A 57,671-nucleotide genomic window follows, 5' to 3' on the forward strand; every position below is an offset into this window, starting at 1 on the left:
AATATCGTATTTCTTAATCAGTTCCGCCGATTTGAACATGGCTTTACCTACGCGTTCTGTCTTTCGGTATGTCTCTTCGTTCGGCAGTGGGATCTTGCGTTCTGCAATCAATGAAGAGGTGAAGTAAGACGGAATCACCCAAATGCCTTTCTCTTTGATGATCTCGGCAATGTCGTCATCCATAATTGTCGCGTGTTCGAAAGACATCACGCCCGCTTCGGCTGCTCGGCGCATCGCATCAGAGGTGTGGATGTGCGCGGCAACATAAGTGCCATAATCAGAAGCGGCATCAACCGCGGCTTTCATTTCTTCTGATGTGAATTGCAACGTGTCTAGTGGGTCGAATGTTGAAGATGCACCACCGCCAGCCATGATCTTGATTTGAGAAGCGCCCATAAACAGCTGTTCACGCACGGCTTTTAATACTTCTGAACGACCATCAGCAATTTTCATGGCACCTAGCTTCATCATTGGTGAATCTTCGTGACCGTTTGCCAAACGTTCTTGTGCTTGGTTCTGACGGTAATCGGAGTGACCACAGGTTTGAGATATAGCGGCCATTGAAGGAAGAATTCGTGGGCCAGTTGCGTAACCGTTATCGATACTTTTCTTTAGGCCAAGCGTGTTACCCGCCACATCACGAATAGTCGTAAAACCGCGCATCAACATCTCTTCTGAAATCTTTGCTGAGCGAATCGCCACTTCTTCACGGGTCATTGTATCAATGACATTAAAAGAGGCAGAGAGCGTGATATGAACGTGCGCATCAATCAGGCCTGGCATGACTGTGCCGCCTTGAGCATCAATAATTTCATCGGCTAACGTTGAATCAATCTCACCAATCTGAGTGATCAAGTTATCTTCGATGAGGATTGATACGTTCTCGATTAAGTTGTTATCAACACCGTTAAATACGTTCGCGTTAGTGATTAGCTTTTTCATAGTCTGCACCTTTTGGAAATGAGTGTGTGTCGCTGATGGAGTCATAATATGGGGCGCAGCATTTGAAGAATGGCCATTTGGTGACAAGCAATAACGAGACTTATCTTTTGGTGCTTTTCTATATTTCTAAGTTTTTCCTATTCGAACGTTCAGGTGTATTTCAAATCGTCGTCACCTTGTGTTGAGAATCAATTTACCGAACTGTAACTGGCTCTAAAACGGAAGGCTTAAGGGAAATGCTGAATTAGTTCATAGACTTAAAGGGCGAACGTTAAATTGACAATATCTTATAAAATGTTAAATCGGTGTCAGTATTTGGGGGCTCTGACATTGGTCTGAAATTTAAGTTCGTTCTATGAGGCAACATCCTTACATCAAGAAAAATATATGGTTAAGGATTAACTCATGAAAAAACAAAATATCTCGGCAGTCGCCCTTTTAGCACTGATTATTACAGGTTGTGGCGGAGAAAGTTCGTCAGGAGGTGACAGTACAACTTCTAACAACGCTAATGCTCCAAGTAATCCAAGTAATCCCGACTCATCATCTACCTCTCAGCAGCCTGACATTAAAGCTCTTAGCAACAATATGATTTTTGCTATCGAAGGCTTTGTCGATACAACGGCTCCGATCAGAAATTATTCTTCTATTTCCGTTAAAAATGAACTGCCTGCATTCAAAGGTGGGGATACTCAGAAGGTTGATGTGGATATCGCGGTACCAACGATCGTTATCGATAATGGCAGTAACTTTGTTAACGATTGGCACTGTTATGAAACCGCAGGGTTAAACGCGCAAAGGAAAAGTCATCAGTTACTTGTGGACGGTACAATTTCTGAATATCGATACGATATGCAAAGCAACGCTTGTTCTAGTGAGCTCTTGGGATCGTATGTGTTTAACGATGCGGTGTTCGACAGTTCGTTGGAATTTAAAACCGTTGGCAGCGTAGTTTCCAAAGATGAGAACGGAGTGGAGTCTAATCTACCCATTTACGATTTTATCGCTCAAGCTTATGGAGAGCAGTCAAAAGAGCGGTTTGGTGATTCTTGGGAATTATTACAGCGCGATAAAATTAATGCAGCAGCTAAGGAGGTTGGGGCCTCGATCTTTGAGTTGAACACTTTATCTGGAAAGATCGATTTGGATCTAGGTCAGCTTAATAGCGACACTCTTATCGATTTCGCTTCACTTGATACAAATCAATTATTGAATGGTGCGATTTGGGGGATGCCCGGTCAAGGCGTTGCCGATGAAAAATGGTGCCGAATTGTGAACATTCCGGAAGATTTAAGCCAGAACAGTATCAAGTACCAATCTGTTATCTCGACAAATTGTGCGAGGTCGGCACAACGTTATTGTGATGCCTTTGGTTCATCGTTTTCGAGTGGTAACTACCCACCAGCAGCTCCTATCGCCTGGGATAGTAACACGGCGAGTAATGCCCAATTGAACTCTGATGAGCAGTACCGAAGAGATGCTCAAGGTCACTTTGTTGTGAACAGTTCTGGTCAGAATGCGTTTGTCCTCTCATCCAATTCGGTTGTGATTCCTATTTTTGGTTACACCAGTCCGCGAAGTGATGGGCAAGTTAACAATGCCGGTCTTAATAGTTGGGCTGGTCACGAAGGTCACTGCCAAAACGTGATGAATAGCCGACACACAAAGATGGGGATTGGATACAAAGTCAGTAAGTCAGATACATCGAAGATGTCTTATTGGACGCAAGATTTCAACTAACACACTCATTGCTTAAATACGGGTCATCCATTTAGCGTCTCTATTCTTTCTTTAGTTGGTAGTGGCAGGTTACTTGGGAGTAGCAAATTACTCGAGAGTGGCACTTTGCTCGATAGTGCCATTTTACTTTACAGTGATACGTGGTCGATCAGGATTATTGAAGGTGGAGGTGCGAAGACATTATGACGATTCATTTGTGTTGTGAATGATTTTGAGTGGTGTCATGAAATGGTAAGTTTTGCTTCTATTCGAACGCTAAGATGTATTTCAAATCAAGGCTACTTATCAAATTAGAGAGAGACAGAATGACTAAATCAGACAAAGTTTATGGGTTCAACACACCACAACGCCTATTTGTAGGTTACACGTTAGCCGTGCTGGTGGACTTAGTCGTGCTTAACTTTTTCGATGAGTACTGGGACTTCGTCAACATTGAATCTTTCACTATTTCTTTGATAGCGGCGTTGTTACTGCAGTTATTGTTGAAGCTCTCTATTGGCTTAGAACACAAGGTAGCGGATTACTTCAAACAGAAATCTGGAACGGCACCTAAGGTGTATCGAGCGCTGTCGACATACATTATTCTTGTTGGCTCAAAATTCGTCATGCTAGAAGCGATAAACCTTATGTTCGGTGACAAGGTGAGCTTCACAGGCCCTTGGGGCGGTGTGGTAGCGTTCTTCGCTGTGGTATTTACGATTCTGGTTGCTGAAGTGATTGTATCGAAGATCTACTTTGCTCTGGATGAAAAGCAAGAATCAAATGTGAACGCGCTTAAAGACACCAACGCGTAACACAACATAAAATACAGATGTGAATAGCAGACGAGCCAGCTGAATAAGTTGGCTCGTTTTCGTTTGTGTGGCGATAACCAATTCGCTCCGCTTATTGGCTTTATTTTCCGTAAACCACATCCCCTCTTAACACCGTCATCAACACCTGAGTCTTGGCTATTTGTCTTGCCGACACTGTGGTGATGTCCCGGTCGAGAATCGCGAAGTCCGCTGATTTACCCACCTCAATAGATCCAGTGATGTCGTAGATGCCCAAGCTAGAAGCGGCATTAATCGTGTAGGCGTCTATTGCTGTGTAGATATCGGTTAGGCCGGTTTTACCCATGATTAAGCTGTTCGCGATGCCGACCAATGGGTTGATGTCGTGTACATTCCAGTCACTGCTTAGGGTGATATTGGCGTCGGTTTTGAGTATTGCGTCCAGGTTCATCATGGCTTTGGCGCGGCGAGCACCAAGGAAGGCTTCGGCCCATTGGTGTTGATGTCTTGCAATGTAATCAGACCCGACTTGGAAATCTGCCGAGACATTGAGTTGCTTGAAGCGGGGAACATCTTCATCATTGATTAACTCAATGTGGGTTAAGGTGTAAGGTTTTTTCGAGCCTTGTTTACGGACGCTTTCGATAGCATCGAGGGATTCACGAACCGCACCATCACCAATAGCGTGAATGTGCGCACTAAAACCGATTTTATCGAGCGCGGTTAGCCACTCTTTCATCTGTGCTGGTGGTATGTAGTTCAAGCCATTCGGCGACTGCGGCAGATAAGTATCCAAGTAGGGTGCGAGTGTTTTTGCTGTGCCATTAATGAAGATACCATCGCTGTACATTTTCACCTGATCGACCAGTAGCAGACGGCTTTTATCATCGGAATACATCTTTTCGAATACTTCGAGCTGAGATGGGATCGCCATTGATGGGTAAACCCAAGGGCGCAATGACACGCGAGCAGTCAAATCTTGGTTTTGCTCTGCTTCTAGCCAAACGTCATACCAACCGCGTTTCCAGTACATCCGACCGTCACCAATGGTGGTAATGCCGTGCGCTGCGGCTTCTTCAAGTCCGAACATTAAGCCTTGGTAGCTTTGTTCAAAGAGCTCGCTTTGGCTGTTCCACGCCATCTCCATGATTTGGTCGCCAGCATTATCTAACAAGATGCCGTTAAGCTTTCCGCTATCAGGATCTTTTAAATAGGCACCGCCTTGTGGATCTGGCGATTGTTGGCTGATTCGGGCGATTTTCAGTGCCTTTGAGTTGACCCACATCGAGTGTGAGGTTTGCTCCATAAGCACCACGGGGCGATCAGGGAAGATGCTGTCGATGATCTCAAGTGGTGTGTATTCAGAGTCGCTGTCGAGTGTTGACTCAAGAGAAAAGCCATAACCCATTAGCCAACCTCTGCCATTGGTCTCGGCATTGATTTTACAGGCTTCTAAGTAAGGGATTTGCTCTTCTAATGTGGCTTCAGAATCCAGTTCGCAATTGCCACCCAGCTCTGAGGCGGCTTCAAACACATGGTTATGATTATCAATGAACCCCGGCAAAACAAAGGCATTCTCCAAGTCGATGACATCGGTATTCTGTCCTTGAAAAGCTTTCGCTTGTGAATTGTCACCGATGAAGATGATCTTGCCTTTATGGGTAACGATCGAGTCTGACTCGCGATGCCCATATATGTCGGCATTGGTAAAGATCTGGTCTGCGGTTAGGCTTTGAGAAAAAGCCGATGGCACAGTGCCTAGGCTAACGAATAATGCAATCCATGCAGTGCGTGGCAAAGTGAGCTTATTGTTCATTATTATTTATTCCATGTTCCACTGTTTAATAAGTATAGAAAGCGAGTGGCCAGTGTGAAACTCTACATGAATGACAGATAAAAGCTGCGACTAATCAATAAATTGTGGCTTTAACAAATCTTCAATCACGACTCCTGTTTTAGGCTCTTACGCAGATATTTTCTGTATTCGTCATAAGAGTTATAGCCATAGAGTTTCCAAGTGTGATCACCCTTAATGTTGTGGTTGTAGGTGATCTCGCCTATCCACTGCTGACGTGTGGCAAGAATCATATCGCGAATTTTTAATAATAAAGTGTCCATAGTTGCTCTCCTGATTAAGTTCACCTGAAGTATATTTAGCGGTGACAACCGGATGAGTATCGTTAGCGCAATGTTCAATACTTTTCAGTCAATGTGCTCATCTAAATGGTTTGATGCGTATACTTTCAATATTAAAACGTCACTGAGCATCACAATGAAAGGTTACTTGGAAAAAGTGCCACAACGAATTGGCACATCATGGCGCTATAAGAAAATCGTCGAGAACGGTAAAAGCTATGGTTGGCACCGACATGAAGAGTACGAGATCGCGATTCATCGTCACTTTACTGGCCATAGCTTTATCGGGCATCACCAAAGCGATGTGTTTCACAACCATATGATCTTGGTTGGGCCAGATTTACCTCATGCCATCTATTCGGACGAGAGCACTGATGATTCGCGAATATGTGAAACGCACGTAGTTTGGTTTCGCAAAGATTGGATAGAGCAATTGATAGCGTGCTGTCGAGAGCTCGAACCGCTACGTGTATTGCTAGAAGAATCAAAGAAAGGGCTTCAGTTTTCACCCGCGACTGCAGAGAAAGCGGCGGAATTGTTGAATAAGGTGATGAACCAGTCGCCACATCAACAACTGCTTACCTTGTTCTCTTTGTTTGCACTTTTGCTTGAGGATCAAGAGGTAGTGCAGTTGATTAACCCTGTCTTCAACTCGGATGATGAAGATGAAGTCAGCGATAAGTTGGACAAGGTTGAAGCTTTCTTGGTGAACAATTTTAATCACGACATCTCGGTTAATGACTTAGCCAAGCATCTCTACATTAGTGAGAGTAGCGTTAGGCGCTTATTTCAAAAACACTACAATGAGAGTTTTAGTCAAAGGCTAAAGAAAATTAGGCTCAATGTGGCGTGTGATTTATTGATTAATACTTCACTGCCAGTGAATCTGATTTTGGAGAAAGTGGGATACGACAACCAAGCCAACTTTAATCGCCAGTTTAAATCGTATAAGCAGGTGACTCCGACTCAATATCGAATGGCAATGAAACACCATTGATTCATTCACAGACTAAACCATTCACATAAGATTCTGCATAAATTACAGTTAGGTGAACTTTAAAAATGGATTTAACGTATTACCAAGGATGTAAGTTTATGTTTTCACAAGGCTTACTCTCATTACTAATAAAAAAAAGCCGAGGTTAGGATGAAAAAAATATTATTGCTGCTTAGTGTGATTCTATTGGGTGGTTGCGTTGGCATGCCTGAAACGGTTAAGCCCGTTCAACAGTTCGAGTTGGATCGATACCTAGGGAAATGGTACGAAGTGGCTCGTTTAGACCATTCGTTTGAGCGTGGCTTAGACAACATCAGTGCCGAATACAGTCTGCGTGATGATGGTGGCGTTAAGGTGATTAACCGCGGCTATTCGGCTGAAGATGGCGAATGGAACGAGGCGGAAGGCAAAGCGTATTTTGTCGAAGGCAGCGAACAAGGCTATCTGAAGGTGTCGTTCTTTGGTCCATTCTATGGCGCTTATGTGGTGTTTGAGTTGGATAAAGAGAACTACCAATACGCGTTTGTTTCGGGCCCAGATACTGACTACTTGTGGTTACTTTCAAGAACACCAGAGGTTGCGCCAGAAGTGATGGAGAAGTTCAAAGCGATGTCTAAAGAGCGTGGCTTCAATACTGATGAATTGATTTACGTTGAGCACAGCAAATAAGCTGAGCGCGCGAAGTTAACGACAGTTGATTGAGAAAAAGGAACAGATGAAGAGTGCACCTGTTCCCTTTTTATTGGTTTCGTGTTTTGTATGAACTAGCCTTGTCGACGAACCTGCAACACGCTGAGCACCGATAGTGAAAGGAAGAACGCAGGATCACTCCAGCCGAAGCCAACAAAAATGCCTGTAAACGCGGCATACAGGGTGATGATGGCACCCAGCATGTTGGCCACAACCAAACCTTGGATGAGCTTTTTGGTACTGACTCCGGGCTCAATATCTCGCAATAACCAGCTTATCGCGGCGATACCACCAAGGAAGATACTGGTGTGTTGAGAGAGAAAATAAGCGTACCTATCATTAATTTCCACGCCGTACATAGGCCACATGACCGTTGGTAGGAAAAACAACGCGAAGGCAAACCCTGCGTAAATGATGCCGTGTAGGCCTAAAAACGTTTTATTGTTCATTTGTTATCTCTCTATCTCGTGCCTTTCGCTGTTTCTATTTTCATTTCAATCGCTTTGTTTTCATTCAGCGAATTAACTAGTCGTTGATTGGGCCTTTGTTAATGGTAGTTAAAGGCTGATTAACGTCAAAAATCACACCACGTACTTCGTCGACGCCCATCTGTTTAAGGCGAGCGCTATGCATCGCTAGGTACGTCTCTGCACTGAGTTGGTCTTCAAAAAGATAGACACCACCGCCCAGTTTTTCAGCTTCATTTTCTGTCCAGATTTTCCAGATCATACCCGGTTCGTTGTTAATAGACTTTGCTAGGTCAACGAGTGCGTTCGACATCTCTTCACCAAATGGGCCGCTAAATTCAAAATCGACTTGTAATAATTTCATGGTTATTTCTCCAAACAGTTACTTGGTATTGCGCTGAGACTCATGGTCATTTCGCAAAACATAGGAGGCTTGATTGCCTGTTGAAATAGATATTACCTGTAAAAAACAGACAGAAAAGTTCATAATATAGTTAATAACTGTCAGGATTTTAGACCAATGAGATTAAAGACCACCCTCGACCAATGGCAAACACTCTATGAGATAGACCGGGCTGGCAGCATTCAGGCGGCGGCACTGCAATTGAATAAGAGCCACACCACGCTGATTTATGCGTTGAGAAAACTGGAAGATCAACTGGGCGTGTCTTTGGTTCAGGTTGAAGGTCGTCGGGCGGTACTGTCGGAAGACGGAAAGTCGCTGCTGCGCCGAGCGAGTAGCATGTTGGAACAAGCTCGCGAGCTAGAGTTGATTAGTGAACAGCTAGCAAAAGGTATGGAGTCTGAAATTGTGGTGGCGGTTGATCATTTGTGTTGTCTTGAGCGCCTTTACAAACCTATGGCTGCGTTTATGGCTGAGAATAACACCACATCAATACAAGTGATTGAAACTTCATTGTCTAAGACCACGGAAATGGTCATTCAAGAATTGGTTGATGTTGCCATTATCAACTTACCGATCACCAATTATCCTGCTGAAGCCTTTGGTTTTACGATGATGGAGCCTGTCGTTGCTTGCTCGCACCCGTTAGCTAGCATGTCATCCATATCGCTTAATCAGCTGTCGTCTCTTCCACAAATTGTGGTGAGAGATTTAGGTGCTCAAGCTAGTCAAGGCAGTAAAAAACAAGGTGAGAAAAAGGATGTAGGGTGGTTGAAGTCGAGTCAGCGTATTACGGTGGATAATTTCGACCATGCGTTTGGCGCGGTAGGGCAGGGTGTGGGCTATTGCCGATTGCCTAAGCACATTGTTGAAAGTCGAGGAAGTGACAAGCTCACTGTGTTGAACGTGGAAAATGGCAGTGGGTATCACGTTCCGCTGCACCTGACTTTGCCAAAAGGAGCCAAGACAGGCCCTGCTGCTAATCGTTTCTATGAACTGCTTCTTGAATCAGCCCAGAATGCGGACTAGGTGCTATGAGAAACTTAGCTATGGGCTATTAACGAGGTTGGTTGCCGTTTAAGAATAGTGCGACACATTCACGCGTGTAGTGAAGTCTTTCATCTTGTGACTCACCGCTATCGTGTCCGAAGAATCCCCAATACGCCGATTTGCCATGAAACATCAGCAACAGTTGGCGTGCAGCAATGACTGGCGAGCTTGATGTCGACAGTGTGAGATCACCAGATTCTATTTTCGACTGTAGGTAATCGGCGAGTAATTTTGTGGTTTTCTGAGGCCCAGTTTCTAAATAGATTGAGGCGATCTCTGGATGCGTATTCGCTTGGCTAATGGCATTTTGGAAGGTTTGTCGTGATTGTTCATCAAGTAACAAATCCTGAAATTTCACACCAAATTTCACCAACTCATCACCCACCGCTGCATCCATATTAAAGGCAGCAGGACTGAGTTCTCGCTCCGCACACTTGGTTTGCATGCAGGTTTCGAAAAGTTCGTCTTTGTTTTTAAAGTGAGAGTAGACCGTTTGCTTGGAAACGTTCGCTGCTTTGGCTATCTGATCCATATTGATCTTGAAGCCATGTTCAGAGAAAAGTTGGCTTGCTGCGGTTAAGATCTGCGATCTCTTCTGTTCACTCTTGATGATTTTAGTCACGTGCTTGCTTCTCGTTACTTAGTGTTGTCTCGTTACCTAGTTTGTCTCGTTGCTTGGTGCCTGTTGGTGCTCAGTTCTATGTGTCTCGTTTTACGCTAAGCATTATGCTTTTTGTGATGGTTTTATCAATCATTAACGATGAAACTTATTTTTAACATAATCAAACTAGACAGTCTAGTTTGATTTGGTTAGTCTAAAAAAAGAACATAATTGAGTACCGCATAGGAACAGTACGTATGTATAAATTGATGAAGGGAAGCGCAGTGGCAGTGGCGTTGTCGGCTTTTCTTGTTGGATGTGGTGAAAAGGAACAAGCCCAAGAGTCGGTTGATTCAACCGCTGAAACGGCATCGAGCGTCCAAACCATTTTAACCGTGGAAACGATGGCCTTGGCGCTGTCTTCCTCTTATGCAGTACAACGCGAATATGTCGGTGTGGTTAAGGCGGGTCAACAGGCTAATTTAGGTTTCGAACTGGCGGGCAAAGTAAACGAGATTCTGGTGGATGTCGGTGACACAGTCACAACGGGTCAGCCGTTGATTCGATTGGATACCCAACTTTTGGAAACTGAATCTAGTCAGTTGAAAGCTCAAGCTGAAGAAGTCAAAGCTCAGTTGAGCCTTGTTGCAGCGAACCTTAAACGTCAGCGTTCATTGAAAGCAAAAGGTTTCAGTGCTGAGGCGGAAATTGATTCGTTAACCAGTGAACAACGCGTGTTGCAAGCCAACTTACTGCGCATTGATGCTTCGGTAAAAGGCAATCAATTGAAGCTGGTGAAATCGACAGTGCTTGCGCCTTATTCGGGCACTATTGCAACGCGTTTTGTCTCTTTGGGAGATGTAGTGAATGTGGGCAACCCAACACTGACACTGCTTGCCTCTGAAGGTAAAGAAGCGTTCATTGGTATTCCTGCACACCAAATGCAAAAAGTTACCTCGCTTTCTGCGCCTAACATCCGAGTTGGGAGAACAGATTATGCCGTGGAGCTATTGAATCCCGGCGCAATGGTCGACACTCGGTCTCGCAGTGTCGGTTTACGTTACCTTTTTCCTGAGCAAGCTTCTGTTTTAGAAGGGCAACTTGCGTACCTTAAGTTTGATGAGCAAATCGATGACCAAGGTTACTGGGTTCCTCTCACGGGTTTGATCGATGGTTTACGTGGTGTGTGGAATATCTTCGTTATTGGTGAAGATAATAAGGTTGAACGTCGAAGCGTGCAGGTGTTGTTTGCCAATAACCAACAAGCCTACGTGAGCGGTGCAATCAGCGAAGGTGAGCAGGTGATATCCAGTGGGTTACATCGTTTGGTTCCCGGCCAAACCGTGAAGCCAGCCAGCGTTACTGCTGAATAGGAAATAGTATGAAAATCATAGAGACTATTTCTAACACTCGATTGCTCATCTTAATGACCGCACTGCTGATGGTGAGTGGTATTTCTGCGTTCATGACTCTGCCTCGTGCAGAAGATCCAGTAATCATCAACCGCTACGCGAACATCACAACCAGCTTCCCCGGCGCCAGTGCCGAGCGTGTTGAAACCTTAGTTACTGAGGTGATCGAGAATAAGCTGCGTGAGCTGAGTGAAGTTAAACTGGTGAGCTCAACCTCAAGGCCGGGCGTGTCTATTGTCACGCTAGAATTGAATGACACCATCACCGAGCCAGAGCCGGTTTGGTCTCAGGCTCGTGACAAGCTGTCTGACATCGAATCCATTTTACCTGCGGGTGCGCATTCTCCCGATCTCGACAGCGACCATACCTACGCATTTACAACCATTGCTTCTCTGACTTGGTCGGGTGCCGGTGAGCCTGACCGATTAACCCTCGGGCGCTATGCCAAAGAACTCGCTAAGCGATTACGAACTTTGTCGGGTACTGAATTCGTAGATGAATACGGAATGCCACAAGAAGAAATCCAGATAAGTCTAAGAACTGCTGATGCCGCAGCGCTTGGGCGTTCGAGTGCTAATATCGCCGAATCGTTAGAAGGGGCAGACGCTAAGAACTCGGCAGGTGAATTGGTCAGTGCTTATTCTCGTTTCGGCTTAGAAATCCAGTCGGAACTTGATTCCATCGAACGTATTAAACAAGTGCCAATAGCCACTGATAGCAATGGTCATATCATCCGCATGGAAGACATTGCCTCGGTAAAGCGGGGTGAGAAAACCCCACAAGACCAGATTGCCATTATTGATGGTGAGCCAGGTGTGATTGTCGCGGCAAGAATGCATCCTGATCTTCGTGTCGATAATTGGACATCACGAGCGAATGCTCTGATTGAGAAATTCCAACAAGAATTGCCCAGCAATATCGATGTCACTGTGTTGTTCAACCAACAAGGTTATACCGAAACCCGCTTAGACGATTTAGGCAAGAGCTTGATGATCGGTTTTGGCTTGATCTTAATTGTGCTGTTCGTCACCTTGGGTGTCCGCGCTGCAATATTGGTGGCGATATCTCTGCCGTTAACTTCATTGCTGACGCTGTCGATCATGAAAATGACCGGTGTGCCAATCAACCAGATGTCGGTGACGGGCTTAATAGTAGCGCTCGGGATCATGGTGGATAACGCGGTGGTGATGGTCGATACCATTCAAGCTTACCGCCTCAAAGGGCAACAGCGAGCCGAAGCAACCATGAATGCGTTGAAACATTTATGGGTGCCGTTGTTGGGTTCCACTTTGACTACCGTTTTGGCATTTGCACCAATCATTTTGATGCCGGGTGCATCGGGTGAATTTGTCGGCGGTATTGCGATTACCGTTTCTTTCTCGTTGATCGGCTCTTACATTATCTCGCACACCTTAATCGCAGGCTTGGCGACCAAGTTATTACCGAAACAACTCAGCGACGTTGATAAGAAAGGCCAGCACCATTGGTATATGACGGGCTTAAGAATTCCTGCTTTAACACGTTGGTTCTCGTCTTCTGTCCGCTTTGGTGTCACGCATCCAATCATCACGATTGCTCTGGTGTTATTGGTACCGTTTACTGGTTATTGGAGTATGTCTCAGCTGACTGAGCAATTCTTCCCGCCATCAGACCGAGACATGTTTGAGATTCAGGTATACATGCCGCCACAAGCGAGTATTTATGCCACCAAAAACACTTCTGAGAAAATTGACGATATCATTCATCGCTATCCAGAAGTGGAACGCATTGATTGGCTAGTGGGCGCTAACTTCCCATCTTTCTATTACAATTTGCAGGCAAGGCAAAATAACGCGCCGTATTTCTCGCAAGCAATGGTGAAAACAGAAAACTTTGACCAAGCCAATGCGTTGATTCCAGAGCTTCAAAAGGTGCTGGATAATGAGGTGCCGGAAGCTCAAATCTTGGTACGAAAGCTTAACCAAGGCCCTCCGTTTACTGCGCCTGTTGAGTTGCGCGTTTATGGTGAAAATCTTGATACGCTGAAAGCGATTGGTGAAGATGTACGCTTGATTCTTGCAGGTGTCCCTCATGTCACGCATACAAGGGAAACATTGCAACCGGGTACGCCTAAGGTTTGGTTGAAGGTCGATGAAGACACCGCAAAACTTAACGGTATTTCACTCAATCAGTTTGCTGGCATGTTGCAAACCACGTTAACTGGTCGTGAAAGTGGTTCGGTAATTGAGGGCAGTGAATCGGTGCCGATTCGTGTTCGTGTCGCGGATGAGGCTCGTGAGGATCTTTCGCACCTGAGTAATATTCGTTTGCCGATCAGTTCAGACGTCTACTCAACCGGTATCAATGTGTCTACCTTAGCCGAGCTTGAACTGACGACGAGTCGCGGAGCGATTACTCGCCGTAACGGGCAACGTGTGAATACCATTGAGGGTTATATTGAGGGTTATATTGAGGCCGGTGTTTTGCCACAAACCGTGCTTAATGAATTCCAAAAACGCTTAGAAAGCTATGAAATTCCCTCTGGTTACACGGTTGGTTTTGGTGGCGAATCCGCTGAACGAGACAATTCAGTCAACAGTCTTATCTCGAATGTCGCAGTCGTGGTGGTATTGATGGTGTTAGTGGTGGTGATGTCGTTCAATTCGTTCCGAATGAGTAGCATCATCTTCATGGTAGCAGGATTGGCTGGTGGCCTAGGGTTGCTGTCGGTGTGGATCTTCGGCTACCCATTTGGTTTTACGGTGATCATCGCCATGCTGGGGATTGCGGGCTTAGCGATTAACGCCGCCATCGTAATTCTGACGGAATTGAAACTCGATGAACAAGCTTCATCAGGCAATGTGGATGCGGTGGTAGAGGCGGTGATGTCGTGTACTCGACACATCAGTTCAACAACGATTACTACGGTTGGGGGCTTTATGCCGTTGATCATCGCGGGCGGTGGTTTTTGGCCTCCGTTTGCGGTCGCGATTGTTGGCGGTACCGTATTAACCACGCTTATCTCGTTCTACTTTGTGCCTGTGGTTTATCACTTGATGACTAAAAATCAGCGTAAGAAAGTCGTGACTCCAACAGCCTAAATCTCTTCTCTGGTAACCCTTACTCCCCTCTGTTGAGGGGAGTAAGGCCCACTTAAAACACATCAAAATACTCATGAAATCGGCTTTTTATCCCCATTTCTGCTCGTTTTCTGCTGCGTATAACTGACATGATTATCATAAAAAGCAGGGTGTTATTTGAATACCTGATGGGTTGCTGTCTGAAGTTATGCCTTTTCTAAATACCTTTAAGATCGTATGTGAATTCATAAATTTGACGGCTATCACACTTTGCTTAATTCGCTCTTTCTAATGTAATCAATCATTGTTGTTTCTACTGCGTGTTTACTTTGATCTCTCCCGTTTCTCTTTAATCCTTTTCCGCACATGGCTCGACTCGTGTGGCACGTTCATGCTGTGCGTCTGAATTGCATCAATTTCCCACATCTTACTTTCATAACTGGAAGGTTAGTTTCCAAGTTTGTTTGGTGAGCTTTCAATTTCAACTCCTCATAATGCGCCAAATGTAACAATGTATTTCAAAGTGTAACAATTAAGTCATATTTTTTGTGTGGTTTTAACCGTGCGGCAATGTTTTGGCTGCGCAGCACTGTCGTTTTAACTTGTCAGTTCAACTGTTCAACGGTCGACTGTTTAACTGTCGACTGTTCAAGATAGTGGCTAATTCCGTTTCGCTTTGAGATGCGTCGTTTCACATGCTCAACACATAAATATTCTAATGACCATGACAACCAGTACTCGGGCGTTCGTTCTGAGACTGGATAACCATCGAGAAAGTTAATGGAAGCTTCAAGATATAAACGCATTTTATCGAGAGCAAATCTGTCGAGGATTGGTTTGGTGGGGACCGTCCTGATGCTCGAAGGATGTAACTCCGCATTGCTCGACCCAAAAGGTAGCGTTGGCGTTCAGGAAAAGGAGCTGATTATTACTGCTCTGTTGCTGATGCTGATTGTCGTCATCCCCGTGATCCTGATGACCATCTACTTTGCTTATAGATACCGTGAAAGTAACACCACAGAAGAGTATGCACCTGACTGGGCGCACTCAACCAAGATTGAAATAGTGGTATGGACGATTCCAATCATCATTATTGCGATTCTGGCCACCATCACTTGGCGAACAACACACGAACTAGAGCCTTCCAAGCCTCTGGAGAGTGACGTTAAGCCTATGGTGATCGAAGTGGTCTCTCTGGACTGGAAGTGGCTGTTCATCTATCCGGAGCAAAACATTGCGACGGTTAACTATGTTGCGTTCCCGAAAGATGTACCGGTGACGTTTAAGCTAACTTCAGACAACATCATGAACGCGTTCTTTATCCCGCGTCTTGGTTCGCAGATCTACGCGATGCCGGGAATGGTGACCAAGCTGAATTTGATCGCGAACCACGAAGGTGACTTCAAAGGTTTTGCATCGAACTACAGTGGTAAAGGGTTCTCTCAAATGAAATTCACCGCATCAGCGATGCCTGATCAAGTGGCGTTTCTAAACTGGGTGGAAAAAGTGAAAGCAAGCCCGGACCGTATTGAAGATTGGGAGCAATTCCGTTCTTTGGCTGCGCCGAGTGTGGCTGAACCTGTGACTCTGTTCTCCAGTATCCCACCATTTTTATTCACTGATGTCGTGACCCAGCACCCTGGTTCAATGAACTGTTTGCCGGAAACCCAAGGATAATCGTCATGTTTGGAAGATTAACTCTAGACTCAATTCCCTACCACGAACCCATTATTTTGTTCACGTTAACCATGATCGCTTTAGTAGGTGGTTTAGTGGTGTATGCGGTAACAAAAGCCGGTAAGTGGCAATACCTTTGGAATGAATGGTTTACTTCTGTAGACCACAAAAAATTGGGCTTCATGTACATTGCGGTCGCGATGGTGATGTTAGTTCGTGGCTTTGCCGATGCCGTCATGATGCGTAGTCAGCAATTGCTTTCTGCAGCGGGTGAGACAGGCTATTTACCGCCACATCACTATGACCAGATCTTCACGGCTCACGGCGTGATCATGATTTTCTTCGTCGCGATGCCTTTGGTTATCGGTTTGATGAACATCATTGTGCCACTGCAAATTGGTGCTCGTGATGTTGCGTTCCCTTACCTCAATAACCTGAGCTTCTGGCTATTTGTGGTGGGTATCATCCTAACCAACATGTCGCTTGGCTTAGGTGAATTTGGCCGTACGGGTTGGTTGGCGTATCCGCCGCTTTCCGGTATTGAGGCAAGTCCGGGAGTCGGAGTCGATTATTGGATATGGGCGCTGCAAATATCCGGTGTGGGTACCACGTTAACGGGTGTGAACTTCTTCGCGACTATTTTGCGCATGCGTACTCCGTCTATGCCAATGATGAAGATGCCAGTATTCACGTGGGCGTCTCTGTGTGCCAACATCCTGATCATCATCTCTTTCCCAATCCTAACGGTAACCATCGCGTTACTGACTTTGGATAGATACATCGGCACGCACTTTTTCACCAATGACCTTGGTGGCAACGTGATGATGTATGTGAACCTGATTTGGGCATGGGGACACCCTGAGGTGTACATCCTAATTTTGCCTATCTTCGGTGTGTTCTCTGAAGTGACTGCAACCTTCTCTCGCAAAAAACTGTTTGGTTATACCTCACTGGTATGGGCAACGGTGGCGATCACTATTTTAGCGTTTGTGGTTTGGCTGCATCACTTCTTCACCATGGGTTCTGGCGCTAACGTGAATGCCTTCTTTGGCATTGCGACCATGATTATCTCTATCCCGACTGGGGTTAAGATCTTCAACTGGCTGTTCACCATGTACAAAGGACGCATCCGCTTTACGACGCCAATGATGTGGACAGTGGGCTTCCTAATCACCTTTACCGTGGGTGGTATGACGGGCGTATTGATGGCAGTACCGGGCGCAGATTTCATTCTGCATAACTCAGTATTCCTGATTGCTCACTTCCACAACGTAATCATCGGTGGTGTTGTCTTCGGTTGTTTTGCTGCGATTGGTTACTGGTTCCCGAAAGCGACCGGTTTCACTCTGAACGAGCTTTGGGGCAAACGCGCATTCTACTGCTGGATCATCGGTTTCTTGATGGCGTTCTTGCCGCTTTACGCTCTGGGCTTTATGGGCATGACGCGTCGTTTGAGCCAAGACATCAACCCTGAGTTCTTCCCTCTACTGGCGGTTGCGGCTGCAGGTACCGGCGTAATTGCGATGGGTGTGGTGTGTCAGTTCGTTCAGATTTACGTGAGTGTTCGTGACCGCGACCAAAACCGAGATCTAACCGGTGACCCATGGGGTGGACGTACATTCGAATGGGCAACGTCTTCACCACCGCCGTTCTACAACTTTGCAAAGTTGCCTAAGGGCGATGAGATCGATTCGTTCTGGTATCAAAAGCAAAGTGGTGAGTTTGACCCAACTCAGGAAGAAGAATACGAACGTATTCACATGCCGAAGAACACACCGACAGGTATCTATGTGTCTGCATGGGCGTTGGCATTTGGCTTCGCGATGATCTGGTACATCTGGTGGTTAGCAGCAGCAAGCTTAGTGGGCATCGTGGTGACGTGTATTCAACACAGCTACAACGACGATGTGGACTACTACGTGGAAGTTGAAGAGATCAAAGCGATTGAAGCGGCTCGACGTGCACAGCTTGAAGAAGCGAAGAAACAGTCAGTGAAAGGCGACAATTCTGGTCGCGGTAACAGCGCTGACAGTGATACTGACACTGATAACAACGAAAAGAAAGATGATTTGGAGACGACGTATGCAAGCTAATACTCCGTCACACACTTATGATCTTGCACACTCGCATGATCATCACCATGAAGCGGCGGGCAACAAGTTGTTTGGCTTCTGGGTTTACTTGATGAGTGACTGTGTCCTGTTTGCCACGCTTTTCGCGACTTATGCCGTGCTTGAGAGTGGATCAATCGCAGGGCCGACAGGCAAAGATATCTTTGAACTGCCGTTCGTGTTTGTCGAAACCATGATGCTGTTGTTCAGTAGTATCACCTTTGGCTTTGGCATGATTGCGATGAAGCGCAAAGACGTTACGGGACTGAAGCGATGGATAAAAGTCACTTTCGTATTGGGTTTAGCCTTTATCTGTATGGAAGTGTATGAGTTCCATCACTTGATTGCAGAAGGCTATGGTCCTCAAGAAAGCGCATTCCTTTCTGCGTTCTTTACCTTGGTTGGCACACACGGTTTGCACGTAACGTTTGGTCTGATTTGGATGGCGGTGGCGTATCACCAGCTTTCAATCAAAGGCTTGAACGACAACATGTCGATGCGTTTCCAGTGCTTAAGCCTGTTCTGGCATTTCCTTGATATCGTTTGGATTTGCGTATTTACCATCGTGTACTTAATGGGGGTGATGTAATGGAACAGCATCTAGACAGCGGTGCAACGGATTATGTGAAAGGCTTTATTGCGTCACTAATTCTGACCATTATTCCGTTCTACATCGTGTGGGCGCATGCGCTTCCAAGCACTGAAACTTACGTGATCTTGTTCGGTTGTGCGCTGGTGCAAATCTTTGTGCACTTTAAGTACTTCTTACATATGGAAGCGAAATCTTCCGATGGGCGTTGGAACTTGGTGTCATTGATGTTTACTGCCATTGTTGTATTGATTCTTATCGCTGGCTCGGTATGGATCATCTACAACATGAACGTCAACATGAAGTTGTAGGCCAAGGTATGCTGAAAAAATATTTGTCTATTACTAAACCGGGCATCATTTTCGGCAACCTGATTTCTGTTGCGGCGGGGTTCTTCCTCGCTGCAAAAACAGAACCAGCCAGTGCGATGTTGTTACTGACGACATTAGCGGGTGTAGGGCTTGTGATTGCATCAGGTTGTGTTGTGAACAACATCTTTGATCGAGACATCGACCAGAAGATGAAGCGCACACAAAATCGAGAATTGGTTCAGGGCAACATCAATACAGACGTCGCGTTCGTCTATGCCTTGGTTTTACTGCTAGCAGGCACAGCGCTGCTGTTTCAGTTCGCTAATCCGATCTCTGCGGTCATGGTGTTGCTTGGCTATGTGTTTTACGTCTTTTTCTACACCATGTGGTACAAGCGTACATCGGTTTACGGCACTTTAGTCGGCAGTATCTCTGGCGCAGTTCCGCCATTGGTAGGTTACTTGGCGGTGACGAATTACATCAGCCTTGAAGCGGTTTTGTTGTTCGCGATGTTCTGTTTATGGCAGATGCCACACTCGTATGCGATTGCGATGTTCCGTATTCAAGACTACCGCGATGCAGGCATTCCTGTGTTACCGGTGAAAGAGGGCGTTGATAAAGCGCACAAGCACATGAAGGCTTATGTGGTGGCGTTTGGCGCGGTTGCTCTGGGGTTATTTTTACTCGGAGAGGCAGGTTATGAATACCTAGCGGTATCGGCAGCGGTTTGCTTTATGTGGACCAAAGTGACATTCCGCAAAGTCGATTGCCTCAACTACATCCAGTGGTCAAAGACAGTGTTTAAGGTATCCCTGTTGGTGGTCATGAGCATCAGTGGTGTGCTGGGACTGGAGTTGATTCCGTTGCCTACGTTTTTTTGATTTAAGTTTGTCGTTGAACCCTCAATGTTCTGAAGTCCGAGGGTTTGACGACTTTTTATCTGTCCCGCTTTAAGCTATTACCCTTCAAAAATATCACTAAGCCAATCTTCAAGCTGCTCTCGTTTATCTTGTGGGCCATTGATGATCACTAAGCCGTTTAGTGTCGCGTGATCCCAAGATATGGTGCCAGTTGCTAGCGCATCGAACACATCGAGTTCCGTAATCAGTAATAGATCTTCCTCGGTAGGCAAAGTATCTCTGCCTGACACATCGACACCCTTCTCAAACTTCACTTGGCTGTAATGACCTTTAATTGCTTCGAATAAGTTGAACTCAATTTTGTTTGGGTGGGGTTTCGCAAGCGCGGCCTTGATGGCAAAGACTCGAAAGTGATCCGGCTTATTGAGATTGTTGAATTCATCGTCTTGTCTGGCTGTAATGACGTTGCCAAACACCTCGAGTGAACCGGGCTCTGTCACTAAACTAAACCCTGTCTCTTGGTGAAGACCGCAGGCAAACGTGAGTGAAGAGGTGAGTGAAAGAATCAGAGCAAATCGTTTTAACATAATGGTTATCGAGACCTATAACAGGGTTAAGAATCTGACGGCAGAAGCCGAACCTGACGATAAAAAGGGACCACAAAGGGTCCCTGTATTTGTTTGTCGTCCATGTGAAGCGGTCAACTTATTGGTTGATAGTGTGTTAGTGATTGTTTACTAACACGCTATCATCGAAGAGCTATCGTCGAAGAGCTATCGCCGAAGAGCGACCGTTCGAGCTCACTATTAGCGAACGATGAGCATGATCTCTTCTGGAGTCATTGCCTTATCGAAGTAGCTCATGAATTGACCGAATCCTTTGATGTCGCCATTCGAGAACTTGAATGCACCAGACTGTAGGTTGGTACCTATCACTTGTTGAGCGTTTGGACCCGCAATCAAGATTTGGTTCAGTACGGCACGAGTGGTGTTGATTTGAACATCTGCGCCTTTCACTGCCTCTTCGTGTAACTGAGCAATGCCGTTACGAATTTCGATAGTGAATGCTTCGTTAGTATCAGAGAAGTTGTACGTTAGCATCATGTTTACGTCTAACGAGTTTTCTGCGATTAGTGTCGACGTCATCATATCGAAGATTTGCTTACTTGGTAGGGCAGTTAGTACGTCTACAGAAGCAAAGCTGATCATGTTAGAGAAATCACGAGTACCTTCTAGTTCAGCTGCAGCATTCAATGCCCAGTTGCGCCAGTTGATGTTCACTTGATCGGCAGACCATGCTTTGTAAGCTTGTGCTTTCAGTAAGCGTGCTTCCATGTCATCTTTGTTTACCGTGATTGGATAAGAAAGAATCTCTGCTGCAAAGGTGTAGTTCTCTGCTTTCATCGCCGCTTTTGCTGTGTCGATGATGTTGTCACGACCGCCCATGATTTCTACGAACGCTTTAGCGCGTTGCTCGTAAGCCATTGGCTCTAGCTGCCATGGATCCGCTTCGAAGAAACCGTTGTAACCTACGTAAATCTGACGCACGGCATGTGCCACAGTGCCGTAGTGCTCACCTAACCAAGGGTGCTCTGCAAGGTGCTTAGGAAGTTTAACCACTTCAACTAGCTCGTCTGGCGTCATACCTTTGTTCATGTAACGGATAGTTTGGTCATGCGTGTATTGAATAGCATCACGATAGGCCGTTAATACGTCAGATACCGCTTCTTTACCTTCAACAGGACGACCGTGAGAGTTAATCATGATCTCAGTGTCGAACTTACGCATTACGTCGATGCCCTTGAACCACATTGATGGGTCACGGAATTTGGTACCACGGATGGTGTGAAGGTTAGGGAAATTCTCACCTTGAAGCACTTCAGCAGCGTGCAGAATTTTCTGGTCTGGGAAGTAAATCACTAGCTCATCTTTGGTTTCAGATGGCACGTTCTCGATGTGCATCTTAACGCCAGCAATTTCAATTTCGATGTGGCTTTGGCTTGGTACCAGCAGGTTTGGTTCAATGAACGAGATTGCACCTTGCATGAAACGTGGACCAAGGCCGTCGTTTACTGTGCCGTGCTCACCTTCTTCTACGTGCTTAGCACCTGTGTAAGAAGTACGATGACCAAATAGAGTACCTAGGTTTGAAGACCAGTTAGCCACTGCTGCGGTTAGGCCTTCTTCAGCGATGATTTTTACTTCGCCTGATGCGACTTCTTCATCAGTCACCCATGCACGCACACCAGAGATGTGGTCGATGTGGTTGTGAGAATAGATGATTGCTTTAACCGGTTTGTCTGTGATTTGACGGAACTGTTCTTTAACCGATTGAGCCATTTCTACCGACTCGCCTGGATCAATAATGATGATGCCGTCCGTACCTTCGATCATGACAGGAGTGTCTAGACCGAAGCCGTAACCAAGATAAATATTGTCATCCACTTTGATGATTGCTTGGTCCATTTTACGACCGTGCTTGGTGAGGATTGGATGAACGTGATCAGATTCTTCTGTGTAAGCCAGAGAGTCGCCCGTTTTCGATACAACTTGGATGCGCTCGCCTTTGCCCCAGAATAGGTTTGACTTGTGTTCGAATAGAACCTCGCTCTTGTAGCGAGCATCAAGGTCAATGTTTTGGTATTGCGCAGCATTTGCTGTCTGAAGTTCTTGGCCTACTTTCGATGTCGCTTCTACAGTTGGAGTTGCAGATGCAAAACTAGAAGCAAATAGAGCGCTCGCAACAGCAACAGGAAGTGCCATTTTTTTGAATGTATTAGTCATGGTAGTGACCTTATTTTGGATACAGGAATTGGATTTCTTGAGCCAAATGATAGAGGTGGGAAAGGTCGCTATCTACGCGCTAATAGGATATCAATATATCGTTTTTTCGATGGTTTATTTATCTAATGATTGTAATGACGATTTATATTGATCTAAATCAATTAGTAAGTGGGGCTTGCAACAGATACAAAAATGCCCTGAAATTCAGGGCATCTAATTTGGAACTAATGGCTGTTATATAAGTGTTTACCGAGAACCTTAATACTTACCGAGAACCTTAATACTTACCGAGAACCTCAGTACTTACCAAGCACCTAAGTATGACTTGTAAGATTGTAGGCGAACCGTTGCTGCGCCGATTACATCAATGAAGCCCCAGAACGGATGTGGTTTCTCAGCAGAAATCCAAGCCGCGCCAGTTGAACCTATAGGGATGTTGTAACCTTCAGGTTCGATGATCTCAAGTACGATAGTACGACCTAAACCATTACCGTTTCTTACCACGTGTTGACCGACGCTTTGTGGTCCCTGAAGCGGAGAAATACTCGACTCACCGGTACCTGCATTAAAACTGTGTACTTTTGCTCGGAACACATGCCCTGGGTAGGCATCAACGAAGAACTCTGCGAAGTCACCTACTTGAACATAGCCATAAGTTTGGTCTGAAATACGCATCTCAAGGAATTTTTTGCTGGTGTTGTAGAGGTGCATGTTACCCATTACAGAACCTTCAGCAATATTCACTATCGAAACCTGACCATCAAATTCAGCCCTAATGGTTTTTTTCTCTTGCGCCCAATTTACTTTTTGTAGGTCGGCTTTTAACGACACAAGTTCAGCGTGCAGCACTCGAAGATCGGAGTCATACTTTTCTACGTCACGCATATTGAAGATTTCAGGTGACGTTTCAGCACGCTCTAAGTCGCGATTCATTTGCTTGATCTCTTCTTCTTTCTGAATAATTGAAGATTCGATCTTTGCTTTGTCGGCGGCAGAGTCAATGTCGACGAGTGTGTAAATTACGTCGCCTTCTTTAACCATTTGGTTGTGCTCAACAAGCACTTGGTCGATCTGCTGGCCAAAGATAGGTGACATCACCGCGTGTGGTGCTTTCACTGTGGTTGAGTTCGTTAAATCAACGGGTGCCCACAAGCGAGAGATAACCGCTAATACCGCAAGGATTGTTACGCCGCCAATGGCAGCCCACGTGTAGTTTTTGAAGTTCTTCTTAAGTGCGCCTGTCGCAAACAGTGACCATACAATTAGGATGTATGGAATCATCATCTCTTTCATTATGCGACCTCTTTTTCTGTAGGGGATGGTTTTGTTGGAGCCTTTTCTTCTGAAGCCTGTTCTTTTGAAGATTGCTCTACTGGAGACTGTTGTGTTTGAGATTGATTTGTTTGAGACGGCTCTGTTGCCGATTGTTCAGGTGATACGTGGACTGCGGCTGCCTCTGAATTGATCGCGTCTTGTTTAGGCTGCACACCACGGCGAATGACATCACTCAGTGATTGACCAATATGTTTCCAGTTCGCTAGCGCGATAACCAAGGCGATAACCCAGAATGTTTTGCTGATGAAGAGCCCGCAAAGTGACAGTGCAAACACGATCTGTACGTGAGCGCTTTTGTGCTCTTTTGCTTTATGTACACCCAGTTCATGCAACTGCCACATGCCGTAAACACCGGCTAATACCACAGCAATGGTCACTGAGAACAAGTAACCAGAGAAGTACTCCATCTGGAAGAAGTTCATCATCATTTCATTGGGATGGTTGTTGAATTGAGACATGTCGATGTCTTTAGAATGGATAGTGCCCAATGGTGCGAGAGCCCATGCACCAGCAAACATCACCGCCATAAACAGGCAGAATTTAATCAAGACCATAGCAACGGCCCAGATCTTCTGGAAAACGATTTTTATAAAGTTCATATCTCAACCTACATCAATAAGAAGAGAGAATTTGCAGCCTAGAAGTCACCTTTAATGACATCTTAAAAAGTAGATGTTTATTATGTGGGTAGATTGGTGCTCATAATAAACAAAAGTAATAGATGACATTTAAAGTGATATTGCTCAGTCCAGACAACCGATTCTCGGTATCAAGAAGCGAATATGCTCCTCTACAAATCAATCTCTATTATTTGTCAGCAGACGTAAATTAGATGGCTATGAGGCGTTCGAATTAATATTCGTGCGGCTTTTCAGCGACTGTCTTTATTACGTGTATTACCTCGGCAATCGAGGGGCTCTTCCATGACAATTGACATACCAAAGTAAAACATTTGTCAGTTTTCTGTTTGGGCTGATAATTGATTTGTTAGCAGGATAATAGGAAGAGTTTTGACCAGTATCTACCCAGAATTACGATTTGATAATATCGTAATTACGATTAGTAGTTATAACTCTAAATCGGTAGGTCGATTTATTTGAAAAGGCTCATATAGACATAGAAAACATTGTTCATTAACTTGGTTTGGATCAAGGAAATGATTAATAAAATCATCAGTAAGTAATTTATTGAAATTGATATTTGTACACATTTTTTACACTAGAAAGAGTGATGGATATGAATGATGAAATATATATGACTGATAATAAGTTTGGTCCGTAAAGGGAGTTATTCACTGAGTATTTGCAAGCTATATTAATGATATGCCAAATGCATGAGTATAGTTGTTAGAAAAGAAGTCTTTGTTGAATGTTGAATTAAAAATATTGTAGCTATTATTGGTCAAATGTATATCCCAATGCGTTGAACAAAGTGTCATGAAAAGCGAGACAATTGTATGTTCTATCGTTTTTACGATAGCATAGTACTTATGGTCGCCTAATGAGTAATGATATATGAGTAACGACATCCCCAACTTCAACCTACTTGCCGTGTTTTCTGCGGTGATGGAGCAGGGCAGTTTAAGTAAGGCCGCGGATCAACTCAGTACCAATCAATCGACCATCAGTACCGCATTAGCACGCCTAAAAAAAGAGATTGGCCAAGAGCTTTTTGTTCGAAAAGGACGTGGTGTTGTGCCCACATCCTATGCCCAAAGTTTGTATGAACAGATCAAAGCGCCGATCAATGAATTGAATGGCGTGTTTCAATCGATGGCTAGCTTTGATGAGCAAGTCTCTGAACGTAAGTTTGTTATTTCTTGTCCCGAACATCTTCAGTGGGTACTACTCGACAGCTTTGCGGCGCTTCCCAATCAAAATTTGTCGCTAGAAGTCTTTGATCAACCAGACAGTGATGATCGCATCTATGAAGATCTTTTGACGCAAGAGTTCGATGCCATGATTGAGATAGTGGTTCCTGAACACCCAAGTATTGCGAGTGAAACCCTGTATCAGGGAGACTTTGCCATCGTGTGCCGTTCGGGGCACCCTCGCATTCAAGGTGAGATCAGCGAAGCGCAGTTCATGAGTGAAAAGCATGCCGTATTAGACAGAACGCGACGTAAAGTTCGTAGCTTGAGTCATTATACTTCTTTGGATTTAACCAAACGTAAAATCGCATTTCACGGACGGTCGCTGTTTAGCAATATTTTGCTGTGTAGTCAGTCGGATTATATCACAGTAGTCCCACTCTCTATGGCTCTGCAGTTCCAAGAGAGGCTCGGCTTACAACTCTTTAAGCCTCCTTTTGATTATGAGCAAATGTCTCACTACCTGATTTGGTTGAAGAAGCAAAATAGCGACCCTGCTCATAAATGGTTCAGAGAACAAGTGATTAATACGTCTGATGCAATGTCAAAAACTCTTAAAGATAGGCGTTTACGGTTTTAGTTAAGAGTCTAACTCTAAGGGAAGCATTGGCTTCCCTTTTTTGTGTCATTGAGTTTGATCTAGCCATAAAATGCATAACAAAAAATTATCACATTGAGAATTTTTGATAATTTCCTTAATTCCTCGCTGAATCGTATTATTTAACTCAGAGATTAGTAGATAACCTCCACTCAAAATAATAACGGCGCTATGCTTGTGGCGCTAATAAGGGCGAAATATGAAATTCCTACACACAATGATCCGAGTTACTGATTTAGACAAGTCTATCGAGTTCTACACCAAGGTATTGGGAATGACGGAACTTGAACGCCATGAAAACAAAGACTACCGCTACACATTGGTTTTTGTTGGCTACGAGCAAGGTGGTACGACGATCGAGCTAACGTACAATTGGGATACGAATGAGTACGAGATGGGCAGCGCGTTTGGTCATCTGGCATTGGGTGTAGACGATATTTACGCAGCATGCGACAAGATCAAATCGCTAGGTGGTAACGTCACTCGCGAAGCGGGTCCAGTGAAAGGTGGTTCAACTCATATCGCTTTTATTACTGACCCAGACGGCTACCAAATCGAACTGATTCAACTAGGTTAATCGAGGATATAACAATGACAAATGCATTATTTCAACCAATTCAACTTGGTAATATCGAGCTTAAAAACCGTATTGTTATGCCACCGATGACGCGTTCTCGCGCAACGCAACCTGGTAATTCAGCAAACGACATGATGGCGGCTTACTACGCTCAACGCGCTTCTGCAGGTTTGATTATCGCTGAAGGCACACAAATTTCACCTATGGGTCAAGGCTACGCTTGGACTCCGGGTATCTATTCTGATGAGCAGATCGCTGGTTGGAAAAAAGTCACCGATGCAGTGCATGAAAAAGAGGGCGTTATCTTCGCTCAACTTTGGCATGTAGGCCGTGTAACACACCCAGATAACATCGGTGGTGAACAGCCAATCTCGTCTTCTGCACTTAAAGCAGAAAACGTAAAAGTATTCATCGATAACGGCACTGATGAGCCGGGTTTTGTGGATGTGGTTGAACCTCGTGAGATGACGAAACAAGACATCAAAGCAGTGGTTGAACAGTATCGCCAAGCGGCTTTGAACGCGATTGAAGCGGGCTTTGATGGTATCGAACTTCACGCAGCGAATGGTTACTTGATCAATCAATTTATCGATTCTGAAGCAAACAACCGCACCGACGAATACGGTGGTTCAATTGAAAACCGTTTACGTTTCCTTGGTGAAGTGGTCGAAGCTATGGTTGAAGCGATTGGTGCTGACCGTGTTGGTGTGCGTCTTGCTCCGTTCACATCGTTGAATGGTACGGTTGACGCTACGCCAGTAGAGACTTACACAGCAGCGGCAGCACTACTTAACCTATACAAAATTGTTTACCTGCACATTGCAGAAGTTGATTGGGACGATGCACCTGAAACGCCAAAAGCATTTAAAGCGGCAGTTCGTGAAGCTTACGATGGTGTCCTAATTTATGCGGGTAAATACGATAGCGAGCGTGGCGAAAAAGCCGTTGCTGAAGGCGTAACTGACATGGTTGGTTTTGGTCGTCCATTTGTTGCTAATCCAGATTTACCTGCTCGTATTCAAAATGGTTACCCACTTGCGGCGCACGATCCAAACACATTGTTTGGTGGTGCGGAAAAGGGTTTAATTGATTACCCAGAATACGCAGGCTAAAAACAGCTGCCTGAAGCAGAGTATTGAGATAGTATCTTGATCCTGTTGAATGTTTATAAAAAGCAACCTTGCAGAGTCGGGTTGCTTTTTTTGTTATTGGATCAAGTAAAATGATGAAAGCGATGCGCGGAGAGCTTTACCTCCTATTTGCTACCCTGTTAGCTGGGATTGGATGGATTGCATCTAAGCTGGTGGTATTAGAAATGCCGGGGCCAGTGTTCATTGGTGTGCGATTCCTCGTCGCGAGTTTGATTCTTCTGCCGTTTTGTATTCATCACATTCGTAAGCTTTCGCTTAAGCAGGTTCTTTCTCTTTGCGGAGTGGGTTTGCTGCTGTCTGCCTCATTGCAAGTATGGGTGTTTGCAGTATCGGTGACTGAAAGCTTGTCGGAAGGGGCATTCATCATGAGCTTAGCCATGATCATTGCCCCCTTTGTGTCTTGGATTTTGTTTCGAGTTAAACCTAATCGTGCGTTTTGGATGTCTTTCCCTATCGCGATTATCGGCATGCTACTGCTGACTTTGGGCAATGGTTGGAATGTAGAGCAGAGTCAGATTTTCTTCTTGCTAGCATCGATGTTGTTGTCTGTTCACTTTGTGATGAACAAGCGTGTGATTACCAATATCAAGCCTATCGCATCAATTTGTGTGCAACTGTTTGTGGTGGGTGTGAGTGGTTTAGCCTTTGCTTCTATGACAGCTCAGCCGGAGTTCGAAATCACCAAAACCTTAGTCTTCTGGTTTATCGTGTCTGCGGTGATCGCGACGTCTATCCGTTACTTATTACAAACCGTTGGTCAGCATTCCGTGAACATGGAAGTGGCGGCATTGATCATGATTCTTGAGCCCGTGTGGACATTGTTATTGAGTGTCAGCGTGTTGGGTGAAACGGTTGAGATGCAAAAGTTGCTAGGCGGAGCGGTGATTATTGGTTCGCTATTTTGTTATATCAAATGGTCGAAACGAAAATAAAACACTCGGCGCAAGGCCGAGTATTGTTTGTTAGTGTATGTTTAGAACTCATTAAGCATGCACTAGCAATAAGCTCCGGTCACAGTAAGATCAGATCGCTGCGACCATCTTTTGAAGTAGCTTGATCATCTGCTGTTGTTCTTCAGCGTCCAACTCATTCATTAATTCTTTGTTTAAACGAATAGGGATTGGAACGAGTTGTTCTTCGAGTGCTTTCCCTTTTTCCGTTAAGTAGATTCTGAAAGAACGACGACTGTTTGGATCGGCTCTGCGTTCAACCAACTCAAGCTTTTCTAGCTTGTCTAATGTTCGTGTTGTTGTCGAATTCTCGACTTTGGACTTCGCAGCAATATCACGCTGTGTAAGTCCTTCTTCTTCCCAAAGGCACATCATGGTTGGCCATAGAGCAATGGTTAAGCCATGTTCCTTCAATTCCGTGTCAAAATCTTTGGTCGCTTTATTGGCGATCACATTGATCATCCAACCAAAGCTTTTTTGTCTATCAAACTCTTCTGGCATCTTTCGCTACCTAACTTTACTGTGATATTACAACTATTGTCATCGTAACTAATACCGATGCAATTAGCACCAACAACGCTTTCCTATTTGATGAAAAAGCTAATTGACTGCCATTTCTGAAATAATCCGTTGACGCTGAATGGTTTTGTTTACCTGTAATCATGGCAAGGACTAGCGGCTTTGAACGCAGTTTGTAGATGATAATGGCCACCAAGTGCAGTATGACAAATACCACTAACATACGTGCTGCAATGCCATGCACCGTACATAACACATCGAATACTGCATCAGTAATTACGAGTTCCGAACCTGGAATCGCATCAAAGAAACCAGCAATAACAAGCCCTGTCATACATTGGACAAACAGAGTCGTGATCATTCCTATCACCATCCACGCACCTAACGGATTATGGCCCGGTTTTGGTCGTGCTTTTCCCCGTAAGTAAATCCAAGCCGATTTTGGAGAGCTAATAAATTGAGAAAAGCGACTGGTATCGCTGCCGACGACTCCCCAAACCAAGCGCCATAAAATCAGACTGAACAGTGCGAGGCCTAAGTAAACATGAGGGCCTTGTCCGTTAAACCCTGACGCAGCAAGTCCAATAAAGAGTGCGGCTTGAAGCCAGTGATAAAGTCGAGTTGGTAGATCCCAGATTTTCATAATGCTTTTCCTGTTTGCGAATTTGCTCGGTGGGGATAATTTACACAACAATAGTTGCGTATGCAACTATTGTTGTGTAAATTAAATGCATCTCATCGATTACGGCTGAACTATCAAGCCGTAATTTACTAAGAAACCAATCAGTAATTAACGACGAAATCATTCAGTCAATTAAGCACTCAATCAATTAATCACTAGGAATGACATTATGAAAAAATTCACTATCGCTCTAATCATCGCACTGCCTACGATTGCTCTACCTATGATCTCTATCGCCGCAGCGGATGCTGTAAATAATCGTCAGCAAGCTTTCAGTTCTATTGAAGAGGTTACTAAACAAGTTGATTCAGAATTGAATAACAGTGATGTGGATTGGCTGAAAGTGGGTGAGCTAAGTGAAATGTTGGTGGAACATGGAACCGTATTGAATGTGAGTTTTGCTGAAGGTGATACTGGAGGTAAGGCAAAAAAGGAGATTTGGAGCAAGCCTGAGAAATTTAACCAACTGATGTTGCAGATGAACCGAGGCTTTTCAGAGCTTTATCAAGCGAGTGTTGAGCAAGATTTGTCGAGCGCAGAACAAGGGTTAGATTCTGTGAACAATACTTGTAAAGGATGTCACCGTACTTACCGCTCTCGTTGGTAACGGTTCTAACAACGAGCTTTGAATACAGGTGGTAAAGTCGAACCCTTACCACCATAGCCCTATCGCGCTGCCTTCTTTTCTTTGTGCAATTAATTCGAATGCACTAGGGGCAGGAAAGCGCGTGAGTGAATTAGTCGCGAACAGTGACTTTAGTAATCACGATGTCTTCACACGGCACATCTTCATGTCCCCAGCGAGTGGTGGTTGGTGCAAGCGCAATCTTGTTTACCACATCCATACCTGCTGAAACCTTGCCAAACACAGCGTAGCCCCAACCTGAGTTGCTGGTTGCTGTATGATCAAGGAAATCATTGTCGTCAAGGTTGATAAAGAACTGCGCCGTTGCTGAATGGGGTGCGTCAGTGCGAGCCATTGCGAGAGATCCAATCACGTTCTTTAAGCCGCGGTTAGCTTCATTCACAATAGGTGCACGAGTTGGCTTTTCTGTCATGTCGATAGTGTGTCCACCACCTTGAATCATGAAACCTTCAATAACACGGTGAAATGTTGTGCCTTCGTAGAAGCCATCTTGGCAGTATTTAAGGAAGTTTTTCGACGTTACCGGCGCTTTTTCAAGGTTCAGTTCAATTTCAATGTCGCCAAAGTTTGTGGTCAGAATGATCATAAAGGTCCCAATATTTGAGTGCTAATATTTTGAATGCTACAGCATAGTGGATAGCTTAATTGAGTGCAGTATATGAAAAATTGTGGAGGATGCCAGTTAACAATACTTCCCAAGCGGATTTACGGGAATGGTGAGTGACTAGGGAGACTTCATATATAAGAAAGCCAGCGATGAAATCACTGGCTTTGAGATGAAAAACGGACTTAGAGCGTTAGCAGGTAATTCACTAGTTGGTTGTACTCTTCGTAGCTCTTGATTTGATCCGGTTTCACGATGTATTTGTTGTTAACCAGAACTCCAGGAACACCTGTTAGTGTGCTTTGATCAAACTCTTTATCGAAACGTTTTTGCATCGAGTTCACTGCAAAGCCGTTGTATGCCGCATCAAACTTCTTCGCATCGATACCGTTATCAATGAAAACTTCACGCAGTTCTGCTTCATTTTTTGGTGTTTGTTGCTTCTCATGGATCTTAGCAAACATGGCAGGAACCATGCTTTCTTCAGCGTCTAGAGCAATCATGGTCGCGTAAGCCTTCGCCATTGGTACTGCCATGTTGTTACCCATAAAAGCGACGTGCACTTTTTCGAAGCTTGCTGACTTTGGCAAGTCTGCTTTTAGGTACTTAATGACCCCTTCAAACTTGTAACAATGCGGGCAGTAGAAAGAGAAAAATTCGGTAACGACAGGCTTGTCGGACTTTGCTACATCAAGGATTTTGTAGTGCGTGCCTTCTTCAAATTGTGCGGCGTTTACTGAAGCGCTCAAGAGTAGAGCGGCAAAGAGGCTAAATAGCTTTTTCATGTGTTCATTTCCTAAATTCGGATGTCATTTGATACAGCAAAAATGCTGTTATAACTTGATGGCAGATATTGCCAAACAGGGACAAACGATTAGGAAATAGGGGGGCGGTATGGCGCTTGTGGTGAAACAATCGCTTTGTGCGAAGGCTCTTTTTCTATCAGTGCCAGTGATTCAATCTGCGGTTCGAAAGATTCAGAAACGATAAGTGGTGGCATTTTCAGTAGACAGACCGATCCACAACAGTGGTGCTCAACGTTGGGTTGTGCGCTGGAAAAAGGTGTTGGGGTGCTCTCTACAGAACTGATGTTAGAAGCAGAGAAAGAGAAGCTATTGGCAGAAGTTGATTGAGCTTGGGGTGCTTGCAGAGCATTGCTGCTCGCGATGCTGTCCACACTAATGGTGGCCATTAGCATAGCGAAGAGCATGAAAGCGTGTACCCAAATTTTGTTAATCAACTTTGGCATAAATTCTTAGTCTTGGTAAACGAGTGAAGCGGGTGGATGATACCTCACCCTTTTACTCTTCTCCAATCAAACAAAGCAAAACTTAGCTCGGTTCAAATTTTGGCTTAGCTTTAGGTGACTCAGTGTCATGTGGCTTAGCTGTATGTGACTTAGATTTATTTGAATAAGCGTGATTCTGATGAAGCCAGATATTGCTTGAGGAACATCTCGACACTGGACTGGATGATCACCTGTTTGTGTTCCGCATCCGGTGACGGCGCATGACCAATGATTTGTGGCCAAAATGCAAAAGACTTTAACAGTGCAATAAATTGGGTAGATGCAAATAGAGGGTCTAGTTCAATTAAGCGGTCATCTGCCTGTGCTGCTTTAATCCAGGTTGTGAGTCCACTTTCTGCTTGGGAATATTTCTCCATAGCTTGATGCGCCAGTTCGGCGTTATGGAAATACTCTGAGAACAGCACGCGAGATAAATCGATAAAGCCTTCTGATTCTAAAAGCTCTAGTTCTTGATTAGCAATCGAAGCGAGCTGCTCATTAAGAGGCAGTTCTGCTTGATAAGGGAAATGCGTCGCGGCGAGAGTCTTGCTCCAAATACTGTCTAGAATCTCATCTAAAAGCAGTTCTTTGCTGGCAAAGTGGTTGTATACAGTGCGCTTTGATACTTCCGCGCGGTTCGATATTTTATCCATGCTGGTGGCCTTGTAACCGTGCTCAGTAAACTCTGCGATAGCAGCGGCAACGATCGATTCACGTTTTCTTTGGCTCAGCGTTTTTTTTACAGTCATTTGGATATTACTCAATAGGTCGCAGTTAGCATTGCATACGATAATTTTACACCAGTAAGTTTACTTTTAGAACACCAATCCACGTATTGGTAATTAGGTCGATAGCAACTGAATCGCTTTGCAATGCACTGTGGGTATCATAGAATCGAAAGCGTATTCGAATTTTATTGATATCAACGGAAGAGAATAAACAATCAATGAGTAGTATTTTAGAGTGTATTCGTACAGTTGGACGAGGAGAAAGAGGGCGTAAGCCTTTATCGTTCGAACAAGCCTACCGCATCATGGATGAGTATTTAAGCGGAGAGGTCGGTGACGACCAAATGGCTATGCTACTGATGTTGATTCGTGTGCAGAATGAAACCAATGAAGAGATCGCAGGCTTTGTAAAAGCCTTTCAATCTCGAGTACCAGACTTAGGCGCTGATATTGACTGGCCGTGCTACGCAGGTAAGCGTAACGATACTGCCAGTGGTAAGCCTTGGAACTTGCTGGCGGCAAAAATCTTAGCTGATAATGGCTATAAAGTCTTAATGCATGGCTATATGGATAAGCCGAGCGGTAGGACGCACGTTGAGACTCACCTAGAGTGTGTTGGTGTTCGCCGAGCTCAAGACCCACAAGACGCCAAGCAGATACTTGAAGCGGATGGTATCGCCTATTTGCCTTTGGCGAACTTCGCACCTGAAGCGCAAACCATGATCGGTTGGAAACACCGCTACGGGCTGAGAACACCGATCAACACGGTAGTTCGAGCATTGAACCCAGGTGGTGGCCGTTTGGGCTTACGTGGAAGTTTTCACCCGGGCTTTCCTCAGTTACACGCTGAAGTTGAGCATGTCATTGGTAATAAATCCCACTCGGTGATTTCATTTAAAGGCATGAATGGCGAATCAGAATACAACCCTAAGGTGAGTCAAACTGTGTGGATGAGTTCTCCTGAGAAGGTGGAATCTTTCTACTGGGAAGGCACGATGAATGTTGAACTGCCTCTGCCTTCTGAATGTGTGCTGGGTACACCGGAAGATGAGATGGAGTTGATGGCGAACAGTGTTGTGGACAGTATGACTGCGATTTTATTCGCAGAAACGCACGATAAAACTGAGGCATACCAGAAAGCGGTGCGTCTGTGGCATGAGTATTGTGCGCGTTAGAGGATGGTTTTTAATCAATGAGAGAAGGTCAGCGAGTGCTGGCCTTTTTTGTGCTTGATTTCTAGCAAAGGGCTTTCGTGAATGATCAAACAATAAGAGTTACTTTACTCGCATCAATCGATGCATCTTGTCTTCAAATTGAATCTCAATGACTTGTGAGATTTTCATCTTCTCTACTCGTTCAAGCATCGCGGTTTGATAGGCTCGTTTCTTCATCCACTCTAAAGGCTCTTTAAAGCCATCTTCATTTATCACAAAGGACTGATCGGTGATGGAGTCTTCAAAGATATGAACCACCCAAATGCGCGATTGGAAATCTAACAATTCGCTAAAGTAGCTTTTTAGCTTAGGGATAAAGTGAGATAGAACAGTGTGAGGCGAACGAAGCGAAGTCATAGTGCACCGTTTGGACAATGAAAAGCGGTGCGACGGATGTCTCCAATTCGAGCGCTTATCGGTTAAAGCAGGTAATCATCGTCAATGTGATTACCTACTCAAGAACTTGCCACAAAATACGGTATTCATGTGTCGTTGACAATGCTTGTTGAGCTTGTGAGTCAAGACATGTGCGATGAGTCTGCTATTTAACGAACAAGCCGAAGTCGATTTCTTGCTCTCTTTGGTATTTGACCAGCTTTACTTTCAAATTGTGTTTTGCCGCCAGATCAATCGCTAAGCTAGACATGTGTTTTATCTCATCGACGCAGCTAGAGATAAGCGGCTTTTCTTGATTATCGACAGTGGCGATGAGGGTGTTTTCTGTACCATCGACACCGGAATAAATGTACGCGTACATACTGTTGTTGTGTTGCATAAATGGCCTAATTGTAACGATATAATTATTTATGGTGTGAAGAGTACAAGGTTTATTCATTCAAGCCAGTGTCATAAAGTAAGGCTTTGTAAGGACTCTATTTTTTATTTTTTTGCTCGCGTAAAAATGCTCACAAGCCTTTTGTGACCTTGTTTTCTCGCCTTGGTAGGTTTTACCTATCAATAAAATTGTTGAAATCCATTTAGTAAAATCAAGATTTTAGACAACAATTAGGTTAACAAGATAGAAAAAGACATGACGAAAAGTATTTAGGGAGAACGAAATGCATTCAATAAAAGTGAAAGATTACATGACGCCGCAGGTTGTGACATTCACTCCTGACATGCCGTTAAGTCTCGCGTTAGATAGAGTAATGAGCAGCCATCACATGGGCGGTCCAGTAATTGATGATAATGAGCAAGTTATTGGTTTCCTTTCTGAGCAAGATTTATTAGAAAAATTGGTGAAGGTGAGCTATTTCTGCCAAGACACACACATTGTGGGTGATTGCATGTACCAAGAGGTGCTGTCGGTATCACCAGACTTATCCATCATTGAATTGGCAGATATGATGCAAGTGGGTAAACCCAAAGCTTATCCAGTGCTCGATAACAAAAAGCTAGTGGGTATGATCACCAGAACCGATGTTTTGAGAGCAATTGGCAAGAACTTGGAAGAATGCTTCAAACATCAGGTATAGTAGCGTGTTAAGAACGATTATTTTTCTCAATACCTTCAATTGAAAAAAGGCGCACTAGCGCCTTTTTTCTGTATAGAGCTTTTCTTGGTCGATCCTTTCTTTGTCGCTCCCTAGCTTGTGGGACGCTAGCTTTGGGTCACTAGTTTAGGGAGCTTGCTTGTGGGTGTCCCAGCTTTTGGAGGTTTCATGTCAAATCAAACGGCAAAGTTTGTAGAAGGTTCAACGATGCGCCACATATTGGTGATGTCGGGGGCTGGCTCAGTCGGTTTGATGGCGTTATTCGTGGTCGATTTACTCGATATGCTGTTCATCAGTATGTTGGGACAAGTCGAATTGGCCGCTGCGGTGGGTTTTGCAGGCACGCTGACTTTTTTCTCTACCTCCGTTTCGATCGGTACTTCCATTGCTATGGGCGCGTTAGTTTCCAAAGCGATCGGTTCAAAGAATCAGGAACACGCTCGAAACCTCGCCACCAGTATTATGCTGACCGCTTTTGTCATCAGTTTGACGATTACCGCGGTGATGTTTGCTTATATCCCAGAACTGTTAGCCGCTATAGGGGCAAAAGGGGTTGCCGCAGAGCGTGCTCAAGCTTACCTACAGATTTTGCTACCAAGTGGTCCCTTTTTGGCGTTGGCGATGGCAGCGGGTGCGGGCTTAAGAGCGGCAGGTGATGCCAAACGTTCGATGTGGGCGACCTTGTCAGGCGGTATCGTTAATGCGATTTTGGACCCCCTGTTTATTTTTGGCTTTGGCTGGAATATAGAAGGGGCGGCTATTGCTTCTGTTTTTGCCCGTTTTTCGGTGCTTCTCTTCTCGCTGTATCCTCTGATTCGTAGTCATCACTTGGTTGCACCTCCTTCACTGGTGCAGTGGCGCATTAATATTCGCCCTATATTGGCCATTGCGCTTCCCGCCATTATCACTAACACCGCAACACCTATCGGTAATGCGATTGTGACAACGGGTATCGCGCAATACGGCGAGGATTTTGTCGCGGGCTTTGCCGTGATTGGTCGTCTAACGCCAGTTTGCTTTGCGGTTATTTTTGCCTTGTCCGGCGCTGTCGGCCCAATCATTGGGCAAAACTTTGGTGCAGAACGAATGGACAGAGTAAAAGAAACACTCAACAACTCATTGTTGGTTACTACGGCATACACCATCGCCGTCTGTATTCTGTTGTACTTTGTCCAAGACTATGTGATCCAAGGCTTTAGCCTGCAAGGTGATGCTGCAATTATTGTTGCGGCATTTTGTACTTATGTCGCCTTAACCTTTACTTTTAATGGCGCGCTGTTTGTTGCCAATACTTCTTTCAATAATCTGGGTAAACCGCTTTACTCGACAGCACTGAATCTGGGTAAAGCCACTCTCGGTACATTGCCGTTCGTCTACTTAGGCTCGCAATGGTATGGCGCATTGGGTGTGTTGTATGGGCAAGCCTTGGGTAATGTTTTGTTCGGAATACTTGGTACCTTGGTGCTTCGCTATCATATTGCCGAGCTTATGCAAGGTTCCCAAGTTGACCCTGTAGAAGACGATGTGTCGATAGTGAGCTTGAATACACAGCCGTTTTGTTCACACGATGCGGTTCTTATTGATGATGTATCTGCGAACAGAGAAGAGTGTAAAGAGTTCAAGTCGCAATAAAACCGGCATTCCAATATGAGGTTGGTCGGTTTGCAAATTTCTTCTTGGCCTTGGACAATTTCTTCTTGACCTTGGAGTTACCTCCAAGGTTTATACTTTTGATGAACTTAAGGTTTGGTTGCTGTGATTAGCCGGCAACAACCTCAAGGCTTTTGAGTATTAAGGAGATACATTATGTGCGCAAAACATGCAGCGTGCCGCTCAACAAAAGTGGACGTTCAACCTCAAGCGGCAGGAGCAAGCTGTTCCAGCCCTAAAATTTCTAGCATCACGGCAGCGGGTACTTCATCATGCTGTAGTTCTACGACGGCTTCTGCATCAGCAGATGATTGTTGTGGTTCAGACAGTGGAGAAGAAGACCGGCTGCCCTTAACTGAGTCTCTCAACGCCCAATTTTCCAAAAGTTGGCTGGTTGCCGGAATGGACTGCCCAGCTTGTGCAAGAAAAATAGAAAACGCGATCAGTAATATTGACGGTGTTATTCAAGCGAAGGTTCTCTTTGCTACCGAAAAACTGGTTGTTAAATTCGATAATGAAAGTCTTGCCGACACCATTGAACAGGTCTCTATCAAAACGGGTTTCCCTCTTTCGGAAGTCGGTTCTAAGAAAGAAAAACAACAACCTGAGACTTTTTGGCAAGCGTACATCCAACCTAATTTTCAGATTATCGCGATTGCAGCGGCAATGCTGTTCGCTGCGCTTCTGAAAAGTACATATCCTCAATTAAGTGAAGGCTTATTCACCGCAACCTGTCTACTCGGATTATATCCGGTGGCTAAGAAAGCGGTTCAGTTGGCACGTTCAGGTACACCTTTCGCAATAGAAACTCTAATGAGTGTTGCCGCGCTGGGTGCCTTGTATCTGGGCGAAACCGCGGAAGCGGCGATGGTTTTACTGTTGTTTTTGATTGGTGAGCGCTTAGAAGCGTTTGCTTCATCAAGAGCAAGAAGTGGCGTTCAAGCGCTAATGGCATTGGTACCAGAAAACGCGACTAAGATTATCAACGGCGAGCGTGTCGAATTTGCAGTCAGTGAACTGGTTCCCGGTGATGTGATTGAAGTGGCGGCGGGCTCTCGTTTACCTGCTGATGGCAAACTGATTACCGACGCAGCAAGCTTTGATGAAAGTGCGTTAACCGGTGAATCTGTTCCTGTTGAACATATCGAAGGCAATAGCATCATGGCTGGCGCTGTGGTGGTCGATAAAGTGGTGCGCATTACCATCACTTCAAAACAGGGTGAGAACGCGATCGACCGTATTCTTCACCTGATTGAAGAAGCCGAATCTCGCAAAGCGCCACTCGAGCGATTCCTCGATAAGTTCAGTCGCTGGTATACACCGTTAATGATGCTGGTTGCTCTTTTAGTCATCATCACACCACCATTGCTGTTCGCCCAGCCGTGGGAAACGTGGGTCTATCGTGGTTTAGCGCTATTGTTGATTGCTTGTCCGTGTGCGTTGGTTATCTCGACTCCAGCCGCGATTACGTCTGGTTTGGCAGCCGCCGCGAAACGTGGTGCGCTAATTAAAGGCGGCGCAGCACTGGAGCAGCTTGGTAAAATTCAAACTATTGCCTTCGATAAGACGGGCACACTGACTGAAGGTAAGCCTCAGGTTACGGACATTCAGCCTCTATCGGGTTGGCAACAAGATGCGATGCTTCGTGTGGTTGGAGCAATTGAAGTGGGTTCTACTCACCCATTGGCGCAGTCGCTAGTTGCTAAAGTGAAAGAACTGAATATTGATATTCCTGAATCACACAACAAGACCGCGCTGATCGGTAGTGGTGTTGAAGGCGATGTCGACGGAATTAAGTATCAGGTTCTATCGCCTTCTAAGGTGACGTTCGATCTTGGTGCCGATGTTGTTTCTCAGGTTGAGGCATTAGAAGGCGAGGGCAAGACGGTTGTGGTTGCTCTTGAGCTTAAAGATCAAGAAGAATCAACCGAGCAAGCTGCGACTGTGATTGGTCTGATTGCTTGGCAAGACACGTTACGTAGTGACGCTAAGCTTGCGATTGAACGACTCAATGACTTGGGAATTCAATCTATCATGCTTACTGGGGATAACCCGCGAAGCGCGGCAGCGATCAGCAGCAAGATTGGTATGCAGTATAAAGCAAGCCTATTGCCAAGCGATAAGGTGTCTTACGTTGAACAGTTATCTCAGCAGTCACACGTCGCCATGGTGGGCGATGGCATCAACGATGCGCCGGCTATGAAAACCGCTAATGTGGGTATAGCAATGGGCGGTGGCACAGATGTGGCGTTGGAAACGGCTGACTCAGCTCTGACTCATAATCGCTTAACAGAACTCCCTGCGATGATTGAACTGTCGCAAGCGACCATGAATAACATCCGTCAAAATGTCGCACTTGCACTCGGTTTGAAAGGCGTGTTCTTGGTGACAAGCTTACTGGGTATTACCGGTTTATGGGTGGCAGTCTTAGCGGATAGTGGCGCAACAGCTTTGGTGACACTCAACGCTCTGCGTTTACTTCGATTCAAATCAAAAGCGGATTAAGCACTTCTAGCTAATATTCACTATTTTGATGCAAATAAACGCCTTTAGTCTTAATAAGCTAAAGGCGTTTTTTGTCTCATTAGTATGCAACGTAGGCGTATGGATTGCTTATTTTTGTGATGCCAATCGGTTTTTCGTGAAACTTGAAATCTTGTTGCGATCATTGGTGTGACGCTCGTCACTTCATTTTGTAATGAGCTTGGTTAGAGTGTGTTCGTACCCCACGAATTTACTATGAGCTTAAATAAGGGTTAACAAAGCCCAATAAGCCAAAAGGAGCGAACTATGTCTCAAGCTGTTTTCCATTTAGGTGTTACTGAAGCAGATCTTAACGGTGCTACTCTTGCGATCATTCCTGGTGATCCTGCTCGTGTGCAAAAAATTGCCGAAGAGATGGAGAATCCTGTATTTCTTGCTAGTCACCGTGAATACACGCTTTACCGCGCAGAGCTAGACGGCAAGCCAGTTGTTGTATGTTCAACAGGTATCGGTGGTCCATCTACTTCTATCGCAGTTGAAGAGCTTGCTCAACTTGGTGTTCGCACTTTCCTTCGTGTTGGTACTACTGGTGCTATCCAACCACACGTAAACGTGGGTGACATGATTGTTTCTACAGGTTCTGTTCGTCTAGACGGCGCTAGCCTGCACTTTGCTCCAATGGAGTTCCCAGCAGTTGCTGACTTCGAAGTTGCAACAGCAATGAAAGCGGCAGTTGATGAATCAGGTGCAACAGTTCACATGGGCGTAACGGCTTCAAGTGATACGTTCTACCCAGGTCAAGAGCGTTACGACACGTTCTCTGGTCGCGTTGTTAAGCGTTTCCAAGGCTCTATGCAAGAATGGCAAGATATGGGCGTTCTAAACTTCGAAATGGAATCTGCAACGCTTCTAACTATGTGTGCAAGTTCTGGTCTTAAAGCGGGTTGTGTTGCTGGTGTAATCATCAACCGTACTCAAAAAGAGACGCCTGATCACGAAACACTAAAAGTAACAGAAGCTCGTTCAATCAAAGTGGTTGTAGAAGCTGCTCGTAAAATGCTTTAAGTTGTAAAAATACTTTTAGTCTTAAAGTGCTTTAAGTCTGTTTCCAAGATTTAAAAATGGCCGCATCGAATGATGCGGCCATTTTTTATGGGGCAAATAAATTAAAGATATAGAGAGTTGAAAGATGGAAATAGAGCGGAACAGATAAATGGCTGGAGAACAAAAAAGGCGAGTGACCTAATCGTCATTCGCCTTTTTAGATTTACTTAAGCGCGTTGAGCTCTCAAGAGTCTATTGGCTTTTAGCACTCTAAATCTTCATCACCACCGGCGGCGGTAAACCATGCCGCTAGGTGTGTTTTAAGATCTTTTAATTCGTCAGGGCCAATCAATGCAAGGCCAAGATCTTCTGCTCGTGTGATGTCGTTATGACGAAGAGGGCGGAAACTCACTAACATTGCACGTGCTTGTAGGCCACCCAAAAGGTCTCTAAGCGATTCCAACTTGTACAAGGTATCATCGCCATCATCACGCATACCTTTGGTCTTACACTCGATGATGTGCAGCTTATTGTTCACTACAGAAGCAACATCAAGCTCATTACGTACCTCGCGCTCACCGAGTTGACGATAAACCTGAACATTCAAAGAGCGATCTTGAATGGTCGGCATGTCATCTTGGATCTGCTTAACTGTGCTATGAACCAATGTTTCGAGCCATTCGCCGTTTGAGAAGCGTCGTGCGTCTTCATTGGCAAACGTCAAAATACCATTGTCATAAGTGGCGATCTTAGCTTCAACCAAATCGCTCAACAGCATGTTTAGCTCGCGATAACCTTGTTGTTTCTCTGACAACCCTACATCAAGTCTCTGTTCTTTGCGGCAGGTCGTTGCAAGATAGTTCAATGTAGCAAGGCCTGGGCCGAGTTCTAGTGCATTACTTGCCCAGCGTTCACCTAGCTCATAAAGCTTTTGATCAAGTTGCGGAGACAGCTGTACATCGCTGAATTCACCACGAGCGCCGAACACAGTCAGGTAGTCGTCGATAGTGATGCGGTCTTGAACTTGTGCGTCTTCTTTGCCATTCGGGTAAAGCCAGCACAGCTTGTCACTGTTTGGTTCAACAACAAAGATTGGCCAGTGGTAAGTACGAAATACTTCGTAGACAGAAAGTAGGCGGTGACGAAGGCCACAACTTGCGTTGAGTTTCACTTCTTCTCCACGAGCTTTGAGGTCTTCGGCAAGGTTTTGGATAGACTCTTTAATCGCGGATGTATTTACGAGGGTTGGAATTTCGAAAAATTCACTCGTAATGTCGCGTTTTTGCAAAACGCTGTCTAAGCGTTGGTAAATACTGACTTGATTCTTGTCACCGATGAACACGATGTGAGTGCTGATCGTTCGGTTATCGAGTAGTGGGGTGATCAAGCGAATGGGATCTTGATCGATAATGCCAACATGAACAGCCATATAAATTCCTTAATAGCGGCTCGCTCATAAAGGTGAAAGAGAAAACGGGAAGCAGCAAGCCTTAATAATCATATAATGACAAAGATCATAAAAAACAAGGGCAACCCTTGATAAAAGTTGCCCTTGTTCAAATAGTTATCACTATTGGGTAAGAAGTCCCAATATTCTCACTAAATATCTATCAATTTCTCAGCTATCTATAGCTTGAACTGATGAACCAAATCACCTTGTTGGTTTGCGAGAATTGTTAGGTTTTGGCTTGCTTCAGCAATTGAAGACATCGCTTGGTAACTCTTATCTGCGATATGGTTGATGTCTTCTATATTCCGCGCAATATCACCAGAAGTTTCACTCTGCTCAGCGGCTGCTTGAGAGATGTGTGTACTCATGTGGCTGATCTCTAGAATCAAGGCTTGGATCTCTTCCATCGCACTGTTGGCACTTGAAGCTTGTTGAACCGACATGTCCATATCGCTCATACAACTTTCAATCACGTTGCTTGCTGTTTTCGAGCTTGATTGCAGGTTGCTGATCATGGTCTCGATTTCAGACGTTGATTGAGTGGTCTTCTGTGCTAGCACGCGTACTTCATCGGCAACCACTGCAAAACCACGACCTTGCTCACCGGCACGCGCCGCTTCGATTGCCGCGTTGAGTGCAAGTAGGTTGGTTTGTTCTGCAATACCACGGATCACGTCGAGGATTGAGCCAATCTGGCTACTCATCTGCTGCAACTCACCTACAGCACCAACAGATTCAGTAAGACGAACCTCAAGCTGGTTAATGGTACTGATGTTGGTGTTCATTATCTGACGACCAGACTCAGAAGCCGATTCTACTTGTTGAACCATGGTAAGTGAGCTTTGCGCGCTGTTCGCCACTTCTTGTACAGAATGAGACATTTCTGTCATCGCAGTCGCAACAGTTGCCGTTTGCTCACGTTGGCTGTTCAGTTGAGCTTGGGTCTCTGTAGAGGTTTTCTGGTTTACGCTTGCGGTCTTAGTTAAGTCATCTGAAGCGTCATTCAGTTTCACCAGAATATTGCGTAGGTTGTCGGCTAAGGTGTTGATGTGACGACTCACACGGCTGAATTCGTTGTCATAACGAATGTCGATACGTTGAGTCATATCGCCTTCAGTTAGGCCTTCTAATGTACCCAGGATGCGAGTTAATGGCTCTCTTACGCTATGTGCAATATGGTACCCAATTGCTGCAGCGAATACGGTGACAACAATACCAATTGCAATCGCATTGAACAGGCCTTTGTCGTAGATGCTGCTTGCGTCTTCAAGTGAAGCGTTCAGTTGCTCTTCCGCAGTCACGTTGAATGAGTCTAAAACAGCCATGGCTTGGTCTATTTCTACGGCTAAGTTAGCAATGTTGATGTACAGAGCTTGTTTCGCTTTCAAGTAGTTGTTGTGCTTGTCCAACACACCGCCTTTTTGACCAACGTCTTTGGTGAATTTCTGAACCGATTCATCAAAGACATTTTTAAGTGCTGGCAGTTGTGTGGATAGGCCGCGATAAGCGTAGTTAAGGTGAGTAACGGCCTTTTTGTTTTGGTTAACGGCTTTCTGAACGAAGGCAACATCAGAACTCGCTAGCGCATCAGAGGTAATCACTTCAGCATCTTGAAGTTTAATGAAGTAGCTTTTTGCCATCACTTTTACAGAGATGCTTTTTTGGTCGGCAACGTACTCTTTCATGCCGACAGTTAACTCTGAATGTAAGCGTTGGAAATCGCGAGATGCTTTCTGTACTTGCTCTTGAGCTTCAAACATCGCGACGTAGTTGTTCATCGCTTCGTCAGCTTCGGCGAAGTAGCGTTCTTCCATTGCTCTTAATTGGGCAATGCGTTCAGTGAGCGAAACATTGTTTTGGCTTGCCGCTTCTAAACTTCCGAGAACTTCTGAAAACGAGTTTTGTGACGCAGCAAACTCAGTACGCATTGCAGACATGCGTTCAGCGTTTTGTGTGGTTAAGTAATCTTTGAATGATTTATCAGCAGAAAGCAATTGAACACTTGTTTGATTTGAAAGCGCGACAAGTGGTAGTGAGGTTTCTGAGACACTCTCAAAATTGCTGTGTATCTGATTCATGCTGTTCATCATGATGGTTATCGTGACTGCGAACATGATGATGATCAGTGCGAAACCAGCGTACATACGCTTGATCACAGATCCCTTCATGGCTTTCTCCCTAAATAAAAATGCAGACCTAATGTCAGGTCAAAGTAAAACTAACAAAATTATCAGCATTCTATTGAGCTCCGTTTACGCATTTTATGACGCACACGTCAAAAATAGCCCTCAGTTATAACCAACATGCCATTCTTGAGAGCTAAGGCTCGTTTTCTTTGATTTGAACGGTGTTTTTTATTATGCTTTAAAGCAGATTTATTGTGGTTTGATGCGGCATAGCGCATACTCAAAGCATTAAAAAATAAATGTTTTATCGGAGAGAAACATGGCTGAAGAAACCATTTTTAGTAAGATCATCAATAAAGAAATCCCAGCAGATCTACTATACCAAGACGATTTAGTAACGGCATTTCGCGATATCAACCCTCGCGCGCCAAGCCATATCTTAATCATCCCAAACAAGCTGATTCCAACAACGAATGATGTTGAAGTAGAAGATGAAGCCATGATGGGGCGCATGTTTACCGTGGCTCGCAAGTTAGCAAAAGAAGAAGGCATCGCAGAAGATGGCTACCGTCTTATTGTGAACTGCAATTCTCATGGCGGCCAAGAGGTTTATCATATTCACATGCATTTGGTTGGTGGCCGTCCACTTGGTCCCCTATTAATGAGCTAATGCAAAGCTAACAAGTTAATGAAAGCTAATGAGTTGGTTTAAACGAACTCATTAGTGGGTTAACACAAGTAGTTAGTTGGAAAATTTGTAGTTTGTATGCCAACTTTAAGTTCTATCTGTTGTCTGAATGTCGGCATCGCCTAGGCAGAGGCTAAATCAGTAGGGTTTCAACTGGCTTGAGATCCTTTTTACAACACGTTTCGTTTTGATAATGAGACTAACAAAGTTGGCATTTTAAACATGCACGGAGACGATAAGTGAAGCAACAGTTTAGATTCGCTTCCATTGCCCTGTTATCGGCGTTGACTGTGGGCTGTGCAAGTATGTCTGCAGGAAACCTGTTCAGTCATTACAGCGCGCAAAACAAAGAGATCTACCAAGCCGTTAAATCTGGAGATTATTCAGAGGCTCAACAAGAGCTACCAGATTACGCAGTGGGTGACATCCTTGATAACTTTGAAAGAGGCAGAATTAACCTTCTGGATCAGCAATACCCAGAGAGTAAGTCTTCGTTTGAAGTGGCGGATCAGGCGGTAACTGAGCAGCAAAGAAAAGCCGTGATCTCGATTTCAGACAGTGCAACCAGCGTGGGTGCGTTGGCGGTGAATGATAATATTACCGAGTATGTGCCAGCCGATTATGAGCTGGGGTTTCTTCATCTGTATCTCGGTTTAAATTATCTCAAGAAAAACGATTTAGAAGGTGCGGTGATTGAAATGCGTCGCGCCAACCAAGTTCAAGAACAAGCAAAGAAGCAACGTGAAGCTGAGTTAGACCGTGCAGCCAGCGATGCGAAGAAGCAGGGGTTGTCTGCCAATGTGGGGAGCATTCTTGCGAACTATCCTGATGCGGGTAAAAAGCTGCAGTCGGTACAGAATGCGTATTTGATGTTTTTGTCTGGACTGCTTTATGAAGCTTCGAATGATTTAAACAGCGCATACGTTGACTATCGTCGTGCTTTGGCTGTTATGCCAGACAACCAAGAAATTATTGACAGAACAATGGCAACTGCCGCGCGTTTAGGGATGCGACAAGATTTAGCGACATTGGAAAAGCGTTACAAGCAATCATCTAAGCTTGGCGCAGGTGAAGGGCGAGTGATTGTTCTTCAAGAACAAAGCGCTGTACAAGCAATGGACAGTTGGCGATTAGATTTACCTGTTTATGACAGTCGCGATCAGGGCGCAATATACTCTCTGGCACTGCCCTATTATCCGAGCCAAAACGTGGAGCGTTTTTCTGCCTTGCGAATCAGCGGGCAACCGCTACAAGAACATTTGATCACTGACGTAAACGCGATGGCGCAGAACGATTTATCTGAACGTATGACGAGCATTGTTATCCGTCAGGCTTTACGTGTGGTAGCTAAAGACCGTATCCGTAAAGAAGCGACCAAAGGCAACGATGTCGGTAATATCTTGTTCAATGTGTGGAATACATTCACCGAACAACCAGACACTCGCAGTTGGCAATCTCTACCGGCTGAGATTAAGAGCAGCACGTTCGTAGCAAACAGCGGTCAATATACGCTAGAAGCGGGCGCTAAAACGTACGACTTTGATATCCGAGAAGGGCAGACCACTTTGGTGTGGATTTCTCGACAAGGTAACAATGCAACAATGTGGCATAAACAGCTAGGGAGGCTGTAATGAAAAAGTGGTTAGTGAGTTTAGCAGCGGTTATGGCTCTGGCTGGTTGTGCTGATAATACAGCTGGCGTAAGGGTTGATAGTCTGACTCAGAACGTTTTCTTTGGTGACAAGGTATTGGGCAGCCGTTTGTTGGTTGAAGATATCCGTACCGACCAAGTTGACGGTCACACTCGAGGAATTGTTCGTTTAAACAGTAAATATAAAGGCGATCAACATATCCTTTATCGTTTTTACTGGTATGACGATGCTGGGCTTGAGGTGAACCTAAAACAAGGCCCTTGGAAGCAAGCGATTGTTCGTGGCTTTGAAAGTATCTCGTTGTCGGAAGTATCGGTAAACCCGAAAGCAACTCAATTCCGAGTTCAGTTCCGAGAGCAGTAACTTAGATTTAAGAAGCGGATTCATTGATTCGCCAATACAAGAATTTAAGAGTGAGGGTAACCCCACTCAGTGATAAGTTGAGGAAACAAAATGAAAAAGAGTGTCGTTGCGCTACTAGGTTTAGCGGTTATTTTAGGCGGTTGTTCAAACAAGGTAAGCTACGGTGATGCACAAGCAGTAGAAACCACGACAATCGATTTCGGTTCAACTGACCTTCAAACGATTGCGGGTGAAATGGTCGATAGCATGATGGCGTCTGGTTCAGTGTCTTACATTACTCGTGAGCAACGTCCAATCGTGTTCGTAGAGCGAATCAAGAACAAGACAAGTGAGCACATCGATACTGAGTCAATCACTGACACTATCAGTACTAAAATGCTGAACTCTGGTAAGTTCCGTTTCGTTGATATGGACCGTGTAGAGTCTGTTCGTGACCAATTGAACTTCCAAAACAATGATGAGCTTGTAAACCAAAGCTCAGCAATTCAATTCGGTAAAATGGTCGGTGCTCAATACATGCTGTACGGCAACCTATCAAGCATCGTTAAGAAAGACGGTAGCGACGAAGACGTTTACTACAAAATGACGATGCGTCTAATGGATCTTGAGTCTGGCTTGATTGAATGGGCTGACGAGACTGAAATCCGTAAGCAACAATCTAAGAGCCTATTGGGCCTTTAATTTCGCTTACTTGCCAACTAAACGCAGCCAGTTTTGACAGCGTTTAGTCTTGGCAGCGCATAGCTTGGCCACACATAGCTTGGTTACACGCCAATGCAGTGGATGATGTGCTGCTTATGAAGAGACACTGGCTTTTGGTCAGTGTCTTTTTTGTAGGGAAATGAAGACGTTTATAGGGAAGTTAAGACGTTTATAGGGAGTAAATATGGCAATTTTTTCTTGGTCTGAAGCCAAGCTTCTTGATACCAGTTTGAGTTCGCTTGATGGATACTTTTCTGAGCCACCTGTTAGAGCGCAAACGCTGACCGGCGGTTTGACCAATCGATGTTGGAAGTTGGTTGATGCAGATGGTACTGCGTATGTTTGGCGGCCCATCACTTCCATCACCAAAGCCTTCTTCATCTCTCGTCATGAGGAGTATCAAGTGCTTTCCGCAATTGAGCGTCTAGGTATTGGACCAAGTCCAATAGTGGTTAATGAGCAAGGCTTATTGGTTGAATGGATTGCGGGTGAGACGCTTTACGAAGGCTTAGAGCTTGATGATTTGTTGAAGACTCTGATCTCGGTGCATTTGGTGAATACCGCGCGATTGCCGCTCCAACCGTTCAGTTTCACAGCGCGAGTCGATCATTACTGGCTGCAGCTTGATGCTGTTCATAAGACGGAAGCCTGCACTAAAATTTACCAAGAGTGGCGAGTAGCACCGAGTGTTACAAATGTTGACCTGTCTTTGTGCCATTTTGATTTAGGTGGTTATAACTTAGTGAGAAATAGCGATGGGATTAAGATTATTGATTGGGAATATGCAGCATTAGCAGACCCTAGACTTGATCTTACACTGACCATTGCCGTTGCAGGATTACCAGTTGCTGAAGCCGTAAACAAGTACTGTCAGCTGCGAGGCATCCATGATGTCCAACCTTGGCTTGATGGGGTAGAAGCATGGTTACCAAGAAGCCAAATGATGGCGATGCTGTGGTATTTACTTGCTCATCAGCTCTGGGGAGATGAAAGTTATCTGCGTGAAGCAGAGGCGCTGAGTCACACTTTATGTAGCTAGGATCACGTTTAGGAAGTGAAAAATATAATTTCGTTCGTGTTCCCTTTAAAACCTTATTTTTCATGTTAGATTAATTAAAACGTACCAATATTCAACAAGGAGGTACTAATGATTATTTATCTACATGGCTTCGACTCAACTAGCCCGGGCAATCACGAAAAAATACTGCAGTTGCAATTCATTGATGATGACGTTCGTTTCATCAACTACAGTACTTTGCATCCAAAACACGATATGCAACATTTGCTAAAAGAAGTGCATAAAGTGATAGAGCAATCCGATGACCCGCATCCGATCATTTGTGGTGTAGGCTTAGGTGGTTTTTGGTCTGAACGTATTGGTTTTTTATGTGGTATCAAGCAGGTGGTGTTCAACCCGAATCTGCACCCTGAGAACAACATGGTAGGTCGAATTGACCGTCCAGAAGAGTACGAAGACATCGCGACTAAGTGTGTTGCTCAATATCGTATGAAGAACAAAGGTCGCTGTTTAGTGGTGCTTTCTCGTGAAGATGAGATTCACGACAATACCAAAACAGCTGCCGCGTTAGAAGATTATTATGATGTCATCTGGGACGAAAAAGAGAGTCATAAGTTCAAAAAAATCTCTCAGCACTTGCAGACAATGAAAGCGTTTAAAAACGCTTAATTATTCCAGTTATTTTATAAAAGCAGCACTCAATTGAGTGCTGCTTTTTTTACATCTGAACCCAAGAGCCGAACATTAATCAAATGGTTGTAGTTATTTTTTGAAGAGTTTGAGCATTTAAAGATAAGTTTGCGCAAACGTTAACTAATTCGCCGCGAATCCTCATTGTGGGTAAGGATTTTTGTTGCGGTCATCTTTTTGCTATATATAATGTTCTCAAGCAAAATATTTTGATAAATATCAAGAAAAATTGAGAGCGAGTGATAAAACTTGCCCATTATTTGTGCTCTACCTCTCAGGTAGTCACCTTTTTATCCAAGTGAGCAAAGCGGCAAGCCAATGTTTGTTGCTTGTAACCCCTCTAACTACTCGGTGAGCTGTCGTTATTCTTTTTCGCGGTAATCCAATTTGTAACAGCCTTCGCATTCAAGGCCGAGTAGATACATAGAATTTATCGGTTGGAGTAATCGAGCCGAACCCCATTTATTCATTTTGTAGAGGATTGTCATTGTGACAAAAATTATCGTAGTAGGCGGTGGAGCTGGTGGTTTAGAACTAGCAACTAAGCTAGGCCGCACTTTAGGTCGTAAAAAGCGTGCCCAGATTACTCTGGTAGATCGTAAAGCAAGCCACCTATGGAAACCATTACTTCATGAAGTAGCAACGGGTTCATTGGACGAGGGTGTTGATGCGTTAAGCTACCGCGCACACGCAAAAAACCATTACTTCGATTTCCAAATGGGCAGCCTGAACGACATCGATCGTGAACGTAAAGTGATCGCCCTGAGCGAACTGAAAGATGACCACGGTGAACTGCTTATGCCAAGCCGTGAACTTGAATACGATATTCTTGTGATGGCGCTAGGCTCAACGTCAAACGACTTCAACACACCAGGCGTTCGCGACAACTGTATTTTCCTTGATAGTCCAGAGCAAGCGCACCGTTTCCGTACAGAAATGAACAACCAGTTCTTAAAGCTTCACGCTAAGAACGGCCAAGGCACAGTAGATATTGCTATTGTTGGTGCTGGCGCGACAGGTGTTGAGCTTTCTGCGGAATTGCACAACGCGGTTAAAGAGCTTCGTACTTATGGCTTTGGCGATCTAGATTCAAGCAAGCTGAACGTTAACCTTGTTGAAGCGGGTGAGCGTATTCTTCCAGCCCTACCTCCTCGTATTTCGAGCGCAGCGCACTCTGAGCTTACGAAGCTTGGTGTAACTGTGCGTACGACTACAATGGTTACACAAGCTGATGCTGACGGCCTAACGACTAAAGATGGTGAGAAGATCCCAGCACAAATCATGGTTTGGGCTGCAGGCATTAAAGCGCCAGATTTCATGAAAGATATCGGTGGTCTTGAGACGAACCGTATCAACCAGTTGGTTGTGAAAAATACGCTACAAACTACGCTTGATGACAACATCTTTGCTATTGGTGACTTAGCGCAATGTACGCAAGCAGACGGTTCATTCGTTCCACCACGTGCACAAGCGGCTCACCAGATGGCAAGTTGTGCGTTTAGCAATATCATTGCTAAGTTAAACGGCCGCGACCTGAAAGATTACATCTACAAAGATAAAGGCTCACTTGTTTCGCTAAGCCGTTTTTCTACGGTAGGTAGTTTAATGGGTAACCTAACTAAAGGTTCGATGATGGTTGAGGGGCGTATTGCTCGTATCGTTTACATCTCTTTGTACCGTATGCATCAGATGGCGCTTCACGGACTAATTAAAACATCGCTGATGATGTTAGTTGGTCGTATTAACCGTGTACTTCGTCCAAACCTAAAGCTTCACTAATCAGGTAAGCCTTCTAAGGTCATTACGCTGATAATAAAAAAGAGCTCTTCGGGGCTCTTTTTTGATCGTGTCGACTACGTGTTGTTTTAGCCTGCTTAAGAGGTTGGAGGTAATACGGAGTAAACCACGCCATCTTTCGGCTTACCGTTAAAGATAAAGCGATTCTTAGCAATGGTTTCACGTTCAGCGCCACATTTCTCGATCAGCTTTTGGCTGGGTAGGTTCTCTGTATCGCAGACAATTTCCAAACGCGTTAACTTGAGCAGTGCGAAGCAAAATTCAAATAAGGCAATCATCGCTTCCTTGGCTATCCCTTTTCTTTGAAATTCATCACCCACCCAGTAACCTAAACTTGCCATGTTAAAGGTGTGGTAAAGCTCATTAATGGCCACCATACCGACTAACTTATCGCTTTTTCGCTCGAAGATACCAAAGCCAAACGCTTCGGCTTTAACCCAGTTTAAGCGAGTCGCCAGAATGAATTTCTCGGCCTCGATGATAGAAAACTCGTCGTGGCACCAGTCGAGCCATGGCAATAAACTCGGGGAGGACTTAACCAGCTGCGAAAATTCTTGAGCGTCTGAGGCTTCAATAATTTTGAGGCTGAGATTTTGTGTATTGATCTGAAAGTCAGGGCTCATAGGACGTACCAAGTAACGTGTAGATAAGGATAGTAAGTACCGCGTAATAAAACGCCCTCACAATGGAGGGCGTATTGAATGCATCAAGTTCGGTTCTATATAAGAATAGCTGAGTTATTGAGCTATTCTTATTAGGCTAATTATTGCGCCACACGTCGAACTTGAATCACCATACCAAGAAGCGGGTGATCGAGGTAGTGAGTCTCAGTACTGCGCATACGACGTTTTTGGTCCATGCGGTAGCTCTTAAGAAACTCTTCCACTTCAACAGTCGGAGAGATTTCAGTGAGGTTGCCCACTTGAACATTGCTTTCGGTGCCACTTACTGGTGAATCTAGCTCGATTTGTTGCTCTTGAAGAGTCACTTCACGAACGCTCGGCGCTTTTAAATCCAATGTCGTTTCAGCGTAGAGGTAATGCTGAACGTAGATTTGCAGCTTGCCGTCTAATTCGTATAGTGGCTTATCAATGGTCTCTTCTTTGAAGCCATCAGTATTAGCTGCAGTTACTGCACCTTTCTCTGAACCGTCAGCGTTGAAGTCTTTTGAGAAATCTTTACCTGCTTGAATGTGGAATACAGGTGCCGAGCTCTTACCTTGGTCGCCCTGACGCCAAGCGGTATGCATTAGCACTTCAAAACCAGCGTGTTTACGTAGTTTGTCTTTCTGAGGCGTTAACTTGTATTCCGAGTAAGGCAGCATTTGAACGCCTTTCTTTGCTCGGTATTGGGTATCTTGAAATGAACCAACGCGCTCAAGTGAAATCTTAGGCTGTGTGTTAGGCCAAGATTCATTCACTTTTTCTGCATCAACAGCACGCTTAAAAATGATCACTTCTATATCAAATTGTCTCTGCGCCAAACTTGGCAGTGAGACGAACAATAGTAGCAGTGGGATCAGTCTTTTCATTTTTACTCCGTCTTCCAGCCGATCTATCGGCTGGATAATTTATATGTGCAAGTGGATTGGGTCTTATGCTGAAGGCAGCAAGTTCTGTCTGAATTCACCCAATAAATCACTAACAAATTGAATTCGTTTCCGTCTGTCGACCAATGGTATCGTAAACTTGAACTTTGTTGGTCCTTCCATTGAAAACTTTTGCGGTTGAGATTGCAACAGTTTAACAAGGTAGGCCGGGTTTATGTCAGCATCTGGGTAGAATTCTAAGAATCCACCTTTATCGTGAGCTTCAATTTTCTTGGCTTTGATTGACGCCGCGGCTAATTTTAGCTCAGAAACTGACAACAAGTTCTTGGTAGCATCAGGTAGAAGGCCGAAGCGATCAATCAGCTCGACTTTCAACTCGGCCAATTCGTCCGTGTCACTCACACTCGCAATACGCTTATAGGTAGACAAACGTGTATTGATGTCTGGGATGTAGTCATCAGGCAACAGTGCTGGCAGGCGCATCTCAATTTCAGTTTGTTCACGCAGTAGGTCATCAAGCGATGGCTCTCTACCTTCTTTCAATGCTTCAACCGCCTGTTCAAGCATCTCCATGTAAAGCGTAAAGCCAACCGACTGGATTTGACCACTCTGTTCATCACCGAGTAGTTCACCTGCACCACGAATCTCTAAGTCATGGGTTGCTAGCGTAAAGCCTGCACCTAAATCTTCAAGTGAAGCAATGGCGTCTAATCGCTTGACGGCATCTTTGGTCATTGCTTTCGGGGGAGGTGTTAGCAAGTAGGCATAAGCTTGGTGGTGAGATCGACCCACACGCCCACGCAATTGGTGCAATTGTGCTAAACCGAGGTTATCGGCTCTGTCCATTAAGATGGTATTTGCCGTTGGTACGTCGATACCCGTTTCGATGATGGTTGTACACACTAGCAAGTTAAAACGCTGGTGATAGAAGTCATTCATGATGCGTTCTAGCTCTCGCTCTCGCATCTGACCATGGGCAACGGTGACACGCGCTTCTGGAATCAGTTTTTGCAGTGACTCAGCTGTCTTTTCAATCGTGTCGACTTGGTTGTGCAGGAAGTAAACTTGACCACCACGCATGATTTCACGCAGTACCGCTTCTCTGACTATCGCGTCATCACTCTCACGGACAAAAGTCTTTATTGCTAAGCGTCGTGCGGGTGGTGTGGCGATGATCGAAAGATCTCGCATCCCGCTCATTGCCATATTCAACGTTCTCGGAATCGGTGTCGCGGTTAGCGTGAGGATATCGACATCCGCGCGCATCGCCTTCACTTTCTCTTTTTGGCGCACACCGAAGCGGTGTTCTTCATCGACGACTAACAAGCCAAGGTCTTTAAACTTAAGGTCACTGGAAAGCAGCTTGTGAGTACCCACTAAGATATCGACCTTACCGTCGGCAACATCTTGCATGATCAATTTCTGTTCTTTAGCTGATTTAAATCGCGACAGAACTTCGACACGTATCGGTTGGTTCGCGAAACGGTCTCGGAAGTTTTCAAAGTGTTGCTGAGCAAGTAGGGTGGTTGGAACTAACACGGCTACTTGTTTACTGTTGTCGGTACAAACGAATGCTGCGCGCATCGCGACTTCAGTTTTACCAAAGCCAACATCACCACACACCAAACGGTCCATGGCTTTGGCTTGGCACATATCCGACATAACGGCATTGATGGCCATTGCTTGATCATCCGTTTCTTCAAACGGGAAGCCAGACTTGAAGGTCGCGTATTGGCCACGGTCGAGTACAAACTTGTAGCCAGGTTTTAGTTCACGTTTAGCGTAAACATCAAGCAGTTCGGCTGCAACGTCACGGACTTTCTCTGCGGCGCGCTTACGAGCTTTCTGCCATGCTTCGCCACCGAGTTTATGCAGTGGTGCAGAATCTTCAGCGCCGCCAGAGTAGCGGCCGATTAAGTTCAGAGAAGCAACAGGTACGTATAACTTGGCATCATTTTGATACTCAAGCGTTACGTATTCGGTTTTCATGCCACCCGCTTCAAGTGTTTGCAGGCCGATGTAGCGACCAATACCGTGGTCAATGTGAACAACAGGTTGACCCGGTTTAAGTTCGGCTAAGTGACGAATTACAGTGTCGCTGTTAACGCTTTTCTTGTCTTTCTTACGACGTTGTACAACGCGATCACCTAGCAGGTCGCTTTCACAGACAAGGGCGATGTTTTGCTCTTCGTGGATAAAGCCATGCTCAGCAGAACCTAGGATCAGGGTGAACTTATCTTTACCTTTAATCGCCGCGTCGAGGTTTTCAACTTCGCTTGGACGAACTTTGATGCCTCGAAGCAATTCACTCAATGCTTCACGGCGGCCTTCAGACTCAACCGAAAAGACCACTTTGCCGTCGAAGGCTTCAGTGAACTTTCTTAGGTTAGACAAAGGTTCTTTATTCTGATGTTGAACGCTGAGATCAGGCAGAGACGCAACCGGAAGGTTGGTACGTCCGGCTTTTTCTTCAATTAAATCTAAGCTCAGATTGACCTGTGGCTTCTGTTTGAAATGTGCGAACAGTTCGTCTTTTTGTAGCCAAAGTTGTTCAGGTTTCAGCAGTGGTCGTAACGGGTCAACACCGCGTTGTTCGTATCGATGAGCAACGTCTGTTAGGAATGATTCTACCGCAGTCTCGACATCACCTAGAACGAGGATTTGCGCTTCATCGGCAACATAATCAAACAAGGTTTCAGTATGGTCGAAGAACAGCGGCTGCCAGTATTCAATACCTGCGGGCCAAGTGCCTTTTGAAACCTGCATATAAACCGATTCGGGTTCACGGCGCGCATCAAACTGTTGGCGCCAGCGAATGCGGAAATCTTCAATAGCACTTTCAGAGGTTGGGAACTCGTGAGCTGGCAGCAAACGGATCTCAGAGATGTCTTCGATAGAGCGCTGATTTTCAGGATCGAAAGTACGAATGGTGTCGATCTCGTCATCGAAGAAGTCGATACGATACGGGTCTTTGCTGCCCATTGGGAACAAGTCGAGAATTGAACCTCGGCTCGCATACTCACCCGGGCCAAACACTTGGTCTACGTAACGATAGCCAGACTTTTCAAGTTGAAGGCGCAGCTTCTCTAACGAGTACAGATCGCCCGTTTTCACCATTAAGGTGTGCTGCAACAAGAAGTCACGTGGCGACTGACGTTGTAGTAGCGTGCTGATCGGTACGATCGTGATGCCATCTTTTAACGTTGGCAGCGCATAAAGGCGAGCGATACGGTCTGAAATGATCTCTTGATGTGGCGAGAAGCTGTCGTATGGCAGTGTCTCCCAATCAGGGAATAGTGCCACTTCATGTGACGTAAACTGCTCAATTTCTGATTGAAGCTTGAGTGCGATTTGAGGATCGGGCACTGCAAGTAAAGTATGGCTGTTATGCTGCTCCGCAAGTCTAGCGATAGCAAGCGCGAGAGATGAACCAACTAGGTTACCGATGTGTTTTTTATCACCGGCACCTTTGAGCTTAGGTAGTGTAAAAATGGATTGTTTTGTCATGTCTATTTACTTGTTATCTCGTTCTAGAGAGCGTTGACGTAAGAGCTTTTGTTGTTGATGAAGTGCAGCCTTGATCAGCAAGTCTTGGTCAGTATCACGAAGATGAGCATATTTGAATTTGATTTCGAAGCCTGAGTCTTTAGGTTCGCTAGCGAAGACTTCCGCGTAGCAATAGATAGCAGCAGCAGGGTGCTCGATAAAGAGCTTGGCTTTAACTAAGCGACCCGCTTCGATATCTGTTTTGGAAAAACAAGAGAACTGACTCGCGCCAAATGAATACGTGTGGGTACGAAATTGTTCATCATCTTGTTGCGACAACATAAAGCTCAACAAGAGGTTTAATTTAGAGTTCTGTGCATCCAATAAACTGATGACATTCTTCAAGTCGCTGTTTTTCAGTTCGTTGCGAGCACTGTCGGCTAATAGGTCCAATTGGCTAAACTCACTTGCCACAACAAAAGGGGCAGGGATCTCCGATTCGAACTGAATCTGAGAAGGTAAAGCGAAGTTACTGTCCATAGGCTCAATATTAGCGGTAAGGCTGTGGTGAACGGTGAAAAACTCTTGTTCTGTCATGCGTTAGTTCCTTGAAGTGATCTATTGATTATCGCTATGTGGCCGCAGTAATCAAGGTCAGTTAATTGAAAGTCTCAAATAGTTGTTTGAAAGTTGGCTATTTGACAAGGTTCTGTTTTT

53 protein-coding genes (1 of these 53 only partly in view) are annotated in these 57,671 nt (G+C 44.9%); 29 read left to right on the forward strand and 24 right to left on the reverse strand.

Features of this window, described 5'->3' with window-relative positions:
- Positions 1–942, reverse strand: partial view of a metal-dependent hydrolase family protein gene (locus AC3CID_RS04985; protein WP_054546711.1) — the 5' portion only. 321 nt of this gene lie to the left of the window's left edge; only the first 942 of its 1,263 coding nucleotides appear in the window; its start codon is at positions 940–942; the stop codon falls past the left edge of the window.
- Between the two features lie 405 nt (positions 943–1,347).
- Between AC3CID_RS04985 and AC3CID_RS04990 the strand changes: the two genes are divergently transcribed.
- Both AC3CID_RS04990 and AC3CID_RS04995 read left to right on the forward strand, forming a co-directional pair.
- On the forward strand, positions 1,348–2,682 hold the full coding sequence (locus AC3CID_RS04990) for a CAP domain-containing protein (protein WP_488527021.1): 1,335 nt from the start codon (positions 1,348–1,350) through the stop codon (positions 2,680–2,682).
- Positions 2,683–2,987: 305 nt separating this feature from the next.
- Positions 2,988–3,476 carry a hypothetical protein gene (locus tag AC3CID_RS04995; protein WP_102462605.1) on the forward strand — a complete coding sequence of 163 codons (489 nt, stop codon included), beginning with the start codon at positions 2,988–2,990 and terminating at the stop codon, positions 3,474–3,476.
- Between the two features lie 100 nt (positions 3,477–3,576).
- Here the strand turns inward: AC3CID_RS04995 and AC3CID_RS05000 are convergent, their stop codons facing one another.
- Together AC3CID_RS05000 and AC3CID_RS05005 are read right to left on the reverse strand one after the other, a co-directional pair.
- Positions 3,577–5,271 (reverse strand): amidohydrolase, encoded by a 1,695-nt coding sequence (locus AC3CID_RS05000; RefSeq protein WP_488527022.1) that lies wholly within the window; start codon positions 5,269–5,271, stop codon positions 3,577–3,579.
- Between the two features lie 125 nt (positions 5,272–5,396).
- The gene (locus tag AC3CID_RS05005) at positions 5,397–5,573 is read right to left on the reverse strand and encodes a hypothetical protein (protein ID WP_488527023.1); all 177 of its coding nucleotides are present in this window, start codon (positions 5,571–5,573) and stop codon (positions 5,397–5,399) included.
- A 52-nt stretch (positions 5,574–5,625) separates the two neighbouring features.
- Here AC3CID_RS05005 and AC3CID_RS05010 point away from each other — a divergent pair, with 52 nt between their 5' ends.
- Positions 5,626–6,588 carry a helix-turn-helix transcriptional regulator gene (locus AC3CID_RS05010; protein ID WP_488527024.1) on the forward strand — a complete coding sequence of 321 codons (963 nt, stop codon included), beginning with the start codon at positions 5,626–5,628 and terminating at the stop codon, positions 6,586–6,588.
- A gap of 150 nt (positions 6,589–6,738) precedes the next feature.
- Positions 6,739–7,257 (forward strand): lipocalin family protein, encoded by a 519-nt coding sequence (locus AC3CID_RS05015; protein ID WP_017084640.1) that lies wholly within the window; start codon positions 6,739–6,741, stop codon positions 7,255–7,257.
- 95 nt (positions 7,258–7,352) lie between these two features.
- Here AC3CID_RS05015 and AC3CID_RS05020 read toward each other — a convergent pair whose 3' ends face one another.
- Both AC3CID_RS05020 and AC3CID_RS05025 read right to left on the reverse strand, forming a co-directional pair.
- Positions 7,353–7,727 (reverse strand): hypothetical protein, encoded by a 375-nt coding sequence (locus tag AC3CID_RS05020; RefSeq protein WP_488527025.1) that lies wholly within the window; start codon positions 7,725–7,727, stop codon positions 7,353–7,355.
- Between the two features lie 76 nt (positions 7,728–7,803).
- Positions 7,804–8,109: a monooxygenase gene (locus tag AC3CID_RS05025; protein WP_060982885.1), complete on the reverse strand. Its 306-nt coding sequence runs from the start codon at positions 8,107–8,109 to the stop codon at positions 7,804–7,806.
- Positions 8,110–8,265: 156 nt separating this feature from the next.
- Here AC3CID_RS05025 and AC3CID_RS05030 point away from each other — a divergent pair, with 156 nt between their 5' ends.
- Positions 8,266–9,177, forward strand: coding sequence for a LysR family transcriptional regulator (locus tag AC3CID_RS05030; protein WP_114633185.1), 912 nt, complete (start codon positions 8,266–8,268; stop codon positions 9,175–9,177).
- A gap of 28 nt (positions 9,178–9,205) precedes the next feature.
- Here the strand turns inward: AC3CID_RS05030 and AC3CID_RS05035 are convergent, their stop codons facing one another.
- Positions 9,206–9,820, reverse strand: a complete 615-nt coding sequence (locus AC3CID_RS05035) for a TetR/AcrR family transcriptional regulator (protein ID WP_054546703.1) — start codon at positions 9,818–9,820, stop codon at positions 9,206–9,208.
- Between the two features lie 236 nt (positions 9,821–10,056).
- On the opposite strand from AC3CID_RS05035, the gene AC3CID_RS05040 reads away from it, so the two are divergent.
- From AC3CID_RS05040 to cyoE, 7 genes are all read left to right on the forward strand, one after another.
- On the forward strand, positions 10,057–11,172 hold the full coding sequence (locus AC3CID_RS05040; protein ID WP_488527026.1) for an efflux RND transporter periplasmic adaptor subunit: 1,116 nt from the start codon (positions 10,057–10,059) through the stop codon (positions 11,170–11,172).
- An 8-nt stretch (positions 11,173–11,180) separates the two neighbouring features.
- Positions 11,181–14,291 (forward strand): efflux RND transporter permease subunit, encoded by a 3,111-nt coding sequence (locus AC3CID_RS05045; RefSeq protein WP_488527027.1) that lies wholly within the window; start codon positions 11,181–11,183, stop codon positions 14,289–14,291.
- A gap of 759 nt (positions 14,292–15,050) precedes the next feature.
- Positions 15,051–15,947 (forward strand): ubiquinol oxidase subunit II, encoded by an 897-nt coding sequence (cyoA, locus tag AC3CID_RS05050; RefSeq protein WP_077680639.1) that lies wholly within the window; start codon positions 15,051–15,053, stop codon positions 15,945–15,947.
- A 5-nt stretch (positions 15,948–15,952) separates the two neighbouring features.
- A complete protein-coding gene (gene cyoB, locus AC3CID_RS05055; RefSeq protein WP_065205586.1) occupies positions 15,953–18,040 on the forward strand; it encodes a cytochrome o ubiquinol oxidase subunit I in 2,088 nt (695 codons plus the stop codon).
- Positions 18,030–18,647 carry a cytochrome o ubiquinol oxidase subunit III gene (gene cyoC, locus AC3CID_RS05060; RefSeq protein WP_065205585.1) on the forward strand — a complete coding sequence of 206 codons (618 nt, stop codon included), beginning with the start codon at positions 18,030–18,032 and terminating at the stop codon, positions 18,645–18,647. The genes cyoB and cyoC overlap by 11 nt, the downstream gene beginning before the upstream one ends.
- The gene (gene cyoD / locus AC3CID_RS05065) at positions 18,647–18,958 is read left to right on the forward strand and encodes a cytochrome o ubiquinol oxidase subunit IV (RefSeq protein WP_016786088.1); all 312 of its coding nucleotides are present in this window, start codon (positions 18,647–18,649) and stop codon (positions 18,956–18,958) included. Before cyoC ends, cyoD begins: the two co-directional genes overlap by 1 nt.
- On the forward strand, positions 18,919–19,839 hold the full coding sequence (cyoE, locus tag AC3CID_RS05070) for a heme o synthase (RefSeq protein ID WP_488527028.1): 921 nt from the start codon (positions 18,919–18,921) through the stop codon (positions 19,837–19,839). Before cyoD ends, cyoE begins: the two co-directional genes overlap by 40 nt.
- A gap of 77 nt (positions 19,840–19,916) precedes the next feature.
- Here the strand turns inward: cyoE and AC3CID_RS05075 are convergent, their stop codons facing one another.
- The 4 genes from AC3CID_RS05075 to AC3CID_RS05090 all read right to left on the reverse strand — a co-directional run bounded on the left by AC3CID_RS05075 (position 19,917) and on the right by AC3CID_RS05090 (position 24,535).
- A complete protein-coding gene (locus AC3CID_RS05075; protein ID WP_054546698.1) occupies positions 19,917–20,405 on the reverse strand; it encodes a hypothetical protein in 489 nt (162 codons plus the stop codon).
- 219 nt (positions 20,406–20,624) lie between these two features.
- Positions 20,625–22,601, reverse strand: a complete 1,977-nt coding sequence (locus tag AC3CID_RS05080) for an alkyl sulfatase dimerization domain-containing protein (protein ID WP_488527029.1) — start codon at positions 22,599–22,601, stop codon at positions 20,625–20,627.
- Positions 22,602–22,904: 303 nt separating this feature from the next.
- Entirely contained in the window at positions 22,905–23,894 is a 990-nt protein-coding gene (locus AC3CID_RS05085; RefSeq protein WP_054546696.1) for an efflux RND transporter periplasmic adaptor subunit, read from the reverse strand.
- Positions 23,894–24,535, reverse strand: a complete 642-nt coding sequence (locus AC3CID_RS05090; RefSeq protein WP_488527030.1) for a magnesium transporter — start codon at positions 24,533–24,535, stop codon at positions 23,894–23,896. The genes AC3CID_RS05085 and AC3CID_RS05090 overlap by 1 nt, the downstream gene beginning before the upstream one ends.
- Before the next feature lie 915 nt (positions 24,536–25,450).
- Between AC3CID_RS05090 and AC3CID_RS05095 the strand changes: the two genes are divergently transcribed.
- The 4 genes from AC3CID_RS05095 to AC3CID_RS05110 all read left to right on the forward strand — a co-directional run bounded on the left by AC3CID_RS05095 (position 25,451) and on the right by AC3CID_RS05110 (position 29,064).
- A complete protein-coding gene (locus tag AC3CID_RS05095) occupies positions 25,451–26,386 on the forward strand; it encodes a LysR family transcriptional regulator (RefSeq protein ID WP_054546694.1) in 936 nt (311 codons plus the stop codon).
- A 217-nt stretch (positions 26,387–26,603) separates the two neighbouring features.
- Positions 26,604–26,981 carry a lactoylglutathione lyase gene (gene gloA, locus AC3CID_RS05100; protein ID WP_054546693.1) on the forward strand — a complete coding sequence of 126 codons (378 nt, stop codon included), beginning with the start codon at positions 26,604–26,606 and terminating at the stop codon, positions 26,979–26,981.
- Positions 26,982–26,995: 14 nt separating this feature from the next.
- A complete protein-coding gene (locus AC3CID_RS05105; RefSeq protein ID WP_488527031.1) occupies positions 26,996–28,093 on the forward strand; it encodes an alkene reductase in 1,098 nt (365 codons plus the stop codon).
- Positions 28,094–28,203: 110 nt separating this feature from the next.
- Positions 28,204–29,064, forward strand: coding sequence for a DMT family transporter (locus tag AC3CID_RS05110; RefSeq protein WP_488527032.1), 861 nt, complete (start codon positions 28,204–28,206; stop codon positions 29,062–29,064).
- A 90-nt stretch (positions 29,065–29,154) separates the two neighbouring features.
- Here the strand turns inward: AC3CID_RS05110 and AC3CID_RS05115 are convergent, their stop codons facing one another.
- Entirely contained in the window at positions 29,155–29,583 is a 429-nt protein-coding gene (locus AC3CID_RS05115; RefSeq protein ID WP_054546690.1) for a MarR family winged helix-turn-helix transcriptional regulator, read from the reverse strand.
- A 16-nt stretch (positions 29,584–29,599) separates the two neighbouring features.
- Complete coding sequence (locus AC3CID_RS05120) at positions 29,600–30,244, reverse strand: cytochrome b/b6 domain-containing protein (RefSeq protein WP_488527033.1); 645 nt, start codon at positions 30,242–30,244, stop codon at positions 29,600–29,602.
- A 208-nt stretch (positions 30,245–30,452) separates the two neighbouring features.
- Here AC3CID_RS05120 and AC3CID_RS05125 point away from each other — a divergent pair, with 208 nt between their 5' ends.
- Positions 30,453–30,890: a c-type cytochrome gene (locus tag AC3CID_RS05125; protein ID WP_488527034.1), complete on the forward strand. Its 438-nt coding sequence runs from the start codon at positions 30,453–30,455 to the stop codon at positions 30,888–30,890.
- 130 nt (positions 30,891–31,020) lie between these two features.
- On the opposite strand, the gene AC3CID_RS05130 is transcribed toward AC3CID_RS05125, so the two are convergent.
- The 4 genes from AC3CID_RS05130 to AC3CID_RS05145 all read right to left on the reverse strand — a co-directional run bounded on the left by AC3CID_RS05130 (position 31,021) and on the right by AC3CID_RS05145 (position 33,570).
- Entirely contained in the window at positions 31,021–31,515 is a 495-nt protein-coding gene (locus AC3CID_RS05130) for a peptidylprolyl isomerase (RefSeq protein WP_004736286.1), read from the reverse strand.
- Positions 31,516–31,718: 203 nt separating this feature from the next.
- Positions 31,719–32,318, reverse strand: a complete 600-nt coding sequence (locus AC3CID_RS05135; RefSeq protein ID WP_488527035.1) for a thiol:disulfide interchange protein DsbA/DsbL — start codon at positions 32,316–32,318, stop codon at positions 31,719–31,721.
- Positions 32,319–32,407: 89 nt separating this feature from the next.
- Positions 32,408–32,782: a hypothetical protein gene (locus tag AC3CID_RS05140; RefSeq protein ID WP_054546686.1), complete on the reverse strand. Its 375-nt coding sequence runs from the start codon at positions 32,780–32,782 to the stop codon at positions 32,408–32,410.
- Positions 32,783–32,937: 155 nt separating this feature from the next.
- Positions 32,938–33,570 (reverse strand): TetR/AcrR family transcriptional regulator, encoded by a 633-nt coding sequence (locus AC3CID_RS05145; RefSeq protein WP_054546685.1) that lies wholly within the window; start codon positions 33,568–33,570, stop codon positions 32,938–32,940.
- A 197-nt stretch (positions 33,571–33,767) separates the two neighbouring features.
- Here AC3CID_RS05145 and AC3CID_RS05150 point away from each other — a divergent pair, with 197 nt between their 5' ends.
- The gene (locus tag AC3CID_RS05150; RefSeq protein WP_054546684.1) at positions 33,768–34,724 is read left to right on the forward strand and encodes a glycosyl transferase family protein; all 957 of its coding nucleotides are present in this window, start codon (positions 33,768–33,770) and stop codon (positions 34,722–34,724) included.
- Between the two features lie 99 nt (positions 34,725–34,823).
- Here AC3CID_RS05150 and AC3CID_RS05155 read toward each other — a convergent pair whose 3' ends face one another.
- Together AC3CID_RS05155 and AC3CID_RS05160 are read right to left on the reverse strand one after the other, a co-directional pair.
- Positions 34,824–35,120 carry a hypothetical protein gene (locus AC3CID_RS05155; RefSeq protein WP_054546683.1) on the reverse strand — a complete coding sequence of 99 codons (297 nt, stop codon included), beginning with the start codon at positions 35,118–35,120 and terminating at the stop codon, positions 34,824–34,826.
- A 184-nt stretch (positions 35,121–35,304) separates the two neighbouring features.
- The gene (locus tag AC3CID_RS05160; protein ID WP_004736278.1) at positions 35,305–35,538 is read right to left on the reverse strand and encodes a hypothetical protein; all 234 of its coding nucleotides are present in this window, start codon (positions 35,536–35,538) and stop codon (positions 35,305–35,307) included.
- 283 nt (positions 35,539–35,821) lie between these two features.
- Between AC3CID_RS05160 and AC3CID_RS05165 the strand changes: the two genes are divergently transcribed.
- From AC3CID_RS05165 to udp, 4 genes are all read left to right on the forward strand, one after another.
- A complete protein-coding gene (locus AC3CID_RS05165; RefSeq protein ID WP_054546682.1) occupies positions 35,822–36,238 on the forward strand; it encodes a CBS domain-containing protein in 417 nt (138 codons plus the stop codon).
- 186 nt (positions 36,239–36,424) lie between these two features.
- Entirely contained in the window at positions 36,425–37,888 is a 1,464-nt protein-coding gene (locus AC3CID_RS05170; RefSeq protein ID WP_017086104.1) for an MATE family efflux transporter, read from the forward strand.
- Positions 37,889–38,062: 174 nt separating this feature from the next.
- Positions 38,063–40,411, forward strand: a complete 2,349-nt coding sequence (locus AC3CID_RS05175; RefSeq protein ID WP_488527036.1) for a zinc/cadmium/mercury/lead-transporting ATPase — start codon at positions 38,063–38,065, stop codon at positions 40,409–40,411.
- A 285-nt stretch (positions 40,412–40,696) separates the two neighbouring features.
- Complete coding sequence (gene udp, locus AC3CID_RS05180) at positions 40,697–41,455, forward strand: uridine phosphorylase (protein ID WP_004736272.1); 759 nt, start codon at positions 40,697–40,699, stop codon at positions 41,453–41,455.
- A 241-nt stretch (positions 41,456–41,696) separates the two neighbouring features.
- On the opposite strand, the gene AC3CID_RS05185 is transcribed toward udp, so the two are convergent.
- Together AC3CID_RS05185 and AC3CID_RS05190 are read right to left on the reverse strand one after the other, a co-directional pair.
- Entirely contained in the window at positions 41,697–42,863 is a 1,167-nt protein-coding gene (locus tag AC3CID_RS05185; protein ID WP_004736271.1) for a DUF1887 family protein, read from the reverse strand.
- 197 nt (positions 42,864–43,060) lie between these two features.
- Positions 43,061–45,052 carry a methyl-accepting chemotaxis protein gene (locus AC3CID_RS05190; protein ID WP_004736269.1) on the reverse strand — a complete coding sequence of 664 codons (1,992 nt, stop codon included), beginning with the start codon at positions 45,050–45,052 and terminating at the stop codon, positions 43,061–43,063.
- A 277-nt stretch (positions 45,053–45,329) separates the two neighbouring features.
- Between AC3CID_RS05190 and hinT the strand changes: the two genes are divergently transcribed.
- From hinT to AC3CID_RS05225, 7 genes are all read left to right on the forward strand, one after another.
- The gene (gene hinT, locus AC3CID_RS05195) at positions 45,330–45,680 is read left to right on the forward strand and encodes a purine nucleoside phosphoramidase (RefSeq protein ID WP_004736268.1); all 351 of its coding nucleotides are present in this window, start codon (positions 45,330–45,332) and stop codon (positions 45,678–45,680) included.
- Positions 45,681–45,937: 257 nt separating this feature from the next.
- Positions 45,938–47,329, forward strand: coding sequence for a COG3014 family protein (locus AC3CID_RS05200; protein ID WP_488527037.1), 1,392 nt, complete (start codon positions 45,938–45,940; stop codon positions 47,327–47,329).
- A complete protein-coding gene (locus AC3CID_RS05205; protein ID WP_171329358.1) occupies positions 47,329–47,712 on the forward strand; it encodes a YcfL family putative periplasmic lipoprotein in 384 nt (127 codons plus the stop codon). The genes AC3CID_RS05200 and AC3CID_RS05205 overlap by 1 nt, the downstream gene beginning before the upstream one ends.
- Positions 47,713–47,802: 90 nt before the next feature.
- Positions 47,803–48,393, forward strand: coding sequence for a penicillin-binding protein activator LpoB (gene lpoB, locus AC3CID_RS05210; protein ID WP_004736264.1), 591 nt, complete (start codon positions 47,803–47,805; stop codon positions 48,391–48,393).
- A gap of 205 nt (positions 48,394–48,598) precedes the next feature.
- Entirely contained in the window at positions 48,599–49,453 is an 855-nt protein-coding gene (locus tag AC3CID_RS05215) for a phosphotransferase (RefSeq protein ID WP_065205568.1), read from the forward strand.
- 108 nt (positions 49,454–49,561) lie between these two features.
- Positions 49,562–50,101, forward strand: a complete 540-nt coding sequence (gene ycfP / locus AC3CID_RS05220) for an alpha/beta hydrolase YcfP (RefSeq protein ID WP_017093527.1) — start codon at positions 49,562–49,564, stop codon at positions 50,099–50,101.
- A gap of 510 nt (positions 50,102–50,611) precedes the next feature.
- Complete coding sequence (locus AC3CID_RS05225) at positions 50,612–51,901, forward strand: NAD(P)/FAD-dependent oxidoreductase (RefSeq protein ID WP_004736261.1); 1,290 nt, start codon at positions 50,612–50,614, stop codon at positions 51,899–51,901.
- A gap of 95 nt (positions 51,902–51,996) precedes the next feature.
- Here AC3CID_RS05225 and AC3CID_RS05230 read toward each other — a convergent pair whose 3' ends face one another.
- From AC3CID_RS05230 to AC3CID_RS05245, 4 genes are all read right to left on the reverse strand, one after another.
- Positions 51,997–52,542: a GNAT family N-acetyltransferase gene (locus AC3CID_RS05230; protein WP_102491450.1), complete on the reverse strand. Its 546-nt coding sequence runs from the start codon at positions 52,540–52,542 to the stop codon at positions 51,997–51,999.
- Between the two features lie 140 nt (positions 52,543–52,682).
- Positions 52,683–53,450 (reverse strand): peptidoglycan binding protein CsiV, encoded by a 768-nt coding sequence (locus AC3CID_RS05235; RefSeq protein WP_488527038.1) that lies wholly within the window; start codon positions 53,448–53,450, stop codon positions 52,683–52,685.
- A gap of 63 nt (positions 53,451–53,513) precedes the next feature.
- Positions 53,514–56,975 (reverse strand): transcription-repair coupling factor, encoded by a 3,462-nt coding sequence (mfd, locus tag AC3CID_RS05240; RefSeq protein WP_488527039.1) that lies wholly within the window; start codon positions 56,973–56,975, stop codon positions 53,514–53,516.
- A gap of 6 nt (positions 56,976–56,981) precedes the next feature.
- A complete protein-coding gene (locus AC3CID_RS05245; RefSeq protein WP_009847150.1) occupies positions 56,982–57,551 on the reverse strand; it encodes a hypothetical protein in 570 nt (189 codons plus the stop codon).
- Between the last annotated feature and the right edge of the window lie 120 nt (positions 57,552–57,671).

The sequence above is a fragment of the Vibrio sp. QJM3NY_21 genome, assembly GCF_057785975.1.

Bases quoted from the DNA above. Each gene is read 5' to 3' on its own strand.
- AC3CID_RS04990 (WP_488527021.1), top strand. From the start codon at position 1,348: ATGAAAAAACAAAATATCTCGGCAGTCGCCCTTTTAGCACTGATTATT.
- AC3CID_RS04995 (WP_102462605.1), top strand. From the start codon at position 2,988: ATGACTAAATCAGACAAAGTTTATGGGTTCAACACACCACAACGCCTA.
- AC3CID_RS05000 (WP_488527022.1), bottom strand. From the start codon at position 5,271: ATGAACAATAAGCTCACTTTGCCACGCACTGCATGGATTGCATTATTC.
- AC3CID_RS05005 (WP_488527023.1), bottom strand. From the start codon at position 5,573: ATGGACACTTTATTATTAAAAATTCGCGATATGATTCTTGCCACACGT.
- AC3CID_RS05010 (WP_488527024.1), top strand. From the start codon at position 5,626: ATGAGTATCGTTAGCGCAATGTTCAATACTTTTCAGTCAATGTGCTCA.
- AC3CID_RS05015 (WP_017084640.1), top strand. From the start codon at position 6,739: ATGAAAAAAATATTATTGCTGCTTAGTGTGATTCTATTGGGTGGTTGC.
- AC3CID_RS05020 (WP_488527025.1), bottom strand. From the start codon at position 7,727: ATGAACAATAAAACGTTTTTAGGCCTACACGGCATCATTTACGCAGGG.
- AC3CID_RS05025 (WP_060982885.1), bottom strand. From the start codon at position 8,109: ATGAAATTATTACAAGTCGATTTTGAATTTAGCGGCCCATTTGGTGAA.
- AC3CID_RS05030 (WP_114633185.1), top strand. From the start codon at position 8,266: ATGAGATTAAAGACCACCCTCGACCAATGGCAAACACTCTATGAGATA.
- AC3CID_RS05040 (WP_488527026.1), top strand. From the start codon at position 10,057: ATGTATAAATTGATGAAGGGAAGCGCAGTGGCAGTGGCGTTGTCGGCT.
- AC3CID_RS05045 (WP_488527027.1), top strand. From the start codon at position 11,181: ATGAAAATCATAGAGACTATTTCTAACACTCGATTGCTCATCTTAATG.
- cyoA (WP_077680639.1), top strand. From the start codon at position 15,051: ATGGAAGCTTCAAGATATAAACGCATTTTATCGAGAGCAAATCTGTCG.
- cyoB (WP_065205586.1), top strand. From the start codon at position 15,953: ATGTTTGGAAGATTAACTCTAGACTCAATTCCCTACCACGAACCCATT.
- cyoC (WP_065205585.1), top strand. From the start codon at position 18,030: ATGCAAGCTAATACTCCGTCACACACTTATGATCTTGCACACTCGCAT.
- cyoD (WP_016786088.1), top strand. From the start codon at position 18,647: ATGGAACAGCATCTAGACAGCGGTGCAACGGATTATGTGAAAGGCTTT.
- cyoE (WP_488527028.1), top strand. From the start codon at position 18,919: ATGGATCATCTACAACATGAACGTCAACATGAAGTTGTAGGCCAAGGT.
- AC3CID_RS05075 (WP_054546698.1), bottom strand. From the start codon at position 20,405: ATGTTAAAACGATTTGCTCTGATTCTTTCACTCACCTCTTCACTCACG.
- AC3CID_RS05080 (WP_488527029.1), bottom strand. From the start codon at position 22,601: ATGACTAATACATTCAAAAAAATGGCACTTCCTGTTGCTGTTGCGAGC.
- AC3CID_RS05085 (WP_054546696.1), bottom strand. From the start codon at position 23,894: ATGAAAGAGATGATGATTCCATACATCCTAATTGTATGGTCACTGTTT.
- AC3CID_RS05090 (WP_488527030.1), bottom strand. From the start codon at position 24,535: ATGAACTTTATAAAAATCGTTTTCCAGAAGATCTGGGCCGTTGCTATG.
- AC3CID_RS05095 (WP_054546694.1), top strand. From the start codon at position 25,451: ATGAGTAACGACATCCCCAACTTCAACCTACTTGCCGTGTTTTCTGCG.
- gloA (WP_054546693.1), top strand. From the start codon at position 26,604: ATGAAATTCCTACACACAATGATCCGAGTTACTGATTTAGACAAGTCT.
- AC3CID_RS05105 (WP_488527031.1), top strand. From the start codon at position 26,996: ATGACAAATGCATTATTTCAACCAATTCAACTTGGTAATATCGAGCTT.
- AC3CID_RS05110 (WP_488527032.1), top strand. From the start codon at position 28,204: ATGATGAAAGCGATGCGCGGAGAGCTTTACCTCCTATTTGCTACCCTG.
- AC3CID_RS05115 (WP_054546690.1), bottom strand. From the start codon at position 29,583: ATGCCAGAAGAGTTTGATAGACAAAAAAGCTTTGGTTGGATGATCAAT.
- AC3CID_RS05120 (WP_488527033.1), bottom strand. From the start codon at position 30,244: ATGAAAATCTGGGATCTACCAACTCGACTTTATCACTGGCTTCAAGCC.
- AC3CID_RS05125 (WP_488527034.1), top strand. From the start codon at position 30,453: ATGAAAAAATTCACTATCGCTCTAATCATCGCACTGCCTACGATTGCT.
- AC3CID_RS05130 (WP_004736286.1), bottom strand. From the start codon at position 31,515: ATGATCATTCTGACCACAAACTTTGGCGACATTGAAATTGAACTGAAC.
- AC3CID_RS05135 (WP_488527035.1), bottom strand. From the start codon at position 32,318: ATGAAAAAGCTATTTAGCCTCTTTGCCGCTCTACTCTTGAGCGCTTCA.
- AC3CID_RS05140 (WP_054546686.1), bottom strand. From the start codon at position 32,782: ATGCCAAAGTTGATTAACAAAATTTGGGTACACGCTTTCATGCTCTTC.
- AC3CID_RS05145 (WP_054546685.1), bottom strand. From the start codon at position 33,570: ATGACTGTAAAAAAAACGCTGAGCCAAAGAAAACGTGAATCGATCGTT.
- AC3CID_RS05150 (WP_054546684.1), top strand. From the start codon at position 33,768: ATGAGTAGTATTTTAGAGTGTATTCGTACAGTTGGACGAGGAGAAAGA.
- AC3CID_RS05155 (WP_054546683.1), bottom strand. From the start codon at position 35,120: ATGACTTCGCTTCGTTCGCCTCACACTGTTCTATCTCACTTTATCCCT.
- AC3CID_RS05160 (WP_004736278.1), bottom strand. From the start codon at position 35,538: ATGCAACACAACAACAGTATGTACGCGTACATTTATTCCGGTGTCGAT.
- AC3CID_RS05165 (WP_054546682.1), top strand. From the start codon at position 35,822: ATGCATTCAATAAAAGTGAAAGATTACATGACGCCGCAGGTTGTGACA.
- AC3CID_RS05170 (WP_017086104.1), top strand. From the start codon at position 36,425: ATGTCAAATCAAACGGCAAAGTTTGTAGAAGGTTCAACGATGCGCCAC.
- AC3CID_RS05175 (WP_488527036.1), top strand. From the start codon at position 38,063: ATGTGCGCAAAACATGCAGCGTGCCGCTCAACAAAAGTGGACGTTCAA.
- udp (WP_004736272.1), top strand. From the start codon at position 40,697: ATGTCTCAAGCTGTTTTCCATTTAGGTGTTACTGAAGCAGATCTTAAC.
- AC3CID_RS05185 (WP_004736271.1), bottom strand. From the start codon at position 42,863: ATGGCTGTTCATGTTGGCATTATCGATCAAGATCCCATTCGCTTGATC.
- AC3CID_RS05190 (WP_004736269.1), bottom strand. From the start codon at position 45,052: ATGAAGGGATCTGTGATCAAGCGTATGTACGCTGGTTTCGCACTGATC.
- hinT (WP_004736268.1), top strand. From the start codon at position 45,330: ATGGCTGAAGAAACCATTTTTAGTAAGATCATCAATAAAGAAATCCCA.
- AC3CID_RS05205 (WP_171329358.1), top strand. From the start codon at position 47,329: ATGAAAAAGTGGTTAGTGAGTTTAGCAGCGGTTATGGCTCTGGCTGGT.
- lpoB (WP_004736264.1), top strand. From the start codon at position 47,803: ATGAAAAAGAGTGTCGTTGCGCTACTAGGTTTAGCGGTTATTTTAGGC.
- AC3CID_RS05215 (WP_065205568.1), top strand. From the start codon at position 48,599: ATGGCAATTTTTTCTTGGTCTGAAGCCAAGCTTCTTGATACCAGTTTG.
- ycfP (WP_017093527.1), top strand. From the start codon at position 49,562: ATGATTATTTATCTACATGGCTTCGACTCAACTAGCCCGGGCAATCAC.
- AC3CID_RS05230 (WP_102491450.1), bottom strand. From the start codon at position 52,542: ATGAGCCCTGACTTTCAGATCAATACACAAAATCTCAGCCTCAAAATT.
- AC3CID_RS05235 (WP_488527038.1), bottom strand. From the start codon at position 53,450: ATGAAAAGACTGATCCCACTGCTACTATTGTTCGTCTCACTGCCAAGT.
- mfd (WP_488527039.1), bottom strand. From the start codon at position 56,975: ATGACAAAACAATCCATTTTTACACTACCTAAGCTCAAAGGTGCCGGT.
- AC3CID_RS05245 (WP_009847150.1), bottom strand. From the start codon at position 57,551: ATGACAGAACAAGAGTTTTTCACCGTTCACCACAGCCTTACCGCTAAT.